Below are 57,671 nucleotides of genomic sequence, written 5' to 3'. Positions count from 1 at the left end.
GCAAATAATTCGCACTGTACTCCCAGTCGATCAACAGCAACTGTTTGGCATCCTTCTGAATAAAATTACCCGTCACCGAATCCATATGACACGGCACATACTCCAGCCGCTCCCCTTGCGTCAAATTCCGTACCCGTTCCTCGAGCAACACATAAAGCGAAGGCATTTCAGTCAATGTACTTTTATACTTCTCGACCTCTTCCCAATAATTAAAACGATTCGTAAATTCTCGATTCGAGGAATGAAGCGTAGACAACACATCTGCAACTTTTTCCAAATACTCTGGAGTCACAATTAAATCTCGCGTAAGATTAGCCGTCGCATCGTAATACGGTGTCATTTTGATTCCGTCATCAGTAAACACTACATTATCGACCGTCACTCCAATTTCAGCCGCAATTCGTTGATTCTCTTTTTCATGCTGGCGGTTGATGATGTCTTCAAACTCATGTGCCGGGAAACGTAAGACATATTTTTGTCCTTTGTGCGCCACAAGGAAGTTCAGGTTAGTGAGACCGCCTAGCCTTTTTATATAGGATAGTTCTTGGATTAGATACACTTTTTCGCTCCTTTGTTTTTCGTATCGTATGCTTGCCGATTTGCTACTAGATTTTCGTATGGAGTTTAATTATATCAGATATGAAGTGAATACAAACTATTGCGAGTATACGAAAATAGTTAAAACCGTAGATGAGATAGACTGCCACATTCTACTTGATGTCATCTTTCACTCATCATATAGAGCTTTTTTTCAAAAAGGATACAAGTGATTTGTAGATGGATTGTATGTGGAGGGGTTTTACGTATGCAAGAGGTACAAACCATGCGACGTCGAGATTCATCTCGACAATGGTCTTATTCTTTATATTTAACGTTCTTATAAGTTCTTTGGTTATTGGCCGTCCCAAAGTGGGATACGACATCGTACCAATGTGATACAACACAGCGTTCCATTGTGGGTCGACAGTCATCTCAGGTTGGATGGGTGGCACGTCCAATAATGAGTTAACCGTATTTTATATAATAAGTAGGCTACACTTTGACACATAACTCTAACGACCTCACAACCTCCAGCCACACCTTAATTAGATAGTCTTCGAAAATGTTATATGTGGTATCATTGTAGCGTATGGAAAATAGGATTTTTTAAAAAAAGGAGGACTTCATCAACTTGGGCCTGATCATCGCCATGATTCTCGTTATTATTGTTTTAGTTGTCGGATTGATTTTGACCTTATCCGTTGCTAATTCTAGTACTACTTCCAAGAAAGAAAATTACAGCAGTAAAAAAAGTTTTTCCAATTTGCTGTGGATTTATGTTTTATCACTACCCGTGATTATTGTATTGACTGTTATAGCTATATTTATATTTTATTGATACTGGAGGACGGTTTGGGAGTATTGAAGAAGCATATGTTTTTTCGATTCTCAGTAACCGTCTTGATTTTCGCGTGTTTTATTCTTCACTTCTTGTTTACCTGTTCATCACAAAATACCGACACTATTTAGATTTATTTCTAAGTTGTGTGATGCATAGGAGCTCAATATTAAAATGAGATTATAGGCAGCTTGTTAAATTTTAATAAAATTTCTAGAAAAGTACTTAATTTTAATACGTGCTTTGAGGTATTCATGAGTGATCTGACGCGTTCGACTTGACTTGAAACTTTACATATACAAATTGTCTACTTGTCAAATACTCGCTGATTAGGTACTTCAATAATTTTTTTCAATTTCAATTTCCTCTATACATACATCGATTAAATCAATTTTGAGTGCCTTTGCACCAAAATTTCATGACTGTTCAAACTAACATGTTTATTGGATTATTCATGTTAGTCTTTCACACAAGCAACTTTGACCTACGTAATAGCTATTTTTGTATTTCACTAACACTCAAAGTACGTAGAAACTACCGAAGAAACATTTATTTTTCTAATATTGTTTACACCGTACTACTTGCCGCGCGCCATCCGTGCTTATTTATTCGCAAAACGGTTATACATACGTATCAAAACTGTACAAGGAGTGGACGATATGAATGAAACGATATGGATACTAGTTCTTCTCGTAGTCGCACTGATCGTGACGGCCGTGATCGTAGCCAAGAAGAAAAATACAGTAAGGCCAGCCCCCCCGCCAATGCACAAGAATCCCTCGGTGGATGAAACTGTCGACTGGCTGCCAGAAGTCACAGAAATGAGTACGCAGGACATACCGGCAGGGCACTACACAAAACACCGCATGCCCGGCTATTTAAAAGACGCGTTGCAGCAAACCGTTATCGCAGCACAGCCTGTTTCACAAGACGCGAAATCCTACAAAATCAAATTCGGAAAAGAAGCCCTCCGCGACCTGAAGAAAGGCAGCGCTACACTCGTAAAGCGAAAAGATGGCAAGGGCTATCTTCCCTCGCTGCAATCCACATCTACTTCAAGTTTCAAACACCAAGCGGCAATCATAAAGAAAGTGGATCCTAAAGTAGTGCTGAACGCGAGCGTGAACCTGCTGGCCGCAGCGGTCGGCCAGCAGCAGATGGCAGAAATGCAAAGCTCGCTTGACCGAATCGAAAACAAAGCCAATACGTTACTCGAATACGTAAACGACGAATATCTCGGCAGAGCACAAGCCAGAATTCACTATACGAACACGCTTGCCAAACGGTTCGTCGAGCGCGGCATTTCGATCGACGGCGCTGAGGACTCACAAATCGAGAATATATACAAAGAGACGATCGAAGATATTTTCATTTTGCACAACCAACAGAAAACGATCGTGAAAGAAATTGAAGACATTAAGGAAAGCGAGAAAATACGTGGGTTGAAGACCGCCAAGTATCAAAAGAATTTATTCGCTGGCTTTGAGGAGTTTAAAAACAAACAAGAAATCATCGAGCTGAACTACAAATTCCTGAAAGAATACTACGAGCCATATATGAAGAAAATACGAAACGTCGATGACCTGCAGATCGAAGCGGAATCGCTTAAAAAAGTACAAGCGATGAACAGCGAACTGATCAAACGGATTGACGCAAAACTCAACAGTCTGCAAACCAACTACAAAGTCTGGCTGGGCATCAACAAGCAACAATACATCGAAAATAGCGTCACGCAAGCCAAGGAACTTATGCCCTCTAAGCTTTCATACGATACACCTTCCGACAGGGACCTGCCCGAAGAAATGATTGTCGGAGTCGATATGGATGGTGAATTGTATGCTTATTTACCGGAAAAATGAGTTTTTCAATTGAGGAGCGGCTGTGTATCCTTTAGCGCACCAGTAGTCAAGTCCCTTAAAAATGGACACGAAAGTTTATATACAATTGTGTGTTATGCTCTTTTCAAATAGCTAGCCAAGAATGCTTCAGGAGACAAATAACCTAAGCGTTTTTGGCTGCGTATTTCTTTGTAGTATGTAATGAACTTTGGAATGGCTTGCTCCAGAAGCGCTGGTGTTTCAATTGAATAATGATAAGGTAACTCAGTTTTAAAGTGTGAAAAAAAGCTTTCAATGACGGCATTATCCCAACAGTTTGCTTTTCGGGACATGCTTGGGATAAAGCCAAGTTTTTTCGATAACTGATTATAACGATGAGATCGATAAGAGTTTCCTCGATCAGTATGAAGAATTACTCCGGAGAGATCTTTTAGATTTCGCTCTTTCATTGCCTTGCGAATCGACTCTTCCATCATTTCATTATTGGAGGTACGTCCTATCAAGACTTCAATTGGATTTCGGTCATATAAATCCATTATGGCGGATACGAAAACTTTTTCATCGCCCCTAATGAATTCAGTTACGTCCATCACCCATTTACAGTTAGGAAGCAGGGCATTAAAATCACGGGCAAGTAAATTAGGATAAATATAGCCAGTTGCTTTAGATCTGTTTTCTTTTGTATATTTTTTCCGCCGGATCTTGGAGCGTATATTCAATTCCTTCATGAGACGGGCCACACGTTTATGATTAATAATATAATTAGCTGCACGAAGTACACCTGAAATACGCTTTGCCCCACAGGTGCCACGATTCTCTTTAACGATCTTTTTAATCTCTATAATATCCTCTTGATCACGACTAGTTGCTTCCTTTTTTGGTCGCTTTAAATAAGCATAATAACCGCTTCTGGATACGCCTATTGCCTTGCATAATTGCTTTACCGTGTAAACCTTCCTCAGGGCTGTTATCGCTTCGTATGCCTTTTGTTTTCCTTCTCCTTGAGAAAGGCTTGGAACTTTTTTTAAGATTTCGATCTCCGTTAACTGTTCATTGTATTTCTTTTCAATTTCTTGAAGCCGCTTGAGCTCATCTCTTAATTGGTCTCTCGGAACTTTAGGGGTTTTTACGAAAGGGCGTAAACTCTCCACTCACTTTTCTTTAAAGATGCGAATCCAATTAGAAATGGAGTTGACGTGAATTTGATGCTCAGCAGCAATATCCGTTTTTGGTCGATTTTCTTCTAAGACTTCTTTAACGATTGTGCATTTCTGTTCGAAAGATAGTATCCTTTTCCTACCCTTTTTTATGAATTCCAAAATGAACACCCCCATGACAATATTTTCATACAATTATAACATCTATTGTGTCCATTTTAAGGGGGGCGACTACTGTGCATCACACATTTCAGACACTATTCAGAATAGTTCTCGAGTTGTGTGATGCACAGGTGCGTTACACTAAGATTGTGACACATCAGGGGAAGTGAGACGGAAGCGAAGAAAGGAGGTAGCAGATTTTTGCGTGATAAAAATTTCGAGTTAAGATTGTTATATTTTATAGTATTCGTATTGATAGTTACTTTGTTTGTATTAATAACATCAGGAACCTTTGCTTTGCTTGAATTTAAGATGTCAAGTTCGCTCGCAACGTTCTTAGGAGCTTTATTTGGAGCTGGTATATCAGGTGGTATAGCTATTTATGTAATGCATAGTGATATGAATTTTAGAAAAGACGAAAAGACTAAAGAAAACAATGATAATTTTAAGAAATCTTATGAACTTATTAGAATGTGGACAGAATCCTATCTTTTAACGGTAGGTTCTTTGCACATGAAAATGAAATCAGAAAGTACTATATCGAAGCAAAGCATGGTTCAGGAATTGGAAGCAATCAAGAAGTGCATGATTAGTTTAGATTCAATTAATGATGATTATATACCTCAAGAAATATATAAGCTTTTTTTGGAATTAAAAGCATACATGGAATTAACTTATTATGAGTACAGTGCATATATATCCACCATCCAGATGTACCGTGGAGATGGAGAGCTTATCTTTCATAGTGATAATCAGGAAATGAGATATTCCCTAATTAAAAACCATAAAGACAAAAGAAAATATACTAGAGATAGGTTTGATGGAATAAAGGTATACGAAATGAAATTGTAATAAGTCCGTCCTAGCCAAAAGGACAACATTTTACGGCAGTAATACGCTGCGTCATTTGTTGACCTTTTTTTATTTAGTCAAATTCACCTGTACACCACATAACTCAAAAACTCCCATTGGGAACAGCTCCATTCAATTTGACTGTAAACATTTTACTAATCACACCCCAACCAAAAAATTCTGTTATAATCTCGTTTGTCAATATAAGCTAGACAAATCGGATTCATTTACGTAACTTAATAATACTTCCAATGGGGTTAGATAGTTCAATGACTTTCTTTATATTTAAGTTGTGTGATGCACAGGTAGGCTATTTTCAAAACACCTAACTTGAAGCAGTACATTGGGGCTAGTATAGATGCTTGAACACAAGTTAGTTAAGTAATGTTGTTTTGAGTGTGTTGCAAAGGTGCGTGTCTTAAGTGGTCTGTCATAATTAGAGTACTTGTACAATAATATTCATTGCTGTGTGAATTATCGTTCTCATTGCAACAATTTTATTAGTTTCTCCACAGCTATTTCCATTCACATACAACCTTATGACTGCTTTAAATATCCCCTAAGTTGCGCGAATACAGAAGTTCGGTTTTTCAAGTGATAGTAAGCACTCCGACAAGATTTGTAAGAAAACTTATTATTTCAACCAAACTCAAATAAGCGACTCATATTCTTCCTTAAACTTTATATTTAAACCAAAGTCACTACTTTCATCTTTCTCATAAACACTATCAAAGCCATATATATGGTTAAAATCAAATCCTATTATGCTATTCCTCCCGTTAAAGAGTTGCACATTTTTATATCTATTAGTTTTCGCACCAATAAACAAATTAGGTGCTACTACAACTGCTGCTATTCGATTCTCTATAACGCGCATTTTTAGTAAGGCCATTATTTCTTCCTTGTTTACATCCTCATCTGTCATATATATAAACACTTCATTATCTCCTTCACAGCGCGGCTCTTGATATACAAATATTCGATCATAAAGATATTCTATGTTTGCAACATGGACATGCACGGTTTGTTCTTTTTTTAACAATGCCGATTGTAAAATTAAGCTAGACAATTGAAAAAAGCCATTCGTGGTACACTCAATATGTATTTCCGACCAAAGAAAACATAGGAGTGATCACGAATGACCTACACCCATCTTAAGTGCTGAGTACCTGTGCACCGAACTTTCATGATTGTTTAAACTAACATGATTATTCTAATATTCATGTTATTTTTTCACACAGGTACTTTTCACTTATCCAAAAGCCGAATGCTTCTCATTGTAAAGTTACGTCTTCTATTGTCATTTATCCAAAATAATATCGAGTGCTCTTTTCATTTCATTCATTATATTATGTGTCTGTAAATTTTCCGACCCCACATTCACATCCCAATTCCGTTTATCTTCAACAATGATTAACAGTTTTTCACATATTTCTTTAAAATGTCTTGGCTCCCCTAAGTGGTCAGCATCCATATTAGCTGCAACAAAGATGGCTGTTAAAAGAGCTGCCAACAAACCATTTTTACGTTTACTTTCCATGCTAAAATCAGAAAACCATTGACTTTCAATACGGAACCAACGATTAGTCAATTTATCCAAGATAAGACCTAAGTTTTTTCGATTCGAATAGCGTTCAATTAAAATTGGTAATATAGCATTTTCTATTAGCGTGCCTACTGCTGTGAAGTCCTTGTTTTTCATGAAATACATTTCCAAGACAGATTTAAGCCATAGATTTACTATGCCTCGGTCCCATTGAGTCAGCATCGCTGGGGAGCCACCATCGTTCTTAAGAGCAAGTCTAATTTCAATAAGTATTTTTTCCAGGTTATTATCGTAAATATATGGCGCTTTCCATATCTCAAACATATTTTCAATTAATGATGGCTTGGCCATTTCGCCTAATATATCTCCCAGACAGGATCCTAGCCAGTATAAGTTTCCCCGTTCTCCTTCTAACCGCCGGGTGATCATCCTATCTAGCAGCAAAACCAATATATCTGCGCGGTCCAATTTAATTAATAGATTGAAGCACTTTTTTAGATATACTAAAAGTAGTAATCTGTGTGACAATTTGATGTTTCTTTCATTATAAAGTGCCAAAATATGCTTGGTTATTTCAATACGTCCCCATATCCCTGCTTCACTTGCCAAGTGAAGCAACAGTTTTAAGTCATGTTGATAAAGCGGGTTGGAACAGATAGACTTAAAAACAAATGGATTTTTTTCAGGTGTGATTAGCTGTGCTATTCTTTTGGGTTCGACTGCATAACAGAGTGCCATCAGCTGATCAGCTCATCTTGGCAACTCTATGCGCACTTCATTTAACTGTACGTCCCTTCTAGCGACTTTTAAAATTTCTTCATTCTCAAATTCAGAATAAATTTTTTTATAGGTAGATTCTTCATGCGAATCCATACCACTACTGTCCCATCCTAGATTTACCTTTAAAAGCGGGCCGTTTTCAATATTGATATTAAAAAAAACAGAATGGAGCTGCGCTTTCAGCCCATCTATTCGACGCAAGAGCTCTGGCCAAAGCCAAAAGGGAATTTCTAAAGCGGCCATCAGCAAGGAAGTATTGACAATACGTTTCATCTGTTGTTTATTATCATAGTCACATGCCATGATACCGCTCAAAGCTCCTATTACAAGGCGTAAAGCATCTGTCCTATATCTCAGCTTTGCTTCTTCCTGTAAAGGTTCAAAGTTTAAATGAGGAAACCATCCTGTTAAAAGCCATTCTCTCCACCCTTCTTTTTTTTCAGGAGAGCAAATGGAAGAGAGCAGAAAATCAGCCTCAACTTTGTATTTTTCGATATTGCTTTTTCTCTCGAAGGAATGGAATTCACGAAACACCTCTTTTGTAGAGTAACGAACTTTCGTTAATGAGCTTCCTTCTCTTTTCCCGCTTACCTCCTGAGCAATTGTGTCCTTATAGAATAGCAAGAAACCGTCTGTCCACTGTTCCCATTGTTTTATTCGTTTTGATGCATTCTGTAATTTCAAATCCTCATCTATTTCTTCAAATACCCTTAGCCATTTTTCATTATGATATTGATAGAAAGTCCATTCTTCTCGTTTTTCTTTTAAGAATCGATCTTCGGCGGCCATATTACTACTCCCTCCAGCTCATTCCATAAGTCTATAAAAGCATCGATAACCGGTTGAGCATGCTCTACTCTCAATAAGATAGAATGAGATGAACCTATACTATTTAGTGAAGTGCCTAACGACCAAACGGCAGGCGGATTGCCTGGAAAGAGAAGAAAACGATCATGGAATTTCCAACCGTGCTCGGCATATTGACAACGAACCTCAAGTTGAATCCCTTCGTGGTTGCTCTTAGTCATTAATTGATCTATCATCTCTTGCTTCTTTCCTTTAAATACTGCGTCATTATTCCCTTCCTTATCAGCAAACTCCTTCTTGTCTTCTTTAGAAATTGAAGTAATGACCCTTAGCGGGACACCATATGAGCTATTAAAATATAAAGTGTTTAATATATCATTGCCATCACAGTACGGGTCCCAAAGATAGGCACCATTTTCTCCGTAGGTCTGGATAAGTTCACGAATATCAGATAATGCTCTTTCACGTTCCTTCTTTCCGTTAGTGCCATACTGGACAAATGACTTTTTAAGTTCTAGCTTTTTAACTGATTCCTCATGTTGACGCTTGGAAACTCTTTCCTTCCACTCTAATTGTTTCCCAATAATTGTTGGGTTCTCCACATGACGCAAATCGATATACCGGTCTTTTGGATTTCCTTTTTTATCCGCATCGATTTGAACCCATCGTTTCTTGGTAGAGGCTATGCTCATATTAAAATTGATTTGTTTCATTAACGAAGCAGTATCTTTATATAAAAGAAGTTTATCGGAATTACGTACGACTGAAGTGGAAATAAGACCTTCTGTACTTCCAATTTCAACTTCATGCAGTGTATGGGTACCAACGGATTCACCATAGCTGTGAATTGTTTGATCATAAGAGGCAACTGCAACAACAGAAACTTCAGGCAAAATATCATCAAGTTTCGTATGCCAAGTAATTTCCACAACTTTTTTAGTACTAAAATCAGCCGACCCTCGTTCCTCTACATTTAGTAATGTGATAGGAAGTTGAAAAATAATATTCCCCCATCTATCTGTAAGTCGCTGTAAATCAATAGGTAAATGTTCCAAGATCCATTTTGTGATTTTCTTTTGCTGATTATCAGAAAACGATTCAAATGTTTTCTTTTTGTTAGCGTAAAACTCAAATAAATAATGAGAGTGACGAAACGGATTTTTTATTCCTGAATGAATAGGCGGAACAGGATTACCAGGAACAAATACTGGAGGTAGTGCTGTCAAATCTTCTAAGGTTAGCGGTACATCAGATTGAGGCTGCTGCCACATACCATGCTCTGAAAGAGAGTGATAAAGCGCTAAGACAGTCTTTACTCCAACATTCTGGTAAGTAATCATAAGTGAATGTTTTTTATCGATTGTAAGCGGTTTTTGAGTTCCATATTGTATTTTATTTAATATTGGTGCCTTTCTTTCTTGGAGCGTCACAATGGTATAAACATTGTGGAATATCGGATTTGCTAGTGATCGATCGCATAGAATAATACTTAAAATTTGGGCGGACTGATAAAATCCAATTGTCCCATCTTTTATAAAATAGTCGAAAGGATAATTCATAATAGTCTCTTCTCCTTCAAAATTTCTAATACTGGAATATTAGTTCCTTATTCATCCTATCAGTATACTTGGTTAGTTTCTTGCACAGGTACCCATCACTTAATACCAATACTCAGGCAAGTCACTGGAGCAACACTAGTTCACAAATCACTTGCGATAAAAATGGTTGCAAAACTAATTTTACTAATCCAATACTAGGATACTAATAATACCTTTTAAACCAGTCATATAGTCGGCTGGTTTATTTTTTGACCAATAAATTACGAATGTGGAGACGACATCTTATGAATCTAAATAGTTTCGCAACGACTCAACCACCGCCCTATGCTCCTCAATCTGCCCCTCCAACTCCCGCACTTCATCCCCACTAAGCCGAAACCTCGAAGCATACTCCGCAATCTCCTTCATCTTATACAACCGCTTCTCGATCTCTTCCAATATCCGATCCTGCTGTTTAACCTGCTCCAGTTGTTCTTTCAACCGCTCGATTTCTTCTGAGTGATCCGCCATTTGCTACTCCTCCTTTACACTTGCATACCAGTTCAATTATCAGATTATTATTAGCTATTACTCTTCCACTATTATATAATAAGAACATATATTCTTATCTTATAGGAGGGCTCGCTATGACGATTGGAACATTGAAGTACGCTACTCATTCACGATCTTACGGCTATTTACTAGAAGATAGTAAAGCTGCAAAGGAGCAATACACCGCCCATTGTAAAAATAGTAATCCCGAAACAAGTTCGCTACCTTCTTCTACAGAAAAATTAAACAGCTTGTTATGTGCATTGTTGCTTGGCAGTGGACGTATTATTTCTTCCTCAACTAGCCATAAGTATTTTCGATTCACTTTCCATACAAAGCATACTGAATGGGCTCATTCCTGTTATCAACAGTTACAATCCTATTTACCGAGCTTCGTTATAAAAAAAGAGCAGACAACGGATACACGAAGTAAAATCGGCTATACAGAGCGTGTGGTGATCGAATCTGCTCCCTGTGCGACCGCTGATGCGTTATACTCCACTTGGTATCAGAACAGCTTCAAGGGCATACCTCTCGAGTTTGTTGAACAGCATATGACCGATCAGACTCTCGCGTGGTGGTACCAGGACTGCGGTCACTTGAAAGTGAAAGAAAACGGGACACTGGAGAAGTTGATCCTCTCTACTGAGCAATGGACTGACGAAGAGCTTCGATTACTGCAATATGTAATGAATAGTAAATTAAGTTTGCTGTTTGCAGTAGATGGACAGAAGAGATTAATACTCTATGACCAACTGCAAATCAAATACTTCCTAAGTATAGTAACACCTTGGATCCATCCTTTGTTCGCTTATAAAGTAAAAGACCTAGCAGTCCACAAGCCGGTCGCGAAACGGACAACTATACGACTGCCTAATCAAATTTCTATTCCTGCCCCTACTAAAGAGATCAATCAAATGATTCAGCAATATGCTTCTTCTATCCAAGTAACAGGAGACAACTTCCAAAGATTGAATTACGCGAGGCAAGAGAACAATGAATCTACACGCTATCAAGTGAGCTTGACTGAAGAAAATCAACACGCTCTATGTTCTGTCCAAGCTTCGACAGGTTTAACGTTAGGTGAGATTGTGCAAGAGTGTTTCCATCAGCATAACAGCATTTCACCGCGACCGCTGAATACATTGGATGATCTTTCCACTATACAACAAAATATAATACTCGGTTCTATTATTGGAGATGGTTCTCTGAGATACGTCCCATCAAAATCTATGGGGATCAGAAGTAGCTATTATGAACATTTCTCTATTAAGCAATACGATTACCGTGCCTGGAAAGTTATGAAGCTTCATCCTTACCTCGTATTTAATCGAGAAAGTATCGTGATTGATTCGAAGATTGATAATTTATGGAGTGATTTACAATCTGATTTTTACAGCGAGAAAAATGAATACAATAGAAGAACCAAGCGTCTGCCGACAAATCAACTTGATAATTTAACCGATTTGCATAGTCTGGCAACGATCTATATGGATGATGGATCGCTGCTTCTATCTACCAGAATAAATCACAATGACAAAAATATTTATATTACGCCTCACATAGCCCTTTATCTGCAATGCTTCACGTTTGATGAATTGTCATTACTAAATGAACAGATCAAAAAATTAACTGCTGCCCAATTCACTCTTACAAGAACGCCGAGCGGCAATGGTTATTATTTACGTACCAGCAAGACAGCTGATACCTTGCTGTTTCTGCACGACATAGAACCGGTTACTGTTACCTGTCCTGCCATGAGCTATAAAACTAACTGGCATTACCGTTTCTATATAGAAAAACAAAGGTGGCATCACAAGTACGCGGGCTATCAACTATTGACCAGCTCCAGAGACCGAAGACCGCTTTACACTTCCCATGAAATACAAACTATTAAATCTATGAAGCAGTCCGGCAATACGGATCAGCAAATAGCTGATGCACTCGGACGCAGCTACGGGTCAATTGTTTATAAAATCCGTGAACTACGAAAACAAAAATATCTATAGAAAAAGAGACTTCTCGGAAGAAGTCTCTTTTGTAGTTCAAAATAACTATTAACGTAATAGTTGTAATACGCCCTGAGGCTGTTGGTTGGCTTGCGGAGCCCCTAATCATTTCCAATTAGGACTAGACTATATCTCCATCCTTGTATCTAAATACCTAGGATGCTGGGCACTTCGAACGTCTGTTGACGCCCTACGGATTTCATCGTCATAGCTTGTTTGCCTTAGACGGTATATCCTAGTCGTTGAACCTTCTCCAGAGTTTCCTCACAGGAGCTTGGCTGCTGATTGTCCAATTCTACTTCTTTTCGACCATTCACGTTTGCCGTTTCCAGCTGCGTTGTAGGAAAGTAGACTTCAGGAGGTTCCAGCAATTCACCCAGTTATGCGTCCTATCCGTTACCGAATAGGCGTCCCTGAACCATTTATCGAAGGAGTTGTAGAATTCCGTTCGATGCTTGGCTCGATTGAGAAAGCATTGCTTGTGCTGCTTGAGTTAAGATGTTGTTCTTCGTAAAGTCCATCATCTCTTTCGCCATCGTGCGAACATTAGCTTTCACTAATGACTAGACTATATCTTCACCCTCCACACTTCGGTAGGGGCCGGGCACTTCGGATTTACAAGTTACTCAGACTTGTGTTTCCTACGGATTTCATCACCATAGCTTGGCGCCTTAGATGGTCTATCCTAGTCGTTGAACCTTCTCCACTCTTTCGAGACAGGAGCTTGGCTGCTGATTGCCCAATCTGTTCTTTTTTCAAGCATTCACGCTGACCGTTTCCAGTTACGTTGTAGCAAGAACAGTTTCAGGGGTTTCCAGCAATTCACCCGGTCGTACTCTCTAACCGTTACCAGTCAGGACGACTGTGTCTGTTACAGCTTACGCTGCTAAGACATAATCCACATCGCGAATACGTGATTCCGCAGATGTTAAGTTTTCTGACGATGTTCCTAAGTTGTTGATTGTATGTTCTAAACGGTTTTGTGATGCACCGAGTTTTGAACGTTCGCTAGACACTTTATCAATTGCATCTTGAATAGTAGAAACGGCTGCAGCTGCTTTTTCGTGTGAAGAAACGTCAAGTGCTTGCTCCGCAACTACATTGTCTGTTCCATTTGTTACTCCTAGTTTATCATTTACTGTTCCTACCGTTGCGATACCAAGAGCAACCGCACGCATATCCTCAATACCAACAGACATGGATTGTCCTTCGTTAGCTCCGATTTGGAATTGAGCCGACTGATCCTTTGTAACCGCTGCTGTTGTTACTTCTCCAGCAACTGTGACCTCTTTAGTTTCTGTTTTTAGAGCGAAAGTACCTTTAATATTTCCATCACCCGAAGTATCTCCAGTTGCTGTAAACGTAAATGAGATTCCATCTTGTTTAAAATCTAATGTTTCTCCAGCTGCTAACGAGAATTCAGTCGTTGACACCGTGTCAAGTCCAGCTTTTTGGGTTGCTGTAAATGTTCCAGCTGTTTCATCCCATTCAATTTCCAAACTATCAACATTTGCAAGATTAGAACTGCCGCTCGCAATCGCGATATCTGAAACTGCTGCACTTGCATCCCCAGTTCCTCCAGTTACTGCAAGCTCAACACTTTTAGGAACAGTATTAATTGTACCAGTTCTATCAACACCTGATCCTGTTTTGGACAAATCAATTGTTACAGATTCTGTATCTGCCCAGTCAGCAGCGTCTGCTTTACTGAAAGAGAATGAAATTCCTTGGTTGTCATAAGAATATGTTCCAGTAGCAGCATCGAGTGCCATTTTATCAGCATTAATATCTAATTTCTTTGCAGCACCATCTTCTCCAGAATAAGAAACTTCAAAGTTTTCACCCATTTTTTTGATAGTAATAGAACCTGCATCGGCGTCCGCCAAATTATTCCAAGAAAATCCATTATCGGCTGAACCAGTCAATTTAACATCAATATTTGCTTTGGAACCTGCACCCCATGCAATAGGCTCTTCACCAACTTTAATTGTCTGCTCAACAGCTTTTGTAACATCTACTGTTGTAGCTGGTGTTGTAACTGCAGGTGTTATTTCTTTTTTAGATGACAAATCACCATTAATTAATTTCTTTTGGTTAAACTCTGTTGTATTACCAATACGGTTAATTTCTGATGTTAGTTGGTTAAGTTCTTTTTGAATTTCTTCACGATCTCCAGCAACGTTTGTATCGTTACCAGCTTGTACCGCTAGTTCACGCATACGTTGTAGAATATCATGTGTTTCGTTTAGTGATCCCTCAGCAGTTTGAATTAAAGAGATACCATCCTGTGAGTTCTTTTGAGCCATATCCAATCCACGAATCTGTCCACGCATTTTCTCAGAGATTGCTAGACCCGCTGCATCGTCTCCTGCACGGTTGATTTTAAGACCTGAAGATAATTTCTCGATGTTGTTAGCTGCCGCTGCGTTGTTTGAACCTAGTTGACGATGTGTGTTCATTGCTGCCATGTTGTGATTGATAATCATGTTAATTTCCTCCTTGAGTGTTTGTTGGGTACACGTCCTTGTGTCCCTTATTTGTTTTACGATTTTGAGTGCCGGCCGGACGCTCTCTGCCGCTTACACTACTAATATCGGATGGGTGACTAGAGTGTTTAGTAGTTTAATAAATCTTTTTTCAATTTATTTGAAATGTGAAGAAAAGATGGCGCTTGCTTTCTAGATATTCTATTTGTGTTTACTTTTTATCTTTTAGTTTTGAGTACCAATCAATATCTAATGTCAGGGATTCGGTATTCGTTTCTTTAATAGATTGAATCAGTTCACCACGTACAATATCCACTGACTTAGGTGCCTCTATACCCACCCGTACCGTATCGCCTTTTACTTCCAAAATCTTCACTTCTATATTGTCTGCGATTTTAATCGTATCGCCTGCTTTGCGTGAGAGTACTAACATATTATTCACTCTTTCCGCTAGTTGTTTTTTCTTTCATTTCATCCAATTTCTTTTCATCGATTGGATGCTTGATAAGATAGCGCTTATCATTCAATACCATTTGTTTAGCTTTTCTGTTGTTTGTGTGGAACAGAAGTGGTGCCTGTAGGTTGATGGTAGATTCTTCAAAAGGTTCTTTAATGAAGACGATGCCGAGTACCATTAATTCTTCCGGGCTTTTCACTCCCAGTAAATCAATTGTTGGATCATCTACTTTGAAGTCATACTCTTCTACGATTTTGTACGGATTCGCTACGACGAATGCTACGCCTGCTTCTTTTGTCGACTGCAATACTTGAAATTGTTGATTATCTCCGATTGGCAAGATGACGAATTCTTCTTCGTCTTCAAATCCTGGAAGGCCTTTTGGGAAATGCCATGCTTTGGATAGATCTACTTCTATTTTGTCGTGGAATTTTGTTGTGATTTTTTTTAATTGTGGTGTCACTAGATATCTCTCCTTTATTAAGCTTTCCAATCAATTTGAATCGATCCGTACTGTGCCATTTCAACGGATACTTTCCCAGGTGTGTAATTGTGGATCGGTTTGTTGATTTGCGAATCAATTTTCGGCTTCTGCGGTGTCACATTAATATCCAGTGATCCTTCAGAAAAGCTCATTTTTACTTTCGTACGGTCTCCAACAAATTTCACTTGCATATCCGCCATGGGACGCTCGGTATTTTGTTTGACGATGTCCGCAATCGAAGCACCGTTCTCGATTTTCATGAGTTGTTGGCCTTCTTGTGCGCGGCGCCCTGCACCTTCTTGCACTTTCTGCATACCGTATTGCGCGTTTTCAGAAGTGCGACGGAATACACTTTTTAAGTCTAGATCCGCACGGTTTTCTGTTGTATCGAGTGATAGTTGCGGACGTGTGGTGGACATTTCAAGAATCGCTGCTGGCTGTTCTATGCTTAATGTAGCTTTCGGCTGCTGAATTTCTTGGACAGGCTTTGTCACCTGCAAGTCGATTTTTGCAGGTGTCGTTTGGATTTGAAGCTGCGGTATGTTCACGTTCTCCACCTTCCCTTACTTTTCTGTATAAAAAACAGCGGACACTTGCACAGTGTCCGCCTAGTTTGTTAGCGCAAGAAATCCATTAAAGAAGGTTGCATGATTCGTGCGCCTACTGATAATGTGGCACGATGGATGGACTCTGATGTGATCAGGTCCGTAATCGTTTTTTCATAGTCGACGTCTTCATTTTGGGAACGCTGCTTTTTTGCGGCGCCTTCTTGCATTTCGAGACGGTTATGCATTAGTTCTGCGCGGTTCGAACGGGCACCGATATCTGCGCGTTTTGAAAGAACAACATCCAATTGACCGTCGATATCGCTGATCATTTTACCAAAGCTGTTTCCGTCATTAGACGAACCGGTACCAGTAAGATCTTTGACTTTATCGAGCAGGCCGTCGATATCACTGAACATTTTGCTGACGTCCGTACTTACGCGCAGATTAACTCCGTCAAATACTTCAATCGACACATCGCTTTTGTATGCATCACCAGTTTCGAAGCTTTTGTTTTCTTTGTTGTAAAGTGGCTTATCCGTCATACTTCCACTGAAGATATGTTTGTCTCCTACTTTAGTATTTGCGACATCCTGTAGATGCTCACGCAGTTGCCCGACTTCTGTTTCAATTGCCTTGCGATCAGTCTCTGTCATCGCACCAGTATTGGAAGCATTCGTAGCAAGCTCTTTTAATCGTTGCAACACTTGTCCCACTCCGTCTAGCGCATCATCCGAACTATCGAGCCAGTTGTTCACTTCACCCATGTTCTTTTGATACTGTTCAACTTTGTTCACTTGCATGCCATACCCCATGCCTTTCATCACGACAACAGGGTCATCGGATGGACGAGTAACTTTCTTACCTGTATTCAATTGTTCTTGTAGCTTACCCATTTTATTGTAGCTGCCGGATAAGTTACGCAGCATGTTTTGAGATAGCATGGATTGTGTTACACGCATGAGAATTCCTCCTTCATTATCTGCCTACCGTACCCATTCCGTTGATGATTTTGTCGAGTGCTTCATCCATCACGGTAATCATACGGGCAGATGCGTTGTATGCTTGTTGGAAGCGGATCATGTCGGTCATTTCTTCGTCTAGTGAGACGGAACTGATTGAGTCGCGTCTGTTGGAAACGGACAATAATAATGTACCGGAGCTATCGGTCATTTTGATGGCTTGTTGTCCTTCTACGCCGAGTTGCCCGATGGCTTGTGCGTAGAAGCTTTGCACGCTAGATCCGTCTAATCCAACTTTTTTATCGAAGAATACATCCCCAAGGTTTTTAGCATTTTGGCCATTACCGACTTCTGCACTGCCTATTGGTGAAGTAGACGCAGCCAATAAGTTAGGGTCTTTGCGTATAGCTTCGTTTACGGATATATTACTTGCAGTGAATTTACCCGTGTTATCATTCTTGACAAAGAAAGGCTTCCCTCCATCACCATTTAAGTCAGTTCCACTTTCATGAACCTTATTAAAGGCTTCCGCAAATGCATTCGCCATTTTATCCAATTTCGCCATCATCTCGGGATATAAGCCTTTTATATTATCAGCTGCAGGTGCATTTTTATCCACATAGCCATACGACTCTACAAGCGATCTCAATTCTCCACTCTTGACCATGTCGTTAACATCTAGCGACTTGCCTTCTGGTTCTGTAATCGGTCCGCCTGTAAATGTAAAGCCTGTCATCGCAGTAGGCAAAGTACCATCCACTTTACCATTTATGCTCATTTCTGCTACTTTATCTTTTTGAACTACTGTAATAGCGTCACCAGTTGTCTTAATTTTAACTGTGACCGTACCTTCCGCAATAGCAGGCGCACGTCCCCCAGTTTTTTCATAACTAGTTTCAATCGGCACTAAACTCGATAACTGATCCAGTAACCCATCACGTGCATCATATAAATCATTCGGTAAATAACCATTCGGTTCTACCGTAGCGATTTGTTTATTTAACTCACCAATTTGACTAAGCAAAGAATTGATCGTCTTCGTACCAAAGTCAATTTCATCGCCTAAGTTTCCTTTAATCTCAGAAACAGATTTATAAATATAATTAAACGAATCCGCCACCGCAGCTCCACGCTCTACAACTACCGCGCGAGCTCCACCGTTCTCCGGATTCGCCGCAAGTGTCTGCAAAGATTGCCAAAAGTCGCTCATCGACTGCTGCAACCCATACTCAGAAGGCTCACCAATGACATCTTCCATCTGCGCAATCGCATTCGAACGAGATTCCCAGTAGCCGAGCTTCGTTGATTCACTACGAAACTGATGATCTACAAACGAGTCACGAATCCGCTGAATACTCCCTGCTTCTACACCTGTCCCAAGGAATCCTGGCATCGTGCCTGCATTCATTCCTACTCCTGGAAACCCAGAAGTCGACTGCATGTTCACACGCTGTCGTGAGTAACCAGGCGTGTTCGCGTTCCCAATATTATGCCCTGTCGTATAAAGAGCGGATTGCTGTGTATACAATCCGCGTTTGCTAGTTTCAAGTCCCATGAATGTCGAGCGCATGTTGTGTCCTCCTTATGCTTGGGAGTCGAATGAAGAGAGCTTCGTTTTGGCTCCGCTTTGTGACTGCCCTTGTACTTCGTTTTTCGAATAGTTGACGGTTTCCGGACGCGGACGGACCATGTCCAGCGATAGATTCACAAATTGAAGAGATTGGTAGGTCAGTTGCTGGTTGAGGTCGTTTTGCTGTTTCAACTCATGAATCGCATGCAGGAGACGGTCCCTCGCCTCTGCTAACGGATCTTTGTCCGGAATTCTTGCCAGTTCGATTAATTGTGTCATCGTCGGTTCGGCAGGTACTGCACTTCCTTGTGCGGTCAAATACTGCTTCACTTCCTGTACACGCTTCTGGTCCATTTGCACAATAGCCGCTAGGTGAGATTGCTCCTCCTTCAACAGCTGGTCAATTCCCTCGATGTCGCCGCTTTTTAGCAATGCGGTCTTGTCGTTTGAAAGACGGAGCAAGCTCGTATGCAGTGTTTCCAAGTGATTGAGCGTTGTCAAAATTGGTTCAATGGACATGTGTAACCCTACTTTCTTTATAGCTTATTGAAATACGACAGCATATTCGAAGCGAGTTTGCTCGCATCTACTTGATAGTCTCCAGACTGCACTTGCGCTTTTAGTTCCTGCACACGTTGTTGTCTAGCCGATTCAATCGGTGAAGCCGCAGATAACTTTTTCGCTTCCGATGAAATTTCGAGTTTATCTGTTTTCACTTGTGCTGCTTGCTTTGTCTGATCTACTTTCATTTGCTGACTCCTATATGGATTGACAGCTTGTGGTTTGAATCCTTCTACTTTCATACGTCTCGCTCCTTTCAAATCTTACGTTGCATTTGGGTCCTACTCTTTATTTCGGCAGATTTACCGAAAAGTTTAGAGACTTTTGGACGAAAAAACGAGCAGTACCAACTGCTCGTATCGCTTGCTTGTCATCCTCGGTCTTTTTGTGCATGGTACGCGCCTTTGTCTTGCGCTTTAATTGCTTCACGAAGTTCAACCGCTGCGTCAAACGTCCGTAGATCCGCTTGAATCTCTTCCGTACATTTGTCACAGATCTTGCCCGTCGATGTTAATGCGCCACATTTATCACATGGGTAGCCTAAGTTCGGGAATAATGCAGGCTGCAGTCTTCCTTTACGTACCCAGCGATGCAGTAATTCTTCCGTCACGCCTGTAACTTCGACGATCCGGTCAATATTCGCTGCACGGTTTTCTCGTCTGCGTAAAAACTTATAAACCGATTCATACATCGTCTCTTCCGCCTGTGCACACGTTGAACAAACATCCCGAAGGCCCGTGTAATTAAACATACTGCCACATGTCGGACAATTTCTTGCTTCCGCCATCTCCATCACTTCTCTCTTATAGGTCTGAATAACGTCACAGCTTCTACTCGGTGTATCCCACGCTGTTTCAGTGCTCGTGCCGCGTGACGCAATGTTGTACCCGTCGTATAAATATCGTCCACAAGCACATACACTGCTTCATTACTTGGTATATCGGCCGTTACTTGAAATAGTTCAGTCATCGCCAAGCGTTCGCTACGAGATTTTTCACCCATAACCGATTCCGTCGTTTTCCCGAGTAGTGATTGATACGGAATATTCGCTGCTTCTAGTAACGCATCCACTTGAGAAAAAGTTCGCCTTATTTTATTGATCGGATGCATAGGAATCGGCACGATGATTTTCTTGGAATTGTTCAGTACGCTACGTAACGACGACGCGAAGATTTGTGCGAGCGCCACGTCTTGCATGAACTTGAACTGGTGCAAGTACTCTCTCGCTGCTTCATTATATGCATAGAGCGAATGAACAGAATCGAGTACGTCGTCTTGTTCGATACAATCGATGCGTTCGAACTTCTCAAAACAGATGGGACAAGCGGATGTGTCTTTCTGAATACCGAGGAAATGTTGCCAAGTGGGCTGGTCGTGCAGAGGTTTGTCGCAGATTAAACACGTCATTGCGGCACCTCAGTATGGTTCAGCTTGCGGATTTCCCGTTTTGCTTCATCCATGGCGCGCGTAATACCTTGGTGGAATAGTACAAAGTCGCCTGACGTGTTCGGAACGGATCGACCGACGCGTCCACCGATTTGAATCAATGCGCCTTTATTGAAGATCGTCTGCTCCGCCCCAACAACCGCCACTTGCACGTTCGGTATCGTAATCCCCCGCTCGAGAATCGTTGTCGTTAGGAGGCCGGGAATCTTTTTCTGTCTCAGCAACTGCACGCGTTCTTTGCGGTCATCATGTTCCGCATGAACTGCACAAATTCGTTCATCGAGTTGCTGAAATAACGGTTCCGCCAGTTCCATCAGTTCAATTTGATGAAAGAAGATGAGGAATGGTTGTTGCTTATCAAGACGTTCGGTCGTCCAGCGTAGTAATTTCGCTGGAATCCGTTTCTTTTTCAGCTGCTTCTCGTAATTCCATAACGCAACGCTTCGCGGTACCGGTAGCGGCTGGCCGTGATAACGTCTTGCGAGAACGGAGATATTGCCTTGCTTTTTATTCATAGCAAGCAACTGACCCGAAGGAGTTGCCGTGACGAAATGAATCGGTGCATTCGGTTTTGCGGCTTTTCGGACCGCTCGCTGCAATGTTTCATCCGCCGTATACGGAAACGCGTCGGCTTCATAAACGAAGATCGCGTCAAACGCTTCGTGAAAACGATAGAGCTGATGGGTCGTCGCTAGAATCAGCTGTGCGTCGAAGTGTTCTACTTCCGCCCCGCCATACAACGCTTCTACTTTCGTATCAGGAAAAGCCGTCGTTAACCGTGGCAACAGTTCCAAAATAACGTCCACACGCGGTGCTGCGAGACATACCCGCTTGCCTTCTTTTAGTAAATAGTGAATAGGCTGAAACAGCATTTCCGTCTTCCCTGATCCACACACCGCGTAGAGTAAATGAGATACCCCTTGTTTCGTACTTTCAAGCAATTCATTCGTCGCTTTTTGCTGCGAAGGTGTTAAATTCCCTTGCCAGTTCATACGGTGGGTCGTTGGATAAGTGGGTGGCGTGCCTGTCCACGTTAGTAAATCGGAACAGCACGATACCCGCCCCATGTTCAGACAGTTTCTGCAGTAAGCGCACGGTGCTTCGCATTGAGCACACATAAATACGGTGAAGCGAGTCCGATTTTCATTATGGCAACGCTGACAACGATAGTGCGTCCCATGCCATATTTTTTTCGTTGTCACGCCTTTTTCTATATGGATGTCGCCTTGACTAATTGCTTCGTCCACGACTGTTTCCGAAAACGGCAAAAGATGACGCAACCAAATGCGCCCTGCCAGAAATTCTTTTAAGTGTTCGGCCATGTACTTCCCCCTGTTCAGGTTCCGCGTCGTTTCACCCAGCCGAGTCCCATCGCCCCTTCTCCAAGATGGGTGCCGATGACCGGACCAAAGTGACTGATCGTGAAATCGACATTCGGGTGTTTTTCTTCTAATTGTTTCTTCCATTCTACTGCGTCGTCATAGCGATTCGCATGGATCACAGCTGCATCCAGCAATGAATTCTTTGCGTCTTCCGCGAGTAAATCTGAAATGCGCTTCATCGCTTTTCGCGTCGTACGGATTTTCTCAAACGGCACGATGATTTTGTCTACGAAATGCAAGATCGGCTTTACTTGTAGTAAGCCGCCAACTAATGCCTGTGCACCGGATAAACGACCGCCACGTTGCAGATGCGATAAGTCCGCCACCATAAAATAGGCACTGACGTCTTTTTGCATTTCTTTTAGTTCTTCTATGATCGCATGTGGGTGTACGCCTTCATTCGCAAGCTCTGCAGCACGGATGGCGTAGAAGCCTTGGGGATAGGCTGAAATTTCCGAGTCGAACGGCAGCACTTCAATTTCCGGCACGAGTTCGGCAGCCTGTACAGCGCCCATATAGGTTCCGCTGATGCCGCTTGAAAGGTGGATGGAAATGACTGCGTCGTAGTCTTTGGCGAGTTCGCTGTATAGGGTTTGGAAGTCACCGATTGCGGGTTGTGATGTTTTCGGTAGCGGGCCTTTGCCGCGTACCATTTCGTAGAATGCTTCGGTTGTAAGGTCGACTTCTTCTTTGAATTCTTTGCCTTCGATGGTTACGAGTAAGGGGATGGTATGGATCCCAAGTTCTGCTTTTATGTCATCCGGCACATACGCCGTCGTATCTGTCACAATCGCTGTTTTCAATATGATCAACTCCTGTTACTTATTCTACCTGAAATCGTTGGAGTTGGCATCTGTGAAGCGGACATTGGATACGGGAGAGGATTTGCGCTTCGGAGGGGGACGCTTTCCGGAGGGCGTGGCTTGAGCTTCCTCGTCCGCTTCGCTACCTGCGGGATCTCAAGGCTCACGCTGATCCTCTCGGAGTCGCCCCCCTCCTACGCTCCAATCCTACTTTTAGTGGGGTGGCACTTCATGTTACTTATTGAACTTAGGACTAAGATCTAGTTCAAGTTCAACATAAGACTTTGAGCTGACACAATCTGAAAGAGAACACTAGTGAAGCGGAGTGGAAGGCGGCGACTCGGGGAGGATCAGACCGATCAGGTAAGACAACCAAGAGAGAGCGAAGCGAACTGGTTGGCTTACCGCGGGCCCTCCCGAACGCGTCCGCCTGGAACGCAGCGTAACGATGCCCTTCCCCTTCCACTCTTCAAAACTGACGAAGTAAGCCCTTTCATGCTATCGTGTAACTAGACTAGACACTTCAAGGAGGCGTTTGACCATGCAGGAAATTATCTACGAACAAAAAGATGCAGTAGCGTACGTGACACTTAACCGACCCGATTCTATGAATGCATTCAACTACCAACTACTACTCGAACTTGGGCAAGTAGTCGAAGGTATCCGGATCGATCCCGACGTGCGAGTAGTCGTATTTACAGGCAGCGGCGATAGAGCATTTAGCGTGGGAGCTGACTTAAAAGAACGCAAGACATTGACGGAATCCATGGTCCGTCGCAATCTGAACAAGATCGGTGACGTCTTTACGATGATTGACCAACTCCCCCAGCCAACCATTGCGGTCATCAACGGCTTTGCATTCGGTGGTGGCATGGAACTAGCACTAGCTTGTGACTTCCGGATTGCAGCGGACATTGCGGTGATGGGATTGACGGAAACTGGACTCGCGATTATTCCTGGAGCTGGCGGCACGCAACGGTTGCCTCGATTGATTGGTGAATCGAAAGCGATGGAGCTCATTTTGACAGCTCGACGCGTATCCGCTGAAGAAGCGTTACAGTTAGGTATGGTGACGCAGAAAGCGCCTTTGGATTCATTGGAAGAGACGGTGAATACGTTTGTAGGTTCATTGCTCGCTAACGGACCGATTGCGATTCAACAGGCGAAGTTTGCGATCAAGCAAGGCATGATGGCGGACTTGCAGACGGGGCTTGCGATTGAGCGGAAGGCGTATGAGATGACGATGCCGACCGAGGATCGTGTGGAAGCGTTGATTGCTTTTTCGGAGAAGCGGAAACCTGTGTTTAAGGGGAAGTAATGGTTTTGGGATAGAGCGGATAAATGGCTTGATAGAGCACTCAGCTCGTCCCATAGAGCGGAGAAACAGCCTGATAGAGCACTCAGCTTGTCGCATAGAGCGGATAAACGGACGGATAGAGCACTCAACCCATCGCATAGAGCGGACAAACTTCCTGATAGAGCACTCAACCCATCGCATAGAGCGGACAAACGCCACGATAGAGCACTCAGCCTGTCGCATAGAGCGGATAAACGGACGGATAGAGCACTCAGACTGCCGCATAGAGCGGACATACACCCCAATAGAGCACTCACCCAGCAACTATAAGCACCACCCGCAACTCTCCCAATCAAAACACCAAAGAGATTGTCAGATAAGCCCCATTCCCAGGGCTTTCAGACAATCTCTTTATACTGTATCCGTCTGATAGCGCTGCAACCGTTGATGCTGACGTACTTCAGTCCAAGCTTCAGACAATAAAATCACTTGTCCGCGAATTTCCGGCAATAGCTCATACCGTCTATTCAACTGCACTGAAACCAGTGTTTGATTCAGCAATACATACAACAAAAACAGCCGCTCCCCTTCTTCTGTTTGATGATCAAGGACGGCCATTAATTCGAACAGCGCATACTGAAGTTTCTTTAACGGATCGGATAATTCTATTGTGGGTTGCTGTTTAATTTCATTTTGCATACTTTGTAGCACATTGCCCATTTCATTCAACAGCTCAATCATCGTGTCGAGCATTGGCGTCGTGGTGCTGACGGTCGTTTGATAGGCTGTTATCGCACGTTTCACGTACATGCGGGATCACTCCATACTATTTTTACTTTTATTATCGACCAGATTTGTTCATTTTATATGAATTTGGACGATATAAGTGAAGATATACAATAGAATACGTAAAAGTGGGTGAAGGGATGCGAATACACAGCTCAGAGAATATTGCGCTTTCCTCGAACCGTATGCAAAGGAATGCAACGGACATGGAAAAGACGCTCGCTAAGCTCAGCAGTGGTTCGAAAGTGGAAAAAGGAAGTCAAAACGCTTCCGGCATGGCCATTTCCGAAACGATGCGGGCTCAGATTAAGGGATTATCCCAAGCGCAACGCAATATGCAAGACGGACTTTCTGTACTTGAAGTGTCCAATGAAGGCTTGAATAATATCAATGATCTCTTGCAACGTGGACGTGAATTGGCAGTAGCTTCTGCAAATGGCACGTTGACTGATAATGATCGTCAAGCGAGTAGCGAAGAATTGTCGCAAATACTACAAGCCATTGATGATACGGCAGGTAAACTCGAGTTCAATACGATGAAAATCCTTGGCGATGATACCGCGATCAAGTTACAAGTTGGTGCCAATCCAGGACAGCAGATGACGATTGGCAATATCGACGTCAGTACGACAAAGCTAGGCTTGGACGGTGCGTCACTTGCGACACGGACAGACGCGGAACAATTAATTTCCACGATGGACAAGGCAATCAATATCGTTTCAAGCACGCTGACGAAAGTCGGTTCGGAAATGGAAGGCATTCAGCATCACTTAACGAACGCATTGGTGTTTGAAAACAATTTAACGACTTCCCTTTCGAAGTTAGCTGATACTGATGTGGCGAAGGAAATGATGACATTCGTCCAGCAGGATATTCGTTCGAAGGGTGATCAGATGTTGATCAACTCGGTGAATAGTAATTTGAAAGATACAGTTTCGTTATTGAGATAAGCAAAAAACCTTCCGATTATTGATCGGAAGGATTTTTCATGTTGTCGCATCTAGGATTTTGCCCGACGATACCGGCAGCCCAAGCGACTTTCGTCAAGATGGCGGTTGCCCCTTGACGGTCGGCTTCGTGGACGGCGCGGATGTAGGCGCTGTTTGATTCTTCGACGATGTATTGCGGTTTGACGTTGTTGAGCGTCATGGCGAGCACGTCGTTCATGCAATGGTCGCATGTGCAAGGCATGTTGAGTTCGTTTTTATACTTGGAGATGACGTCACGGACGACGACTTCCATAATGTTATGCACTTTCATAGCGGGATACTCCTTCTTACTTAAAGTAGTTGGAGATTAGAAAGAAACGTGAATAAATGGGTAGTGTTCTGAATGCCGTTGATTTCCGTTGCAGGCGGACGCGTTCCGGAGGGGGCGCGGTGAGCCAACTGTTCGCTGCGCTCTCTTAGTTGTCTCGCCTGTCGCCCTGATCCTCCCAGAGTCGCCGCCTTCCACTCCAATCAACTGGATAGTGGTGATACATTGTTAGATTCAATGACATTAAGTCTTTTAAAAATTAGTACATAGAAATTAGCACTTAAAATACCAGTACAATTTCTAAGTGTCTTCCACTACCAAAGTAGGGAATGGGGCGGAAGACGGGCGACTCCCGCGGGAATAGCATGAGCCTTGAGATCCCGCAGGTAGCGAAGCGGACGAGGAAGCTCAAGCCATGCCCGCAGGAAAGCGTCCCGTCTGGAGCCTCATTCCCGGAACCACTACCCAAAGTATCCTATCTAGTTCAAAGCCTTATTTAGAAAGTATAATCTTCTTCTTCAACAACTCTTTACCCGAAATACCAGGCTTCGTCATCTCGAACGGATGGAGAATCGTATCCAGATCTTCTTTAGACAGGATATTTCTCTCGATACAAATCTCGCGGATGGACTTGTTCGTCAGTAATGCTTCTTTTGCAATCTCTGACGCCACTTCATACCCAACGTGAGGGTTGATCGCTGTGATGATACCGATACTCTTCTCCACATACTCTTCCAAGTGCTCAACGTGTGCCGTGATGCCGTCTAGGCAATAGTCGCGGAATACGCCGAAGACGTTTGTCATGATCTTCAATGACTGCAGCAAGTTAAACACCAATACTGGCTCCATGACGTTTAATTCGAACTGGCCAGCTTCAGACGCCAAAGCGATTGTCATATCGTTACCGACTACTTGGAACGACACTTGGTTCATGACTTCTGCCATTACTGGGTTGACTTTACCTGGCATGATGGATGATCCAGGCTGTCTTGCAGGCAATGAAACTTCGGATAAACCTGTGCGTGGACCGGATGCCATGAGGCGCAGGTCATTACAGATTTTCGACTGGTTCAGCATCGTGCCGCGTAGTGCTGCCGATACTTGAACGTACGAGTCTGTGTTTTGTGTTGCGTCTACTAGGTGTGTGGAAGACTTTAGTTCGAAGCCACTGTTTTCAGAAAGATAGCTAGCTACTTTTTTGATATATAGTGGGTCTGCGTTTAGGCCAGTTCCGACAGCTGTTGCGCCCATGTTGATTTCATATAAATAGACACGTGATACACGAACGCGTTCGATGTCACGACGTAGTACCATTGCGTAGGCTTCGAATTCTTGTCCAAGACGGATCGGAACCGCGTCTTGCAAGTGTGTACGGCCCATTTTCAAGACCGATTGGAACTCAATGGACTTTTTCAAGTACGTTTTATGAAGAGATTCCATCACTTCTAGTAATTTATCTACTTTCATTAATGTTGCGATATGGATGGCTGTTGGGAATGCATCATTTGTCGACTGCGCCATGTTTACGTGCGTGTTCGGGCTAATGATGTCATATTCGCCTTTTTGGTGGCCAAGAATTTCAAGCGCACGGTTGGCGATGACTTCGTTTGCGTTCATATTGACCGACGTTCCTGCTCCACCTTGGATCGGGTCGACGAGGAATTGGTCACGCAATCCGCCATTGATTACTTCTTCAGACGCCTGGATAATCGCTTCGGCAAGATTCGCGTCCAATTGACCAATGTCGCGGTTAGCTTGTGCAGCTGATTTTTTAACAATTGCAATCGCACGGATCAAGTCGCGGTTGACGCGATAGCCCGTGATCGGGAAGTTTTCCGCTGCGCGCAATGTTTGAATTCCATAATACGCGTCTTGTGGTACTTTCTTGTCACCGATAAAATCCGACTCTATTCTGTATAGTAATTGCTCTTCCATCATGCAGAACCTCTTCTCAAGTAGTTTTTATATGTTTAATTCGTATCTCATTATACACACAATATTTCGCATGTATAGCCGTTCGGGCATACAATCTCATATTACCTTATAGATAACGTTTAAACCACCCGGTAATCTCTTCTAATCGCGCAATTCGTAGATTCGGCTTCCCTGTTCTTGACAAATTATGATCAGATTCGGGGAAACGGACAAATTCTGTCTCTTTGCCTAAATCTTTCAGCGTTATATACAATTGCTCCGCTTGTTCGATTGGACAGACGAAATCTCGTTCTGCGTGAAGAATCAATAACGGTGTCTCGATGTTCTCTGCATATTTTAGCGGTGATTGGTTCCATAACTTGTCGACATCTTTCATTCCAGCTTGTAAATGCCAGTCTGTGAAGTAGTAGCCGATATTCGATACGCCGAAGAAACTGATCCAGTTACAGATCGATCGTTGCGTAACAGCTGCTTTGAAGCGATTGGTATGTCCGACGATCCAGTTCGTCATGAAGCCACCATAGCTCCCCCCTGTTACGCCAAGACGTGTTTCGTCGATCCAGTTTTCGGTTTTCAACACTTCATCTAGCCCTGCCATAATATCTTCGTATCCACCGCCACCGTAATCGCCACGCACTGCATCGACAAACGCCTGACTATAGCCGTGACTGCCGCGTGGATTAAGATAGAGAACGCCATAGCCTTCTGCTGCGAGCACCTGCATCTCATGGAAATACGTAAAGCCGTACATCGCATGCGGTCCACCGTGTATTTCAACGATCAACGGATACGTTTCGCCTTCTGTAAAGTTCGCTGGCTTCATGAGCCACCCTTGAACGTTTGCATTGCCGTTCGTATAGTGAATCGTTTCAGGCTCCACCAACTCTACTTTCTTCAACCAGTCTTCATTGAATGAAGTCAGCTTCGTCCGTTCGCCTGTCGCTATCGTTTGACGATACAGTTCTCCTGGGTTCGTCATCGTGCTGACCGTTAGCAAAGCAAATTCAGCATTAGTAGCGACATCATAGCCGTAGACATGTTCTTCTTCGCCCGTCGCAGGATAAATGGCGCCGTCAAGTGTAGCCGCATATAGACGAACATCCCCCATACTCGATAGTTGGAAATAAAGTTGCTCGTCTTCTGTCCAGACGACACCTGGTGCGATCGTTTGCTGCAAGTGATCAGATATACTTTCGTCTCCGATCGGTGCGTCGATGCCTGCTGTCAGATTCATCGTCTGACCGTTTGATTGGTCATAGACGAATACATCTGCTTGTGTAACGTTGGCGAACGTCAAAGCATAACCTGTGTACGCGATATAGCGATCGTCTTTTGAGAAAGCAACCTCACCGAAGTATCCTTGTTCGTCAAGGATCACCGTTTCGTTTTTCGTCTCGATATCCACGAGCACTAACGGTAAACTGAAGTCATGATCGACGTCTTTATTGCGATTGACGGCCATCACCAACTGCTTGCCGTCATGCGACACCGCTTCAAGCGTATGATCGAATGGTTCCGACGTAAAATCAAAGATGGCGCAAGTTGCGATATCGACATAGCCGATTTGTGTGTAAACTTCTTGCGGCAGTACTCCGACGAAATCCGCTTTGTATTTCATGTTCGTCACGCGGATCGGCCGTGGCATTTTACCTTCTTTTTTCTCCGTAGTAGAAAACGTTTCGCCCGTTCTAACAGTCCCCGCAAACCAAATTTTCTTGCCGCACGGTGACCATTCGAATGAATCAATTCCTTCTGTACAGCTCGTCAATGCACGTGCTTCTCCGCCAGCCTTTTGCATGACATAAAGTTGATCCGTGTCACTACGATTCGATATAAACGCAAGTTTCTTGCCGTCCGCAGACCATTTCGGCGCACGTACTTGCTGTTTGCCATACGTCCACCGCGTCACAGCGCCTGTCTCCAACTCGATATGGTGAATAGCAGAATAATACGTATTGTCTTTTCTATTTAACTCCGTTACCGTAAATACCGCTTCTTGATCATTTGGTGCCAGTACCGGATTCGTTACCGATTTCGTTTCGAATAAATCTTCAATTGCTACCTGCCGTTTTTTCATCTAATCCCTCCTATTACTTGAATGTATCTCCCTAAACCATAACAAGACGATACTCCTCTTGGCAATGGATGTGTAAAGAACGAACGACAAAAAAACGAGTGATCGACGGTTACCGTCTAATCACTCGTTTGCTTTACTATTATATTTTGATTTGATCTTTTAATGAACGGCGCAGAATCTTGCCTGTTGTGTTCTTTGGCAATTCATCTAGGAACTGAATGGACTTCGGAACTTTGTACTTCACCAAACGTTTCGCACAAAATTCTTGCAACGACTCTTCCGTAGCTTCCGAACCTTTCTTTAGTACTACATAAGCTTGTACTTCTTCACCAAAATTCATATCCGGCACACCAACGACTGCCGCTTCCACAATATCGCGGTGACTGAACAGCACTTCCTCTACTTCACGAGGATACACGTTGAATCCACCAACGATAATCATATCTTTCTTTCGGTCTACGATATAAAAGTAACCGTTTTCATCTCGTCGCGCCAAGTCTCCTGTATAGAGCCAACCGTCACGGATTGTGGCAGCTGTTTCTTCAGGCATTTTATAATACCCTTTCATGACATTCGGTCCGCGTACAATTAATTCGCCGACTTCATTGTCAGGCACTTCCTCACCCATTTCATCGACGACTTTGTTCTCGACATTCATGATGTTCGTGCCGATCGATCCCGGAACGCGGTCGCGATCTAATGGATTGAAACAAGTAACAGGTGATGCTTCCGATAGGCCATAGCCTTCTGAAACACGAACTTGGAACTTCTCTTCAAAATCATGCAGCAATGAAACAGGCAATGAAGATCCACCTGAAATAGCTAGTCTGATGGATTCAAAGTCTTCCGTTTTCCCCTCTGGATATTGATAAAGGAAGTTATACATCGTAGGCACTCCCGCAAATACGGTTGCCTTTTGCTCGCGAATCATATGGAAAATTTCCCCTGGGCTAAAGCGCGGCTCTAGTAAAATCGTCGCTCCTTTAACGAGTGGTGCATTCGCAACTACTGTCAACGCGAATACGTGGAATAAAGGCAACGTCGCTACGATTTTATCGTTTTCCGAGAAGCCTAAATAGTCCCCTACGTCGCGTGCATTCGAGAAAATATTTTTGTGTGTCAGCATAGCACCTTTCGGACGACCTGTCGTTCCAGATGTATACAAGATGATAGCGCTTTCATTTTTGTCAACTTCTACCACTTCCGTCAATGGCTTCGATTGCTTCATCAAGAGGCTAAATGGATGAACTTTCGGCTTAACCGAATCAGGCAATGCCGCTAACTTCTCCCCTGCATCCGGACTCATTTCACAGACGACATAGTTCTCAATCGTCGGGAATGACTGGCTCGCTACTTCTACTAGTGGCAAGAGTTGATCGATCGCAATAACGGCTTTGGCGTCGCTATTTTCCAGGATGAATGAAATCTCATCCGGTGTGTACAGCGGATTAATCGGCACAGCTGTCGCTCCGATGCGCATAGTGGCATAGAGTGAGATTAGATAGTGCGGCGTGTTACCAAGTAGGAATGCCACTTTGTCTCCGTGTTTGACTCCCAGGTCTTGTAGTGCGTTGGCGAACATGGATACGGACATGTCGAACTCTGCGTATGTCGTGTCTTTCCCCATGAAGTGATAGGCAATTTTACTTGGCTTGGTCTGCGCTGTTTGTCGGACGCTCGAAACTAGATTCATGCTTTCATCTCCCTAACAAGTGAATGAATAACCATTCAGTAATTCATTCATTATACTAATAGAATAATTAATTGGCAAGAGTTTACTGAGAAATTTGTATTCTTTATTTATTTGGGTAGGCTGGTAAGGTGTTGGGGTGGGGATTTGCGCTTCGGAGGGGACGCTTTCTGGAGGGCGGGCGGTGAACCACACCCCTTCGCTTCGCTCGCAGGGTGTTTCACCTGTCCCGCTGATCCTCCCAGAGTCGCCCCTCCTACGCTCCAATCCCTCGCAATGTAAGTGGTTGATACTTTTTGTTGTGCATTAAAGTAAGTGTTGTAATAGATTTTGAACTTCAGTATTTGAATCTAAATAAGTAAAGACAAAACAATAATTCAAACACTACTTACAGTAATTGATCTAAGTATCCGTACTAATAATGTAGGATGGAAGCGGAAGTTGGGGGCGAAGTGCAAAGATGTGCTCCTAACGCTGCGCTTTTACTCGCAAAAGCCGTTCTTCGTTACGGCTCTTCCCGCAGGATCAGCTCGAAAGGAGAGACAACCAAAAGGGAGCAACGCGACCTGGTTGGCTCACCGAGAGCCCATGGGAAAGCGTCCCCCAACTGGAGCTTCCATCCCGAACCACTCACAAATTCACTCACACTTGTACTTGTACTTGTACTTGTACTTGTACTTGAACTTGAACTTAAATAAGTTAAACCCCAACAACACCTAAACACACCATCGGCAATGAGTGATCTGAGTAACCACACTATCAACGTAGGATGGAAGCGGAAGTTGGGGGCGACTCCCGATGGATCAGCCCGATCAGGTGAGACAACTAAGAGAGCGCAGCGAACAGTTGGCTCACCGCGGGCCCATGGGAAAGCGTCCCCCAACTGGAGCTTCCATCCCGAACCACTCACAAATTCACTCACACTTGAACTTGAACTTGAACTTGAACTTGAACTTGAACTTGCACTTGAACTCAACTAAGTCAAAACAAAAAAACACCCACTCCCTTAAGAAGTAGGTGCCTTAATATGTGCAATATAACGCCAGCGGATCAAGTAGAAATAGAAAATCTGCATCAGCGCAAAGCCGCAGAGCACGAGCGCCAGCTCCTTAACAATCGAAATCTCAGCCAGCGCATCCCAAATCACCTGCAACGACAAAAATGCAAACACACTATGAATAAACGACACGCCCCACGGGAAGAAAAACTGCGGGATCAGCTGTCGATTCACAATCCGCTTAAACTCCCGATCCGTCATCCCAATCCGCTGCAACACCGCATACTGCCGCCGATCGTGCGTAAGCGACGTATACAATCGGAAATAGATAAAACTGCCCGACGCGAGGAAAAATACCCCCGCCAGCAACAAGCCGATAAACAACAGCAACGAGAACGTCATACGGATATGCGAGTAATTCAGTCCCGGATTCTCGAACTCATACCGCACCGGATCGCGATCTTCAAGCACTAGCCCTGCAAGTACTTGCGCATTGATCGACAGTCCGATTTCTCTGGTTTCCTGCCAGTCCCAGACGTTAAACGCGTAATAATTAAACGCCAACGAACCACGCCCTGCTTGTTCTTCAATGCGATCAAAATCCAAATGATTCACGACGATCGTATTGAGTCCGAGTGCGTTCGGTGGAAATAGTTTATACGGATAGACCCCTTCGATTTCGAGGGATACTTTACTGTCGGCCAGTTCAGTATTGACTGACTCCGTCGACAATTGATTCGCTGCGGCGGCAGTTGCCGGTAGGAATAGCGCATGTCCTATCCGTAATGAAAGAGGTTTCTCACCAAAGGTCGCGGCCAGTTCATTCAGATCGGACAACTTGACGATATTGACTTTGTTCTTTGTGTAGGAAGACTGTTGCTCAAGTACGCGGAAACGCACAGCCCAGTAATCCAAACCTTGTTGCTCGAGTTCATTCGTCAATTGAGCGATATGTGGGTACTCGAATTCATTATGCGGCAAACTTTTATACACTAGACCGAGTGGATTCACTTCGCGGTATTGCGAGGCGAATGACGTCAGGGACGCGAGAATACCGACAGACATGAATGCGACCGTCGACACAATGGTGACGATAAAGAACATCCGCGCATTTTCTTTTAACCGTACGATGCTTTCCGAGATCGAGATCATCCAGTAATCACGCCAGAAGAATTTCTTTTGCCGTCGCAGTGCATGCAATACGAGCGGTAAGGTGTCCGTGAAAAAGAAATAGGTTCCGATCGTAATGAGTGGCGGCAGCAAGAAAAACAGGCTGATAATACTCGAGCGCGATACGAGTGCCGCCATCGCGTAAGCCATCAGCAATAGTACGACTCCAAAGACTCCACGGCTTTTCGAGTACGAATAAACAGACTGAACCGCCATGTCTCCATTTAATAAGTCCGATACTTGTCCTTGCTGAATGAATACGGGTGCGATATATGAAATGATAGCGAATAAACTAAGAAATGCACCCATCGTCAGCACGAATGGTTTCCATGACAGATAAAGCGGTAATATCGGAATCTGTACGATCGCTTTGACGATCATAAAGAAGAACTTGGAGAACATGAAGCCGAGGAATATCCCACTTATGATAGAGGCAAATCCAAGTAGCATCGTCTCGATGAAAATCAGTCGGTGCAGCTGGCGCTTTGCCATTCCGAGAAGTAGTAATACCCCGAACTCTTTAGATCGTGCCTGCAAAAATGCACGCATCGAATAAAATAGGAAAAACAACGTAAAAATGAATAGAATGAGTTCCGCTATTCCCATACCGAGTACGGAAATCTCTTTTAAAAACGTGTTTTCAATCGATGGATGGAATAATAACATCGAATAAAGGAAAAAGACCATGACGGAAAATACACTCGCCATGAAAAATGCCGCATACACTCGGCGATTACGTAAAACATTACGGTAAGCGAACTGTCGAAAAGTCATTCACATTACCTCCAAGTAATGACAACACATTCAAGATCCGCTGGAAAAAGGTCTGCCGGCGTTCATCTTTGTAAATTTCATTGAAAAACTCACCGTCTTTAATAAACATCACGCGGTCACAGTAACTTGCGGCAATCGGGTCATGCGTCACCATGATGATCGTCGTCTTTTCGTGTTGGTTAATATGTTCGAGTAATTCGAGCACATCTTTCGCAGACTTCGAATCGAGATTTCCTGTTGGCTCATCGGCCAGTACGATGCTCGGCTGATGAATGAGTGCTCTTCCAATTGCAGTACGCTGCGCTTGTCCACCCGATAATTCGTCAGGTCGACGCTCGAGAATGTCTTGCAAATTTAGCTTGTTCGCCATATCGTCCACACGATTTTTCATTACATCAATCGGTAATCCGTCCAGAGTAAGTGGCAATACGAGGTTTTCTTCCACCGTCAGCATTTGTAGTAAATTGATCTCTTGGAAGACAAAGCCGATCTGCCGTCTGCGAAATAGCGCAATGTCATTTTGACTGAGCTTTTCGGGCTCCACACCACCAATCACAATTTTGCCGGTCGTTGGAATATCCGTCGCCATTAATAAATTCAGCAAGGTTGTCTTACCACTCCCGGACGGTCCCATGATGGCGACAAACTCTCCTTCTTGCACATCGAAATCCAGTTGATTCAATGCACGATGGATCACTTTACCTTCATAAATCTTCGTTACATCTTCCATCTTAACGACTGGTTGCGTCATTTCACTGTTCACCCGCCTCTCCGTCTTTAAATAATAAGGCGATCGTCGTGCCTTCCCCTTGTTTTGAGGTAATCGTCAATTGATGACCGAGTTTCTCACATACTTCTGATGCGATATACAGCCCCATCCCTGTTGACTCACCGGACAATCTGCCGTTTTCCCCTGTGAAGAAAGCTTTCGTCACACGGTGTAAGTCGGATGCCGGTATCCCGATTCCTTCATCGACAATCTCCAGACACAGTCCTTCTGGTTGCTGGACTGCATTGACATGAATTTTCTTCCCTTTTTCAAATGTATATTTCACTGCATTCGTAATGAATTGATTGAGCATGAACTTGATCCACTTGCGATCGGTCGCAACCGTTAAATGTTCATCAACATTCAACACAGGGAATAAGCCGTTTGTAATAAAGAGACGTTTGTTATCATTGAGTACTTCTTGCAACACTTGTCGAAGTAAAAGACGTTCAATTTGCATATCCTCTTCAAACGTTTCAAGTCGTGCATTGACCAGGACGTTTTCCAATCCATTTTGGATGCGTTCGACTTCCTGTTCGATACTCTTCTTGTCCATTTCATCTTCTTGCAACAATAATTTAATGACCGAGATCGGTGTTTTCATTTGATGCACCCATTGATTCATGAAGTGCATATGACGATTTTGCCCGTCATACAACGTCTGTACTTCACGCTGATATAGGCGGTACAGTTCACGTGTAAATTCCGTCGTCATTTTATGCTCAGGTGTCAAGACGTGCCGGATCAAAGCGTCTTCCATCTGCTTCGGCTTTTCCACGATCTTCGTATAAAATGTTCGTCGCATGATGAATTTTGCCACTAAATAGCCCGTCGTAAATAAAATACTCATCGCAACCGAATAGATCGCTGTATTCGGATTTCGGAAGCCGTCGAGCCAAAACAACAGTAAAATGAACGACACGAGTGCAGTTTGGAACACTATGAACGGGATATGTTCTCTAATGAACAGCGTGAATGCTTTCATTAAGCTTCCGACTCCGGCATGAAGCGATAGCCAGCGCCACGCACCGTTTCAATCCAGGATTGCACGTTATAATCGGTTAATTTCTTGCGTACTCTCGCCATATTGACGTTGAGCGTATTTTCATCAACGAATGATTGATCATCCCATAGTTCTTCAAGCAATTTCTCGCGCGACACGACTTTTGGCGACTCACTCATCAGCATTTCCAAAATAACGCACTCTTTCTTTTGAAGCGGAATCTCTTCGTCCCCCTTTTGCAACGCCATCCGTTCTATGTACAACGTCAAGTCGCCAGAAACAATAATACGCTCCGACTGACTGGGCGAATACTCCCCGAATGACCGACGCAAATGGCTTTTAATTTTCGCCAGTACAATTTCATAATGGAATGGCTTCGTAATGAAATCATCCCCACCATTTTCCAGCGCAAATACTTGATCCATATCGCCAGAACGTGCCGAGATGAAAATAATCGGACACATTGTATGCTGCCGTAATTGCCGGCACCAATAATACCCGTCATAGATCGGCAAATTGATATCAAGAAGCACTAGATGTGGATTGTACGCCACACATTCTTCGACCACTCGATCAAAGTCCTGAATGATCGCGACTTCATACTGATATTTTTCAAGCGTTCCCGCCAATAATTGTGCAATTTTCAAATCATCTTCCACAATGAATATTCGATGTTTCACCGTAACCCCTCACTTTCTCGTTATGCCTAGTATACCGTATTTCCGAACGCACATAAATGAATCTCTTGTATTCAAAAAACGCATGCCCCGTAAGACATGCGCTGTTCCTTAATAAATAACATTGACGAATTCTTCTAGCTGAATTCCACCTAGAATCTTCTCGACGTCCATTGATTCAAGTGCTTCCGTAATCGCCTGACGCTCATATTTCAAGCCAATCAAACGATTTTCAATTTCCTTTACTTCCCCAACGCCGAAAAAGTCACCGTAAATACTGACGTTTTCGATCAACCCTTTTTCTACGTGCAAGCGAACATCAATGCCACCAACAGGGAAACGTTTTGATTGCTGCAAGTTGAACTTCGGTGAACGACCATAGTTCCACTCCCAGTTACCATAGCGCTCAGCAGATAATTCACGGATCTTCGTCCAGTCTTCATCAGTCAACACGCGGTATTCAATGTTTTCTTCCCCATCGAACATAGAATTCAAGATTTCTTGTCTAAACTGTTCAATTGAAATAGGTTCTTCGAGAAACTCGGAAATATTCGCGACACGACTGCGAATAGATTTAATGCCTTTCGACTCGATCTTGTCCTTTTTCACTTTAAGTGAATTCACGACACCTTCCATATCTGTATCAAACAGCAAGGTGCCGTGGCTGAACATGCGATCTCCTGTTGCGAATTGTGCATTTCCCGAAATTTTACGGCCATCAATCAAAATATCATTGCGCCCAAGCAATTCTGCTTTAACACCCATTTTTGCCAGTGCATCCGTTACAGGCTCCGTAAACTTTTTAAAGTTACGGAATGATTCTCCATTGTCTTTCGTAATAAAACTGAAGTTCAAGTTTCCTTTGTCGTGGTACACAGCCCCACCGCCGGAAAGTCTACGCACTACATGAATGCCTTCACGATCTACGAACTCCGTATTGATTTCTTCTACAGTATTTTGATTTTTCCCGATAATGATAGAAGGTTCATTGATATAGAACAGTAAATACGAATCTTTGTCTACATCCATCGTATTGAGCACATATTCTTCAATGGCTAGGTTAATACGTGGGTCTGTAACGCCTTGATTATCGATAAACTTCATATTTTCTTCTCTCCTCACAAAATTGTCACATTTATTTTTAGTATATTCTTTCAATTCTGAACGTTTAAAACCTCTTGAAAGCACGCCACAAAAGGCTTGAATCCATTTTAACAGAACTATAAATGAAATGTTGACTTTCAGCACCTGTTATAATACACTGTGTATATACCAAAGAGTTATACAACAAACAGAAGGGAATTGATTGAATATGGTAGAAAGCATTGTAGAATTTTTCAAGAACTTGCCGGCGAAGGTTTGTGCGACTTGTGGAACTGAAATTGAAGAACAGCATGAGTGTTACTCTAATCACTGTGATCACTGCAACCTAAAATAAAACAAAACTTCTATTCGGCGGATATTCCTATATTCGCTTTTTTTTATGTCAAAATACATAAATGAACTAAACCGCGCTAATACAACTGCGTTTTCCATCAATACTTCTACATACAACTAAAAAAGCCGTACAACCAATAAAACTGGTTGTACGGCTTCTATTATGTTAGTTAAATAAACTCGCTATCACTTGATCTTTCGCTACGACTCCTTGATCGATACAATCCGGCAAGCCGACTCCTTTATAAGAAGCTCCCGCAAGTTGGACCATTGGGAATTCATTGTGCAATTCTTCCCTCGCACGTAAAACCTTCTCTTTGTGGCCTACGCGGTATTGCGGTCGATCGTCTTTCCAGCGTGTGATGATACAGAATTCTGGTTCGCCTTCAAGTTGCAGAATGTCTCCTAAATCTTTACGGACAATCTTCTCTATCTCAGCATCGGGTAAGTCTACAATCGCTTCTTCCCCAACCCGTCCGACGAATGCTCGCACCATCACTTTATCGTCTGGCGTCGTCGTCGGCCACTTGCGATTGAGAAGTGTACAAGCCGTAATCGAATGATCGCTACTGCGCGGAACTAAGAACCCTGTTCCGTCTATATCTTTCTTCATAGCGTCTTTCGGATAACCTAGAGCTACCGTTGCAACTGAAGTTGTTAAAATCGTTGCCAATTCTTTCAACAAACCATGTGGCTCAAACAATCGACTCGCTACGGTGTGGCTTGTCGCCATAATGACCGCGTCAGCTTCGATTTGTTGCTGATCATTTAATGTAAGGACCGCGTGTTCACCATGTTTTTTTATCTTGGTAACGCGCGTGCCTTTCATAATCGTCACATCGGTCAGTTGTTGTTCAAGCGCTTCAACCAAAGATTCCAGACCATACTTGAACGTATGGAACACGCCTACCTTTTTCGAACTGTGACTGTTCTTTTGTGGCAGTTGCTTCGGTTGGCTTTTCTTCATCCCAAGAATCAGGCTACGGTGTTTTTTCTCCACTTCATAAAACTGTGGGAATGTAGATTCCAAGCTCATATGATCGATATCTCCTGCAAAAACTCCAGACAATAAAGGCTCGATCAAGTTCTCCACTACTTCAGTGCCGAAGCGACGTCGGAAAAACTTCCCGAGTGGTTGATCGCCTGTTATTCCAGAGCGCGGCAAGACCAAATCGCCTGCCGCCCGTAATTTACCACTTAAGCTAAACAAGCCTGATGCGATAAACGGTTTGACTTCTGTCGGAATTCCCATGACAGCACCCGCTGGAATTTTATGCATTTGATTATGGAGGAAAATATACGCTTGCCCTGTCGCATTACGGACGAGTTGATCCGCTATACCTAAATCAGCCGCTAATTGGTCTACACTTTGTTTACGGATCAAGAAGGAGTCGGGACCGCGTTCGATTACGTAGCCATCTCGACGGACTGTTTGGATTTTTCCACCTAGTTCTGTTGAAGCTTCAATCATCGTGATGTCTATAGGAAGTCCTTGTTCACGAGCATCTTTTTGCATATAGTACGCTGCAGCGAGACCTGTGATTCCGCCACCGATAATGACTACTTTTTTTCGTTCACTCATGTCCTTTTTTCACTCCGATCCAATTGAATTCATTTCGTTGCGTGTAATTGATCCATTACAGCATCCGCCATTGCATCAATGAATAAAGGATCGGTGTTCGGCATAGCAGGTCTATGGTACGCTGCGCCGATATCGTCACATACGACTTTACACTCGTAGTCGTTATCAAATAAAACTTCCAAGTGGTCGCATACAAAACCTACTGGTGTGTAAACGAATGACGTATATCCTTTTGTTTCATGCAATTCACGTGTTAAATCCTGAACGTCAGGACCTAGCCAAGGATCAGGCGTTTGCCCTTCACTTTGCCAACCGATTGCGTATGTTTTAATGCCCGCTGCGTCAGTAATCATTTCTGCTGTCTCTTTTAATTGATCAGCATATGGGTCACCGTTAGCCAAAATCTTTTCTGGTAACGAGTGTGCTGAAACGATCAAGCATGTATTCTCACGTTCTGCTTCGTTCATTGCATCGTATGTTTGACGCAATTGATTCGTCCAGTATTCAATGAATTTCGGCTGCTTGTACCAGCTTTCAACTGATGTCAGGTGGATACCGTGCTTGTCCGCTTCCTCTTTCGCGCGACCGTTGTATGATTTAACGGAGAACGTAGAGAAATGTGGCGCCAAGACAATCGATACAGCTTCTGTAATGCCGTCTTTATGCATTTCTTGCACAGCATCCTCAACGAATGGCGCAATATGCTTTAAGCCAATATATACTTTAAATTCAATTTCATCTTGTACTTCATTCATGCGAGCGCCTAATGCGTTTGCTTGATCGTCCGTAATCTTCGCAAGCGGTGAAATGCCTCCGATTGCTTCATAGCGATTACGTAGGTCTTCTACTTGTTCCGGAGCTGGCGGACGGCCTCTACGGATGTGCGTGTAATACGGTAATAGATCGTCATAGGAGTTGGGTGTTCCGTACGCCATAACGAGTAAGCCCATTTTCTTTTTCGTCATCATTTTCACCTCATGGTTGGATTGTTATTTCGAACGTAATTCTTTACTATATTCATGTACGAAAGCTGTTAAGCGTTTCAATGTCGCAGGTTTTACGTCAGGGAATACGCCATGGCCCAAGTTGAAGATATGGCTTCCGTGCTCTACACCTTGTTCAACAATAACCTTCGCACGTTCTTCGATGACAGACCAGTCTGCTAGTAACATGGATGGATCCAAGTTTCCTTGCAATGGTTTTGTCATACCGCGTTCGCCCGCTTCTTTAATAGACAAGCGCCAATCCAGTCCGACTACATCGACTGGTAGGTCGTGCCATTCATTTGCCAAGTGGCTTGCGCCGACTCCGAATGTAATCAACGGAACGTTTAATTTACGTAGTTCCGTGAAAATACGAGTCATTGTAGGTTTAATGAAGATACGGTAATCGGATACATTCAATGCACCAACCCATGAATCGAATATTTGCACGGCTTTCACACCTGCGTTAACTTGTGCTGTAATATAACTAATCGTCATATCAGCTAGTTTATCCATCAATGCAAACCAAGCTTGTGGCTCAGAAACCATGAACGACTTTGTCAGGTTATAACTCTTTGAAGGGCCGCCTTCGATCATATAACTAGCTAGTGTAAACGGTGCGCCCGCGAAACCAATCAGTGGGACATTCAATTGCTCTTGTGTCAGCATTTTTATCGTATCCAAAACGTAAGGAACTTGCTCTTCTGCTGAAAACTCCCCTAAGTTTGCGATGTCTTGTGCAGAACGGATTGGATTTGAAATAACAGGGCCTACGCCTGATTTGATTTTTACGTCTACTCCGATTCCTACAAGTGGAGTTACAATATCTTTATATAAAATAGCTGCATCTACATCATATTGATCTACTGGAAGCTTTGTTACATACGCACATAATTCAGGCTGATGCGTAATTTCTTCCAAGGAGTATTTTTCTTTGATTTTAAGATATTCCGGCTGTGAACGTCCTGCTTGACGCATGAACCAAACGGGCGTGTGATCTATTTGCTCGCCTCTCGCAGCGCGTAATAACGTATCATTAAAAGTTGACATATTCAGAGATACCTCTTTCCATTTTTATAATTTCGTTCGCGAAACTCATATACGTTCTCATGATAAACCGTTGACAAGTCAATGTATAGTGAATTGCGCCTTTGTCATAATTTTGTGCTTAGACTAGGGCGACTTCTGTCATTTTTCCGACAATCATTCCTAACTTGCTTGCTTTTTATGTGTTTGATACAAGAGATTTTAGGGAATTACTAAGTGTAGAATCATACACTGGATAAGAGTGTTCTCATTACACTCTGACGATTGTTACTAGCCAAAGGAGGAAATTAACATGAATATTTATATGACGACCGGAACAATGGACTTTATGGAAAAGGTGAAAGATCAGTACGTAGATGAAACAATTCACTTAATGAATGGTGTCGGCACTACACTGTTGCTGCATGAAACAAATGGCAAGAGCGTATTTCAAACACCGAGGAAGTTTGAAGTGGTAGGATCTTTCGGACAACTGACAGAACCAGGATTCTTCGCAATGGATAATGTTGCGGTAACAGATGAAGGTAAACCGATTTTCGAACATCAGTACAAGCATATGGGAGAAAAACTTCAAAACATGCCGGGTTTCATCGCATTCCGTTTATTGCGTCCTATCGGCAATGATACGTATACATTGCTAACAGAATGGACGGATCGACGTCTGTATGAAATTTGGAACAACTCCCCTGGTAATCAGCTATCCGATAAAACGGACTTCAAAGATGCTGGCGGTGCTGCGCAACACATTTTCACAAGTGCTCCATACACAACGCATTATAAAACACCTACTGAAGAGGTTTGACGTTTTTACGTCAAATCTTTTTTTATGGCCAGCCCTCTAGATCTATCATTTCGTTCACTTCTACTACAATATGTTTCGGTACCCGAAGTTTGCGATGCGTCTATTCGCTTGTTATACTAAACGAGATGATTGATTTATTTGTATATTTGAGAGGGGACTTATTAATGAGAGAACAATTATTTCAGAAATTAGAACAATCTTACGACGATATGGTAGAGATTCGTCGATATTTGCATATGAATCCAGAGGTTTCATATAAAGAAACGAAGACTGCTGCCTATATCGCTGACTTTTATAAACAACTTGGCGTAGAAGTACGTACGGGTGTTGGCGGCAACGGTGTCGTGGCACGTGTCAAAGGTGCGAAGCCTGGGAAAACAGTTGCTTTGCGAGCAGACTTTGATGCACTACCTATTCAAGACCAAAAAGATACACCTTACGCTTCCACTGTACCAGGCGTTATGCACGCTTGTGGGCATGATGGCCATACTGCCACTCTCCTTCAACTTGCAAAAGCGATGAATGAAATGCGCGATGAGCTTTCAGGAGAATATGTATTTATCCATCAACACGCAGAAGAACTAGCTCCAGGTGGCGCTATTGCGATGATCGAAGACGGTTGTCTAGAAGGCGTCGATGTGATTTTCGGTACGCATCTCTGGTCACTACTCGAATCAGGCGTGATCCATTACTGTGCAGGTCCAGTGATGGCTGCGGCGGATCGATTTAACATTACCGTTCAAGGGGCTGGCGGACATGGCGCTGCTCCGCATCAAACAAAAGACGCGATCGTAATCGGTTCACAGTTAGTAACGAATCTTCAACAAATCGTCTCAAGACGCGTTGATCCAATCGAATCAGCTGTTTTATCCGTCGGTTCATTCGTTTCAGAAAATGCCTTTAACGTCATTGCGGATCAGGCAGTTCTAGGTGGAACGGTTCGTACATTCACAAACGACGTACGCGACCAGATGGAAAAAGAAATCAAGCGCGTAACTGAAGGTACAGCACTTGCAAACGATTGTGAAATCACCGTGGAATACTTCCGCGGCTATCCAGCAGTAGTTAATCACGAAAAAGAAACGGACTACCTAAAAGCAGTAGCTGAGTCTATTCCTGGTTTAAAAGGCGTAGAAGAGATGCAACCTCAAATGGGCGGCGAAGATTTCGCTTACTATCTCGAAAAGATTCCAGGTACGTTCTTCTTCACGGGCGCACAGCCAGCAGATGCTTATCCACATCATCATCCACGTTTTGATTTCGATGAAAAGGCTATGATGGCAGCGGCTAAGACATTGGGCGCAGCGGCTATTGATTATCAGAACTAAATAAATGCAAGTGACTGAAGACATGCCCTAAGAATGTGGGGATGTCTTCAGTTTTTTTGTGTTGGGGTTTGATGATGTGGCGGTGGTGGATAGTAAGTAGGATACGATGTTAGGTAGTAGTTTTTGCAAACCCTACTCTTCCTTTTTTTATGCTAAAGTAGTGGTTTTACTGGCAGTGTAAGTGGGGCGATCATTGGCCCCACTTCGGCGGTGGTGGATGGCTTCCGCAATGAGCCAGACAGGAAAGTGCGCCTGGCTGTCTCATTACAACGCCTACCACGTGCAGCCGCCTTCGTTAGATAGTGTGTAGGACAGTTCAAATACTTGTTTTGCAAGAATAGGAACTAGTACTACCCAGTTACTGGTTTTATCTCCTATAAACCACAAACAAAATTGTCAACTACTCAGTAGCGCAGGTACAACTGCGGGGTCGGCCGTGGCCATGAGACAGCTAGCAGCTCCACCGCTAGTTGGCTTATGGCTGGAGGCAATCCCCCACGTGCCTGCGCGAGTCTAAAGCATTACCCTCACCACTTTCAATGAACAAGCCAATATCGAGCAACGACCTAATCTATCTCCTAATGACTTTGCTAAGACAGAAGAATCGTACCACCCAGTCACTGGTTTTCATTTTCTATAAAACACAATCTAACTTGTCAACCACTCAGTAGCGCAGGCACAACTGCGGGGTAGGCCGTGGCCGTGAGACAACTGGCAGCTCCACCGCCAGCTGGCTCATGGCTGGAGGCAATCCCCCACGTGCCTGTGCGAGTCCAAAGCACGAGCCCTCACTACTTTCCATGCACAAGCCAATATCGAGCAACGACCCAATCTATTCTCATCACCAATAACAGTAATTAGCAACATGATAGATAGAACAACAAACTAGTTGATCGTAAGTGGAAGGCGGCGACTCCCGGAGGATCAGCGGCTCAAGCCGCGCCCTCGGAAAAGCGTCCGCCTGCAACGTTGATCAACGTTGCCTTCACCTTTACCAGCTACCTGCCAATAATTCGATAAAAAACAACATATTGATAGAATACTCGCCATCTTCCAACATTACAGTTGATTTTAGTTTTTTCTATACTATAATTAATACGTATATGGTCCTATAAAACAGGAGGGAAGAATATGGCTAATCCACATCATCTGTCGTCTTACATCGTAACATTCCATACTTTTGCATTACTTCATGGACAACATGCCAACCCATACTATACAAAAGTAGTGGAAAGCGACCGGACGTTCATTGTTGAGAAAACACCATTAGAAATCATGAGAGATTCTTGTGCGCATTACCGTTCCAACTTCGAGTCCATCATCAACAGCTCCAAGGTGGATTTAAGAAATCGTCCAAAGCCTCCGATCATGCTGACGCATTCAAATGATCAGCCGCTATTATTTTTCCCTTTACTGTCCCCTACCTTACATAAAAACACGTGGGTAGCTTATCACGCAGTAAAAGATGCTGTTCAGAACAAAGATGGCGTCTCCGTCGTTCTGAAAAACGATACGCAAATGCAACTTGATACATCACTGGCTACCGTTTATCGGCAGATGGCCTTGTCACATATTTTATCGCAACGATTTGAAAATGCTCAGGAGCAGTTACGCAGTTCATATTATATGATCATGGACCCGAAGAGCTCTGATTCACCAATTTCCTGAGATACAAATTTAACAGTTCTTCCGATCGATTACGTAAGCGTACATTCAAATAGCGGCGTATATCTTGATAGCCATCATGTAAAAATACATATTCCGTAAACAGTTCATCTGTTGAACGGCGTACTACTTTCATTTTGTGCTCATGCAAATACATAGCTGTCATTTGTAAATCAGTGGATACGGTATGCATCGTTTCGTCTAGCAAATTAAGATAGGGACTTTTCAGTTTGAACGGCACCTTCTCCAGTAACTGGCGATCCCGTTCCATAATCGTCAATAGCATGGGCAGGTAAATATAGTTCTCTAAATAGGGCATTGCCTCCGCGGGGATCAAAGGCACAGAAATCGCCTCCTTACAGAACGTATGTTCCTACATCGATTATAATTCCTTTAGCGCAGAAAAGCAAGTACTCATAGTATGGCTTTTTTTTGCATAAAAAAACTTCCAGTTGTCAGTACTGGAAGTTTTGTCACAAAATCGATATGTGTACTCGTTTATTGGTTACCTGGTTCATCGCCGATAAAGTGGATAGAGAACACTTTCCACTCACCGTCTTCTTTATTGAACACAGTCACTTGACGGCCTTCAGGTGTATTTTCTACTCCTGTTTCAATATCCGTGAATGTAGTTTTTAACGTAGAAAATAACTGTGCACTGTCTTCTTTATATTTTACAATCGTTTCATTGTCTACTTCGCGTTTCATTGTAGTATTCTCAAGCATTTCTTCTGTAGCTTGACGCTCTTCATCTAAGTCATAGCCTTTGGTAGAAAGTGTAGCAAGATACCCTTCGACATCCTGATTGTTCAGCGTTTCGATATAGTTATCAAAAGCAGCTAGAATTTTTTCTTTCTCTTCTTTCGGCACATCTACAGCTTCTTCAACTTCGTCGCCAGCCATGCTGAACCCTACTTTATTATCATCTATTCCATGATCGATTGCTCCATTACCCGGTGCTGCTTCGCCAGTTTCTGGATCATTCTGTTTTGTTTCATCTTTGTTACCACATGCACCTAATACGAGTACCAACGCCATGGACGCGACTGCTATTTTTTTCTTCATATGCTCCTCCTACGTAGAGAAAAAGGCCTTCAGCGTGCAAAGACCTTTTTTCATTTTTAATTATTTTACTTCTACCCAACCATTTTTGATTGCTGTTACAACAGCTTGTGTCCGGTCATTTACACTCATTTTTTGTAGAATGCTTGAAACGTGGTTTTTCACTGTTTTTTCTGAGATGAATAGCGTTTCACCAATTGTTCGGTTACTTTGGCCATCTGTCAGCAATTGCAGAACTTCACATTCGCGCTTCGTCAATAAATGAAGTGGACGACGAATATCGTTCTGTTGGAAGGATCCTTTATGTTCTCTTTCGCTTAAACGACGGAATTCAGATACCAAGTTATGCGTGATTTTCGGGTGCAAGTACGAACCACCATTCGCTACTACTTTGATTGCTTGTACAATTGCGTCTGCATCCATTTCTTTTAGCATATAGCCTAGTGCACCTGTTTTCAAAGCATGTGTAACGTATGATTCATCATCGTGGATCGATAGCATGATAACGCGCGCATCAGGGAACTCTTTAACTAATTGCTCAGTTGCGTCTACACCATTCATGCGTGGCATATTAATATCCATCAGCACTACGTCTGGCTCATATTCTCTGTACAACTCCACTACTTCTACTCCATCGTCGCCTTCTGCTACTACGGTAAACGATTCTTCAAAATCTAAAATTCGTTTAACTCCTTCACGGAACAATTGGTGATCATCTACTATCAAAATTTTCGTCGCTTCCATATTCTATTCCTCCCAATAATTACCTTACTTACAGTTCTTTGTCCAGCGGAATTTGGAAAAGTATTGAAGTGCCTTCCCCGACTTTCGAGGTGACCTTCATTTTCCCTTTCAACAACTCCACACGCTCCTGCATTCCAATCAAACCAAAAGATTTCTCTTTTACTTCTTTTGTATCAAAACCAAGACCTTGGTCTTTGATCAATATATTGACGGTTTCACGCAACCACTCAATTTTCACCCATATTTCATCAGTTTTCGCATGCTTGATACTATTATTTACTGATTCCTGTATGAGACGAAAAATGCCTACTTCAAAATTGGAAGCAAATCGTTTTTCTGCTCCGTTACTTTGAAAGTTAATGATTAGCGGAGCCTCGTATTCACTAATGGTCGACAAATATTTTCGTAATGTCGGAACAAGTCCCAGGTCATCCAAAGCCATAGGCCGCAAATCGTAAATGATGCGGCGCACTTCAGATAGCGCTCCCCTTACCATTTCTTTAAGGTAAGAAAGTTCTTGCATCGCTTGTTCTGGACCATGCTGGACAAATGTTTTTTCGATTAAACCTGAACGCATTAAGACATTCGCCAGCATTTGAGCTGGTCCATCATGAATGTCACGTGATAATCGTTTCCGTTCTTCTTCTTGCGCTTGAATAATTTGGACCGCAAAATCTTGTTTCTGTCGGGCCGTTTCTAGTGCTGTACTTACATTTTTCAAATCAGATGTCAAATATGTGATTACAGTGGTTACTTGATTAACAAGTTGATCCGCTCTTTCAATTGTAGAAAGCAGCAGCGTTAGTCGTCGTTCGAGTTCATCCCGTTTTTCACGAAGTTGCTTCTCCTCCATTTTATTGATGGAGGCACGTACAAGCAAGTCATTTGCCACACTATATGCTTGTTTCACTTCTTCTTCGCTATACGTTATAAAGTCTTTAGATACAGTAGCCAAACGTTTCCGTGAGTGGCGTGACAAACTCTCAAGAGAATCGCCTTCTGTTATCACATGAGAAATACTTTCTTTCACTTCTGCTAACTCTTTTTGCATTTCTTCAAAACTTCGGCGGCTTTGTTCACTAATTAAGAAAATGTCGCTTTTCGAACGATCCATTACATTAACCATGTTGCCAAAGATTTTCTCCATCTGTTGAATGTCAATTGCCTTATCGTTCAAATATCTCCCTCCCGCACCCGTCTATGTGAAATTACGCAAAGTGAGCATTATTGCAGTTTAGCCTAAATACTTATACACTTCATATACAGTATATCATTTTAATGATGTAAAAGTATTATAAGTATATTACAAATGTAGGGGGAACGACAAATGCGAGCCAATTATAAAACCGTAAAGTTATACGGAGAGAGTGAATTCGTCATCCAAAAATCCCGTTTTCTGTCATTTGTCAAAAGAGTCGAGACGGAACACGAGGCATTGGACTTCATACAGGACATCAAAAAGAACCATCATACAGCCACACATAATTGTTCCGCATATATTATAGGAGAACATGACCAGATCCAAAAAGCGAATGATGACGGTGAGCCTTCAGGTACAGCCGGCTTCCCTATTTTGGAAGTTTTGAAAAAACAACACTTAAAAGACACCGTCATCGTCGTGACCCGTTATTTCGGTGGTATCAAACTCGGTGGCGGCGGATTAATTCGTGCTTACGGCAAAGCAGCTTCTGAAGGCATTGCCGCAACGGGTGTAGTGGAAAGAAAATTGCACGCCTTAGTGAAAATTTCTATTGATTATACTTGGCTTGGCAAAGTAGAAAACGAAGTACGGCAATCCGACTACCCTTTAAAAGAGATCGTCTATGAAGAGGACGTTGAACTCTTTTTATATGTTCCTGAAGAAGAACAAGAGATTTTTCAGGAATGGATGATGGAATTGACGAACGGTCAGGCAGTCCTCGCCACAACTGGACATGAATTCTTGGAGTTCGACATCTGACTATACGTCCATTCGAAAAACAGGTATAATGGTAGAAGATGAATCGTATGAATAATAGGTCTGAATTCATTCTATGACGATGAAACGTTATGCGAAGATTTGCCTCTATTAGTTAAAAGTGACTTCCCATAGATTCGCTATCTACGGTTCTTTCTGCCGTACACCTGGAGGTATAAAATGAAAAGAGAAGAATATAAGAAAAAGAAGAGTTCTAAAACGAAACGCTTCTTGAAAATAGCATTATTCACGTTCTTCATCGCAGCTCTAGCCGTTGCTGGCTATGCTTTCAAGTTGCATAACCAAGCGATGACCGTATTGGACCGTTCTTATGAACCGATTGCGAAACAGGAACCAAAAGAAATATATGTAGAACCCGCAACGGATAAAGTATCGATTCTATTAATTGGTGTAGATGAAAGTGAAGCACGTCAGGAAAGAGAACAACACGGAAGATCAGATGCATTGGTGTTAGCTACTTTGAATCCTAAAACAAAGAGCATCAAACTCGTCAGCATCCCCCGTGATTCGTATGTCTACATTCCACACGTTAACTATAAAGACAAGATCACACATGCACATGCCTATGGCGGAACTAAAGCTTCTATTGATACAGTAGAACAACTATTTGACATTCCCGTTAACTACTATGTAAAAATGAACTTCAATGCGTTCATTGATGTCGTAGATGCACTCGGTGGTGTAGAAGTCGAGGTGCCGTACGAACGAATCGAGAAAGATGAAAATGATAAAAATGCGATTCATCTAATGCCCGGTTTTCAACGTCTCGATGGCCGCCACACGTTAGCTTTAGCACGTACACGTAAACTCGATAGTGATATCGAGCGTGGCAAACGCCAGCAAATGATTCTTCAAGCGATGATCAAAGAAGCCACGTCGATTACATCGATCACAAAATACGGAGACGTCATCAATGCGCTTGGCGATAACATGAAGACCGATATGACATCAAAGCAGATGTTGTCGTTCATTCAGTATATAAAAAGCGGACTTCCCGAAGTCGATACGATCACATTGACCGGCTACGATGACATGTCGACGGGAATTTACTACTACAGGTTGGATGAGCAAAAGTTAGAAGAAGTGAAGCAAATCTTAAAGTCCCACCTCGGACTGATTCCAGACTCCTCTTCCCTAACCGAGCTAGACACAGACCAAACATCCGCATCCGCCCAAACCGATTATCAATAAATCATTCGCAAGCGATGAGACCTTAACGGGTTTCATCGCTTTTTAAGTAAGTAGGGAAAGAAGAGTGGTAATTGGAGAGTGGTTTGGGATTTCCGTTTCAGGCGGACGCGTTCCGCGGGCACGGCTTCAATCTCCTCGTCCACTTCGTTCCCTGCGGGGCTTTCAGCTCGCGCTGTTCCCGCTGGAGTCGCCGCCTTCCACTACAATCCTACCTGGTAACTGTAAATAGTTTGAAAGTACATTAAAGTTACTAACTGACTTAATTTTATTCATTTTATTTATTTAAGTACTAAGTTCAAATTACAGGTAGAAATAACTTTGAAGTCGACTTTGATTTTGACTCTATAAATCTCGAATACGACACTTAGTTGATCATAAGTGCAAGGCGGCGACTGCCGGAGGATCAGCCCGATCAGGTGAGACAACCAAAGAGAGCAACGCGAACTGGTTGGCTCACCGCGGGCCCATGGGAAAGCGTCCGCCTGGAGCGTCGATCAACGGCTCCCTCCCCCATCCAGGTCTTTCCTTATCAGTTTAACCACAAAAAAAGCCCTCACCCGCTTCGCAGCAGACAAGGGCTCTCTTTATTTATTTACCAATCATGCGTACTAAATTCAATAACGGACGATAATTCGCCCCTGCCAGACCAATCAACTCTACAAACAACTCAATCACAATCAGCATAACGAAAATTAGAAGCAACGCGCCCCACACTGTCGCTTGTGAGAACAATACAGCCGCTGCGCCAAATAGAATCGCGATACCATAAATCGTTAGTACAGCTTGTCTATGCGAGAAACCTACACGCAATAAACAATGATGCAAATGCGATTTATCTGCTGCTGTAATAGACTGCTTCATGCGAACTCGTCTAACGATCGCAAAGAATGTGTCTGAGATTGGAACACCTAGCATGATAATTGGAATTACTAGTGATACGACGGCAACGTTCTTAAAGCCGAGTAACGCCAGAACCGAAATCATAAACCCAAGGAAAAGTGATCCGGTATCACCCATGAAGATTTTCGCTGGATGGAAGTTATATAGTAAGAACCCTATCGAACTTGCTGCCAATATGGAAGCTGTCGCTGCAACGAAAACGTCACCCATTAATAGAGCCATTACCGTAATGGCAATTAGCGCAATAGTGGAGACACCTGCTGCCAAACCATCCAATCCATCGATTAAGTTAACGGCATTTGTGATACCGATAATCCAAATAATCGTGATGGGAATACTTAAATAACCAAAGTCAAGCTGTCCAAGAAACGGCAAGTTGATGAACTCAATTTGTAATCCGCCCCATAGTACAACGACTAACGCAGCTACTAGCTGACCTAACATTTTTGCTTTTGCTGTTATTTCCAGCATATCATCCAAAAAGCCAATCATGACGATCAGTACCGCACCGATTAAGATGCTTACAGCGTGCTCGTCTTTCGGCAATAAAATAGCATATCCAATAATAAACGCTCCGAAAATCGCGAGCCCGCCGATTCTAGGCATGATTCTCGCGTGAACTTTACGATAATTGGGACGGTCAACCGCACCGATCCGATACGCGAATTTGATGACTAGCGGTGTTAGTATGATAGCAGCGATAAAAGCTACAGACATTGCAATGAATAACATGTCTTTCCTCCCCAATTAGCATTAAGTACATATCACCTTTTAGTATAACATAATTGTTGCTAGATTTCATTATTTAGTACGCATTACATATCTATTCCCTTACTTGCTTATATACAAACACTACTGAACACTGTCACCATGAGGAATTGTCCATTATATGTCCAATAAAAAGATATAAGTCTATTGTTCTTCTCTTTCTATATATAGATAGTCTTTTGGCGGTCTATTTGGTAAAATAGATAGGAATCTCTCATTCAGATAGAGATTTATAAAGGAGCGTTCAATTCATGTTAAAAATCTTTAAACGTAAAACTGGAACGAGTGAGCGTCAGCTGCGTAAATACCGCAAAATTGTGGAGCAAATTAATTCACTCGAACCTAAATATATTGCTATGTCTGATGAGGATCTAACAGGAATGACAGATCAATTCAAACAACAGTTGGAAGACGGCGCAACCGTCGAGACTATCATGCCAGATGCATTCGCAGTCGTACGTGAAGCATCTAAACGGGTTCTCGGTATGCGTCATTTTGATGTGCAACTAATCGGTGGTGCTGTCTTGACGGAAGGGAATATCGCTGAAATGCCGACGGGCGAAGGTAAAACACTTGTGGCTTCCTTACCTTCATATGTACGCGCACTCGAAGGAAAAGGTGTCCACGTCATTACGGTCAACGATTATTTAGCTAAGCGCGACTATGACCAAATCGGTCAGATCCACCGTTTCCTTGGATTAACTGTTGGCTTGAATGTTCCCATGATGCAAGGGCCAGCCAAACAAGCCGCTTATCAATCAGATATCACATATGGTGTCGGAACGGAATTTGGATTTGACTACCTACGAGACAATATGGTGCAACACCCTTCTCAGAAAGTTCAACGTCCTTATCACTTCGCTATTATTGATGAAGTAGACAGCGTACTCATTGATGAAGCGAAAACACCTTTAATTGTAGCAGGTAAAATGCAAGCGGATGCGGACCTTCACCAAATCGCAGCTCGTCTAGCGAAACGTTTTAAAGTCGAAGAAGATTTCGATTTCGATGATGCAACCAAAGCTACTTCCCTTACAGAACAAGGTATCGAAAAAGTCGAGAAAGCCTTCGGTATCGGCAACTTGTACGACTTGGATCATCAAACACTTTATCACTATGTCATCCAAGCTGTCCGGGCATTCGTCATCTTCAAGCGAGATGTAGACTATATCGTACGCGATGGCAAAATTGAATTAGTCGATATGTTCACCGGCCGAATCATGGAAGGTAGAACATTATCAGACGGTCTTCATCAAGCGATTGAAGCTAAAGAAGGCGTCGAAATTACGGATGAAAATAAAGCACAAGCTCAAATTACGATCCAAAACTATTTCCGTATGTATCCAAAGCTTTGCGGAATGACGGGTACTGCGAAAACGCAAGATAAGGAATTCCGCGAAGTTTATAATATGGAAGTTATTCAAATTCCAACGAATCGTCCACGTGCTCGAATCGACGCACCGGATTTCGTCTTCAAAACTACAGAAGAAAAGTATAAAGCTGTCGCAAAAGAAGTAGCAGCTCGTCACGCGAAGAGACAACCCGTACTAGTTGGTACTACATCTATTCTCCAATCCGAAGCTGTCGCAAAATATTTACGTGACGAAGGGTTGAAGTTCCACCTATTGAATGCGAAGAGTGTTGAGCAGGAAGTTTCATTGATTTCCGAATCTGGACAAGCAGGTAATATTACGGTCGCTACTAATATGGCAGGACGTGGTACGGATATCGTACTCGGTGAAGGCGTAGAAGAAAATGGCGGACTGTTTGTATTAGGAACAGAAAAGCATGAAAGTCGTCGTGTCGATAATCAGTTGCGGGGTCGTTCAGGTCGTCAAGGTGACCACGGCGAAAGCCAATTCTATCTTTCATTGGAAGACGAAATGTACATGCGCTTCTCTCCGGAAGAGCTCGAGAAGTTCTTGACGAAAGTTCGTGTCGATGAAGATGGAAAAGTACTGAACCCTGAAGTCCACGAACTGACGGAACGAACTCAACGGATTGTTGAAGGCGCACATTTCTCCATGCGAGAATACAATCTAAAGCTAGATGACGTTATCAACGATCAGCGCGAAGTCATCTATTCATTACGCAATCGCATACTTGAAGGTAACGATATTTTCGGCAAACTGAAATCGATGTTGTCAGAAACTGTTGAATTCGCCGTTCTCGACAGCTGTCCAGATAATGAAATCGCCGATAATTGGGATTTCGAACGGATCGAACGTACAATGAATGCATTATTACTAACACCTGTCGAGCTTCCATCTTCATTAGATAGAACAGCAGATATCATGAAAGAATACGATGAAGGAATGGCAGAGTTGTTTGCATTTATCGACACTTTCACTGATAATGAACAAGTGAGTCAACTATTACCACAAGTCATGTTGAGCTATCTCGACACGATGTGGGTCAAGCATTTAGAAGTCATGACACGCCTAAAAGAAGGAATTGGATTGCGTTCGTACGGACAGGAAGATCCTATGCGTATTTACCAGCGTGAAGGCTTGCAGTTATTTGCCAAGCACTATCAACGCCTGCGCCGGGATATTGCGTCCGAAATTATCGCATTCATGAAGCAACTTAATACACAACAACAGGAGGTTTCCCAATGAAACTCTTCAATCGGTTTAAAAAGACAGAGAAAACTGGATTAGATAGTACAGTAGCATCCGAAGAAATTCTTGAGAACGGCCAGGCTGGATCAGGTAATGAGGATATCGAAACAGAATTATCCCTTCATTCACAATGGACTTTAACGCAGGAGCAGGAATATGTTTTCCGCTTCCTAGCAAATGAACTAGAACCATTAAAACCAAACCAGATTTCCTTATCAGGTATTGATATCGATTTAGAACCTGCAAACGACAGCTGGTTAGTCAAAGCATTCTTCCGCTCTTCACTTGATCAAGCGATCACTGTAGGAGAAATCGAGTTATTATTACTCGATGAAGAAGGCAACACAGCAGCTTCTGCAGAATTTGATTTGAATGAATTAGGCGAAATCCCAGCGCGCAGTGCACGTCCATGGGTATTCGTTTTCGAAAAGAAAGATCAATTGACGGAAGAAATTCCGGCAACAAACTGGAAGCTAGCATTCAACGTTCACTCCATGATGCCACACCAATTGGAACTTGCACCATCATGGGAAGAGCAATTGCCAACTGAACAGAAAGAAGCTTTGGCTGAAGTAGTCAACGGTCTTCCGAAGTTGAAGCCACGCGAAGTGAATATCGCTGGTTTCCAAATCCAATCACAAGACGACGATACGATCGCTGCATCTGTATTCGTACGTAACGGTCACTCCAAGCAAATCAATATCGAAAAGCTGCCACTTGAGTTGATCGATGCAACAGGAGATTTGGTTGCTCGTGGAACATTCGACCTTAATCCTCCACTATCCGTGAAGGCGAACAGCACGACTCCTTGGACATTCATCTATCCAAAGGAATTGATAAAGAAAGACGAACCGGATTTCTCTCGATGGACAATCCGCGTTCCGCAAGACACAACTAATTAACACTCGCCGTATAGAAGTGGGTCTTCCCCTCTCCTATACGGCTTTTTTTGCGCAAAAAAATCGATTTCCCAATGAAGGAAAATCGATGTCTCTTCTATTAAATACCCGCAACCCGCTTTGCACCCATATAGCGTTTACCCCAATAAGAATCATTTACTCGATCTACGCGCACACCTTTAGATGTAGAAGCATGTGCGAACTTGCCGTTACCTACGTAGATGCCTACGTGAGAAACTCCACGGCCCGTCGTGTTAAAGAATACTAAATCGCCATTACGTAGGCTCGCTTTCTTTACTGTGCGTCCTGATGCATACATATCTCGAGAAGTACGCGCTACTTTCAAGCCATTTTGTTTGAATACGTAGCCAACATAACCCGAGCAGTCGAATCCAGCTCTTGTTGTTCCGCCGTAGCGATATTTGATGCCTGTTAAACTAGTTGCTGTTTTAGTGATGCTTGTCGTTTTCCCAGCCGCTTCTGCCTGTCCTGTAAATGGTGAGACAAACAGTAGTGTGGAAAGTGCTAGGACTGATAGTACTTTTTGCAATAGATTCATATGTTCCTCCGATGACAGTATGTATTTTTGCTAGCTTGGTTGTTTCTGTTATATTTACTTTAGCATTTAATAATCTATTGTTTTGTTACAGTCATGTAACAGGATTGTTTCAAATTCAGATAATTTGTTACGTTTGAAATATTTATGACTGATTCTGACAGCTTGTAGGCGTTGTTGGGTCATGGCTCGACATTGGCTTGTCCATTGAAAGTAGTGAGGGTCATGCTTTGGACCCGCGCAGGCACGTGGGGGATTGCCTACAGCCATGAGCCAGCTGGCGGTGGAGCTGCCAGTTGTCTCATGGCCACGGCCTACCCCGCAGTTGTGCCTGCGCTACTAAGTACTTACCAAGTTTGTT

At 42.9% G+C, this 57,671-nt stretch carries 55 protein-coding genes (1 of these 55 running past the window's edge); 14 read left to right on the top strand and 41 right to left on the bottom strand.

Annotated elements, in window-relative coordinates; all coding sequences use genetic code 11:
- A protein-coding gene (locus tag CSV76_RS12580; RefSeq protein ID WP_158232804.1) for a choline kinase family protein crosses the window boundary here: on the bottom strand, positions 1–559 show its 5' portion. Its footprint begins 260 nt before the window's first position; 559 of the gene's 819 nt are visible here — the first part of the coding sequence; it begins with the start codon at positions 557–559; its stop codon lies off the left edge, out of view.
- A 612-nt stretch (positions 560–1,171) separates the two neighbouring features.
- Here CSV76_RS12580 and CSV76_RS12575 point away from each other — a divergent pair.
- Positions 1,172–1,378: a hypothetical protein gene (locus CSV76_RS12575; protein WP_099625791.1), complete on the top strand. Its 207-nt coding sequence runs from the start codon at positions 1,172–1,174 to the stop codon at positions 1,376–1,378.
- Positions 1,379–2,037: 659 nt separating this feature from the next.
- Positions 2,038–3,237 carry a hypothetical protein gene (locus CSV76_RS12570; RefSeq protein WP_099625790.1) on the top strand — a complete coding sequence of 400 codons (1,200 nt, stop codon included), beginning with the start codon at positions 2,038–2,040 and terminating at the stop codon, positions 3,235–3,237.
- Between the two features lie 92 nt (positions 3,238–3,329).
- On the opposite strand, the gene CSV76_RS12565 is transcribed toward CSV76_RS12570, so the two are convergent.
- On the bottom strand, positions 3,330–4,367 hold the full coding sequence (locus CSV76_RS12565) for an IS3 family transposase (protein WP_099625789.1): 1,038 nt from the start codon (positions 4,365–4,367) through the stop codon (positions 3,330–3,332).
- Positions 4,368–4,535: a transposase gene (locus tag CSV76_RS12560; RefSeq protein ID WP_158232803.1), complete on the bottom strand. Its 168-nt coding sequence runs from the start codon at positions 4,533–4,535 to the stop codon at positions 4,368–4,370.
- 201 nt (positions 4,536–4,736) lie between these two features.
- On the opposite strand from CSV76_RS12560, the gene CSV76_RS12555 reads away from it, so the two are divergent.
- Positions 4,737–5,387, top strand: a complete 651-nt coding sequence (locus tag CSV76_RS12555) for a hypothetical protein (protein WP_099625787.1) — start codon at positions 4,737–4,739, stop codon at positions 5,385–5,387.
- Between the two features lie 649 nt (positions 5,388–6,036).
- Here CSV76_RS12555 and CSV76_RS12550 read toward each other — a convergent pair.
- From CSV76_RS12550 to CSV76_RS12530, 5 genes are all read right to left on the bottom strand, one after another.
- The gene (locus CSV76_RS12550) at positions 6,037–6,456 is read right to left on the bottom strand and encodes a hypothetical protein (RefSeq protein WP_158232802.1); all 420 of its coding nucleotides are present in this window, start codon (positions 6,454–6,456) and stop codon (positions 6,037–6,039) included.
- A 231-nt stretch (positions 6,457–6,687) separates the two neighbouring features.
- Positions 6,688–7,671: a hypothetical protein gene (locus tag CSV76_RS12545; RefSeq protein ID WP_099625785.1), complete on the bottom strand. Its 984-nt coding sequence runs from the start codon at positions 7,669–7,671 to the stop codon at positions 6,688–6,690.
- Positions 7,672–7,683: 12 nt separating this feature from the next.
- On the bottom strand, positions 7,684–8,502 hold the full coding sequence (locus CSV76_RS12540; protein ID WP_099625784.1) for a hypothetical protein: 819 nt from the start codon (positions 8,500–8,502) through the stop codon (positions 7,684–7,686).
- A complete protein-coding gene (locus CSV76_RS12535) occupies positions 8,478–10,079 on the bottom strand; it encodes a VPA1262 family N-terminal domain-containing protein (RefSeq protein WP_099625783.1) in 1,602 nt (533 codons plus the stop codon). Before CSV76_RS12535 ends, CSV76_RS12540 begins: the two co-directional genes overlap by 25 nt.
- Before the next feature lie 282 nt (positions 10,080–10,361).
- The gene (locus tag CSV76_RS12530) at positions 10,362–10,589 is read right to left on the bottom strand and encodes a hypothetical protein (protein ID WP_099625782.1); all 228 of its coding nucleotides are present in this window, start codon (positions 10,587–10,589) and stop codon (positions 10,362–10,364) included.
- Between the two features lie 116 nt (positions 10,590–10,705).
- On the opposite strand from CSV76_RS12530, the gene CSV76_RS12525 reads away from it, so the two are divergent.
- Positions 10,706–12,619 carry a hypothetical protein gene (locus CSV76_RS12525; protein WP_099625781.1) on the top strand — a complete coding sequence of 638 codons (1,914 nt, stop codon included), beginning with the start codon at positions 10,706–10,708 and terminating at the stop codon, positions 12,617–12,619.
- Positions 12,620–13,041: 422 nt separating this feature from the next.
- Here the strand turns inward: CSV76_RS12525 and CSV76_RS12520 are convergent, their stop codons facing one another.
- The 13 genes from CSV76_RS12520 to CSV76_RS12460 form a co-directional block, all read right to left on the bottom strand.
- Positions 13,042–13,176, bottom strand: a complete 135-nt coding sequence (locus CSV76_RS12520) for a flagellin (protein WP_369823334.1) — start codon at positions 13,174–13,176, stop codon at positions 13,042–13,044.
- Between the two features lie 321 nt (positions 13,177–13,497).
- Positions 13,498–15,105, bottom strand: a complete 1,608-nt coding sequence (locus CSV76_RS18000) for a flagellin N-terminal helical domain-containing protein (RefSeq protein ID WP_099625780.1) — start codon at positions 15,103–15,105, stop codon at positions 13,498–13,500.
- Between the two features lie 211 nt (positions 15,106–15,316).
- Entirely contained in the window at positions 15,317–15,538 is a 222-nt protein-coding gene (gene csrA / locus CSV76_RS12510; RefSeq protein ID WP_099625779.1) for a carbon storage regulator CsrA, read from the bottom strand.
- Between the two features lies 1 nt (position 15,539).
- Entirely contained in the window at positions 15,540–16,025 is a 486-nt protein-coding gene (fliW, locus tag CSV76_RS12505; RefSeq protein ID WP_099625778.1) for a flagellar assembly protein FliW, read from the bottom strand.
- Between the two features lie 17 nt (positions 16,026–16,042).
- Positions 16,043–16,594, bottom strand: a complete 552-nt coding sequence (locus tag CSV76_RS12500; protein WP_099625777.1) for a DUF6470 family protein — start codon at positions 16,592–16,594, stop codon at positions 16,043–16,045.
- A 68-nt stretch (positions 16,595–16,662) separates the two neighbouring features.
- Positions 16,663–17,553 carry a flagellar hook-associated protein FlgL gene (gene flgL / locus CSV76_RS12495; protein ID WP_099625776.1) on the bottom strand — a complete coding sequence of 297 codons (891 nt, stop codon included), beginning with the start codon at positions 17,551–17,553 and terminating at the stop codon, positions 16,663–16,665.
- 16 nt (positions 17,554–17,569) lie between these two features.
- Positions 17,570–19,123: a flagellar hook-associated protein FlgK gene (gene flgK / locus CSV76_RS12490; RefSeq protein WP_099625775.1), complete on the bottom strand. Its 1,554-nt coding sequence runs from the start codon at positions 19,121–19,123 to the stop codon at positions 17,570–17,572.
- A gap of 12 nt (positions 19,124–19,135) precedes the next feature.
- Positions 19,136–19,642: a flagellar protein FlgN gene (locus tag CSV76_RS12485; protein WP_085428385.1), complete on the bottom strand. Its 507-nt coding sequence runs from the start codon at positions 19,640–19,642 to the stop codon at positions 19,136–19,138.
- Positions 19,643–19,659: 17 nt separating this feature from the next.
- Positions 19,660–19,926, bottom strand: a complete 267-nt coding sequence (flgM, locus tag CSV76_RS12480) for a flagellar biosynthesis anti-sigma factor FlgM (RefSeq protein WP_099625774.1) — start codon at positions 19,924–19,926, stop codon at positions 19,660–19,662.
- Positions 19,927–20,054: 128 nt separating this feature from the next.
- Positions 20,055–20,471: a TIGR03826 family flagellar region protein gene (locus CSV76_RS12475; RefSeq protein ID WP_099625808.1), complete on the bottom strand. Its 417-nt coding sequence runs from the start codon at positions 20,469–20,471 to the stop codon at positions 20,055–20,057.
- A 5-nt stretch (positions 20,472–20,476) separates the two neighbouring features.
- Positions 20,477–21,091, bottom strand: a complete 615-nt coding sequence (locus CSV76_RS12470; protein ID WP_099625773.1) for a ComF family protein — start codon at positions 21,089–21,091, stop codon at positions 20,477–20,479.
- On the bottom strand, positions 21,088–22,452 hold the full coding sequence (locus CSV76_RS12465; protein ID WP_199173063.1) for an ATP-dependent helicase ComFA: 1,365 nt from the start codon (positions 22,450–22,452) through the stop codon (positions 21,088–21,090). The genes CSV76_RS12470 and CSV76_RS12465 overlap by 4 nt, the downstream gene beginning before the upstream one ends.
- A 14-nt stretch (positions 22,453–22,466) precedes the next feature.
- A complete protein-coding gene (locus CSV76_RS12460) occupies positions 22,467–23,315 on the bottom strand; it encodes a DegV family protein (protein WP_085428382.1) in 849 nt (282 codons plus the stop codon).
- Between the two features lie 541 nt (positions 23,316–23,856).
- Between CSV76_RS12460 and CSV76_RS12455 the strand changes: the two genes are divergently transcribed.
- On the top strand, positions 23,857–24,633 hold the full coding sequence (locus tag CSV76_RS12455) for an enoyl-CoA hydratase-related protein (RefSeq protein WP_099625772.1): 777 nt from the start codon (positions 23,857–23,859) through the stop codon (positions 24,631–24,633).
- Positions 24,634–25,023: 390 nt separating this feature from the next.
- Here CSV76_RS12455 and CSV76_RS12450 read toward each other — a convergent pair whose 3' ends face one another.
- Entirely contained in the window at positions 25,024–25,422 is a 399-nt protein-coding gene (locus CSV76_RS12450) for a flagellar protein FliS (RefSeq protein WP_099625771.1), read from the bottom strand.
- 116 nt (positions 25,423–25,538) lie between these two features.
- Here CSV76_RS12450 and CSV76_RS12445 point away from each other — a divergent pair, with 116 nt between their 5' ends.
- Positions 25,539–26,348: a flagellin gene (locus CSV76_RS12445; RefSeq protein ID WP_085428379.1), complete on the top strand. Its 810-nt coding sequence runs from the start codon at positions 25,539–25,541 to the stop codon at positions 26,346–26,348.
- A 16-nt stretch (positions 26,349–26,364) separates the two neighbouring features.
- On the opposite strand, the gene CSV76_RS12440 is transcribed toward CSV76_RS12445, so the two are convergent.
- The 9 genes from CSV76_RS12440 to lplA form a co-directional block, all read right to left on the bottom strand.
- Positions 26,365–26,658 (bottom strand): late competence development ComFB family protein, encoded by a 294-nt coding sequence (locus CSV76_RS12440; RefSeq protein WP_099625770.1) that lies wholly within the window; start codon positions 26,656–26,658, stop codon positions 26,365–26,367.
- A 489-nt stretch (positions 26,659–27,147) separates the two neighbouring features.
- A complete protein-coding gene (gene aspA / locus CSV76_RS12435) occupies positions 27,148–28,593 on the bottom strand; it encodes an aspartate ammonia-lyase (protein WP_085428377.1) in 1,446 nt (481 codons plus the stop codon).
- 103 nt (positions 28,594–28,696) lie between these two features.
- Positions 28,697–30,667 (bottom strand): S9 family peptidase, encoded by a 1,971-nt coding sequence (locus CSV76_RS12430; protein WP_099625769.1) that lies wholly within the window; start codon positions 30,665–30,667, stop codon positions 28,697–28,699.
- A gap of 139 nt (positions 30,668–30,806) precedes the next feature.
- On the bottom strand, positions 30,807–32,360 hold the full coding sequence (locus tag CSV76_RS12425) for a fatty acid--CoA ligase family protein (protein ID WP_099625768.1): 1,554 nt from the start codon (positions 32,358–32,360) through the stop codon (positions 30,807–30,809).
- Positions 32,361–33,363: 1,003 nt separating this feature from the next.
- Positions 33,364–35,298, bottom strand: a complete 1,935-nt coding sequence (locus CSV76_RS12420) for an FtsX-like permease family protein (RefSeq protein ID WP_099625767.1) — start codon at positions 35,296–35,298, stop codon at positions 33,364–33,366.
- Positions 35,270–36,049, bottom strand: coding sequence for an ABC transporter ATP-binding protein (locus tag CSV76_RS12415; RefSeq protein ID WP_085428372.1), 780 nt, complete (start codon positions 36,047–36,049; stop codon positions 35,270–35,272). The genes CSV76_RS12420 and CSV76_RS12415 overlap by 29 nt, the downstream gene beginning before the upstream one ends.
- A 1-nt stretch (position 36,050) precedes the next feature.
- A complete protein-coding gene (locus CSV76_RS12410; RefSeq protein ID WP_099625766.1) occupies positions 36,051–37,052 on the bottom strand; it encodes a sensor histidine kinase in 1,002 nt (333 codons plus the stop codon).
- Positions 37,052–37,750, bottom strand: a complete 699-nt coding sequence (locus CSV76_RS12405) for a response regulator transcription factor (RefSeq protein WP_085428370.1) — start codon at positions 37,748–37,750, stop codon at positions 37,052–37,054. Before CSV76_RS12405 ends, CSV76_RS12410 begins: the two co-directional genes overlap by 1 nt.
- 108 nt (positions 37,751–37,858) lie before the next feature.
- Entirely contained in the window at positions 37,859–38,851 is a 993-nt protein-coding gene (gene lplA / locus CSV76_RS12400) for a lipoate--protein ligase (protein ID WP_099625765.1), read from the bottom strand.
- Positions 38,852–39,059: 208 nt separating this feature from the next.
- Between lplA and yhfH the strand changes: the two genes are divergently transcribed.
- Positions 39,060–39,185 (top strand): protein YhfH, encoded by a 126-nt coding sequence (gene yhfH / locus CSV76_RS12395; protein WP_085429090.1) that lies wholly within the window; start codon positions 39,060–39,062, stop codon positions 39,183–39,185.
- A 165-nt stretch (positions 39,186–39,350) separates the two neighbouring features.
- On the opposite strand, the gene hemY is transcribed toward yhfH, so the two are convergent.
- From hemY to hemE, 3 genes are read right to left on the bottom strand one after another with little or no spacing between them, the layout of a single operon-like run.
- Positions 39,351–40,766, bottom strand: a complete 1,416-nt coding sequence (gene hemY / locus CSV76_RS12390) for a protoporphyrinogen oxidase (RefSeq protein ID WP_085428368.1) — start codon at positions 40,764–40,766, stop codon at positions 39,351–39,353.
- Positions 40,767–40,795: 29 nt separating this feature from the next.
- The gene (gene hemH / locus CSV76_RS12385; RefSeq protein ID WP_099625764.1) at positions 40,796–41,731 is read right to left on the bottom strand and encodes a ferrochelatase; all 936 of its coding nucleotides are present in this window, start codon (positions 41,729–41,731) and stop codon (positions 40,796–40,798) included.
- 24 nt (positions 41,732–41,755) lie between these two features.
- Positions 41,756–42,799, bottom strand: a complete 1,044-nt coding sequence (gene hemE, locus CSV76_RS12380; protein WP_099625763.1) for a uroporphyrinogen decarboxylase — start codon at positions 42,797–42,799, stop codon at positions 41,756–41,758.
- Positions 42,800–43,088: 289 nt separating this feature from the next.
- On the opposite strand from hemE, the gene CSV76_RS12375 reads away from it, so the two are divergent.
- Positions 43,089–43,598 carry an antibiotic biosynthesis monooxygenase family protein gene (locus tag CSV76_RS12375; protein WP_099625762.1) on the top strand — a complete coding sequence of 170 codons (510 nt, stop codon included), beginning with the start codon at positions 43,089–43,091 and terminating at the stop codon, positions 43,596–43,598.
- A 164-nt stretch (positions 43,599–43,762) separates the two neighbouring features.
- A complete protein-coding gene (locus CSV76_RS12370; protein WP_099625761.1) occupies positions 43,763–44,926 on the top strand; it encodes a M20 metallopeptidase family protein in 1,164 nt (387 codons plus the stop codon).
- A gap of 656 nt (positions 44,927–45,582) precedes the next feature.
- On the opposite strand, the gene CSV76_RS17855 is transcribed toward CSV76_RS12370, so the two are convergent.
- Complete coding sequence (locus CSV76_RS17855) at positions 45,583–45,708, bottom strand: hypothetical protein (protein ID WP_255406947.1); 126 nt, start codon at positions 45,706–45,708, stop codon at positions 45,583–45,585.
- Between the two features lie 349 nt (positions 45,709–46,057).
- Here CSV76_RS17855 and CSV76_RS12365 point away from each other — a divergent pair, with 349 nt between their 5' ends.
- Entirely contained in the window at positions 46,058–46,594 is a 537-nt protein-coding gene (locus CSV76_RS12365) for a competence protein ComK (RefSeq protein ID WP_099625760.1), read from the top strand.
- Here CSV76_RS12365 and CSV76_RS12360 read toward each other — a convergent pair.
- The 4 genes from CSV76_RS12360 to CSV76_RS12345 form a co-directional block, all read right to left on the bottom strand.
- Positions 46,557–46,934, bottom strand: coding sequence for a YhjD family protein (locus tag CSV76_RS12360; protein ID WP_099625759.1), 378 nt, complete (start codon positions 46,932–46,934; stop codon positions 46,557–46,559). The genes CSV76_RS12365 and CSV76_RS12360 overlap by 38 nt on opposite strands.
- Positions 46,935–47,089: 155 nt before the next feature.
- Positions 47,090–47,656, bottom strand: a complete 567-nt coding sequence (locus CSV76_RS12355; protein ID WP_099625758.1) for a nuclear transport factor 2 family protein — start codon at positions 47,654–47,656, stop codon at positions 47,090–47,092.
- A 60-nt stretch (positions 47,657–47,716) separates the two neighbouring features.
- Positions 47,717–48,397, bottom strand: coding sequence for a response regulator (locus tag CSV76_RS12350; protein ID WP_085428360.1), 681 nt, complete (start codon positions 48,395–48,397; stop codon positions 47,717–47,719).
- Positions 48,398–48,425: 28 nt separating this feature from the next.
- Positions 48,426–49,574 carry a sensor histidine kinase gene (locus CSV76_RS12345; RefSeq protein ID WP_198166172.1) on the bottom strand — a complete coding sequence of 383 codons (1,149 nt, stop codon included), beginning with the start codon at positions 49,572–49,574 and terminating at the stop codon, positions 48,426–48,428.
- A gap of 150 nt (positions 49,575–49,724) precedes the next feature.
- On the opposite strand from CSV76_RS12345, the gene CSV76_RS12340 reads away from it, so the two are divergent.
- The gene (locus CSV76_RS12340; RefSeq protein ID WP_085428359.1) at positions 49,725–50,357 is read left to right on the top strand and encodes a YigZ family protein; all 633 of its coding nucleotides are present in this window, start codon (positions 49,725–49,727) and stop codon (positions 50,355–50,357) included.
- Between the two features lie 177 nt (positions 50,358–50,534).
- On the top strand, positions 50,535–51,566 hold the full coding sequence (locus CSV76_RS12335) for an LCP family protein (protein WP_099625757.1): 1,032 nt from the start codon (positions 50,535–50,537) through the stop codon (positions 51,564–51,566).
- Positions 51,567–52,154: 588 nt separating this feature from the next.
- Here CSV76_RS12335 and CSV76_RS12330 read toward each other — a convergent pair.
- A complete protein-coding gene (locus CSV76_RS12330) occupies positions 52,155–53,198 on the bottom strand; it encodes a glycosyltransferase family 4 protein (protein WP_085428357.1) in 1,044 nt (347 codons plus the stop codon).
- 287 nt (positions 53,199–53,485) lie between these two features.
- Between CSV76_RS12330 and secA2 the strand changes: the two genes are divergently transcribed.
- Complete coding sequence (gene secA2, locus CSV76_RS12325; RefSeq protein ID WP_085428356.1) at positions 53,486–55,852, top strand: accessory Sec system translocase SecA2; 2,367 nt, start codon at positions 53,486–53,488, stop codon at positions 55,850–55,852.
- Positions 55,849–56,757: an accessory Sec system S-layer assembly protein gene (locus tag CSV76_RS12320; RefSeq protein WP_099625756.1), complete on the top strand. Its 909-nt coding sequence runs from the start codon at positions 55,849–55,851 to the stop codon at positions 56,755–56,757. The genes secA2 and CSV76_RS12320 overlap by 4 nt, the downstream gene beginning before the upstream one ends.
- Before the next feature lie 97 nt (positions 56,758–56,854).
- Here CSV76_RS12320 and CSV76_RS12315 read toward each other — a convergent pair whose 3' ends face one another.
- A complete protein-coding gene (locus CSV76_RS12315; protein ID WP_099625755.1) occupies positions 56,855–57,313 on the bottom strand; it encodes a C40 family peptidase in 459 nt (152 codons plus the stop codon).
- Between the last annotated feature and the right edge of the window lie 358 nt (positions 57,314–57,671).

Source organism: Sporosarcina sp. P17b (assembly GCF_002743115.1).
Lineage (GTDB): Bacteria > Bacillota > Bacilli > Bacillales_A > Planococcaceae > Sporosarcina > Sporosarcina ureae_C.
The sequence above is the reverse complement of the archived record's forward strand: the minus strand, read 5'-3'. Positions and strand labels throughout refer to the sequence as shown.

Excerpts from the sequence above, each read along its gene's own strand:
- hemE (WP_099625763.1), bottom strand. The coding sequence starts at position 42,799 with ATGTCAACTTTTAATGATACGTTATTACGCGCTGCGAGAGGCGAGCAA.
- CSV76_RS12530 (WP_099625782.1), bottom strand. The coding sequence starts at position 10,589 with ATGGCGGATCACTCAGAAGAAATCGAGCGGTTGAAAGAACAACTGGAG.
- csrA (WP_099625779.1), bottom strand. The coding sequence starts at position 15,538 with ATGTTAGTACTCTCACGCAAAGCAGGCGATACGATTAAAATCGCAGAC.
- CSV76_RS12340 (WP_085428359.1), top strand. The coding sequence starts at position 49,725 with ATGCGAGCCAATTATAAAACCGTAAAGTTATACGGAGAGAGTGAATTC.
- CSV76_RS12450 (WP_099625771.1), bottom strand. The coding sequence starts at position 25,422 with ATGTACGTGAAACGTGCGATAACAGCCTATCAAACGACCGTCAGCACC.
- CSV76_RS12320 (WP_099625756.1), top strand. The coding sequence starts at position 55,849 with ATGAAACTCTTCAATCGGTTTAAAAAGACAGAGAAAACTGGATTAGAT.
- CSV76_RS12540 (WP_099625784.1), bottom strand. The coding sequence starts at position 8,502 with ATGGCCGCCGAAGATCGATTCTTAAAAGAAAAACGAGAAGAATGGACT.
- yhfH (WP_085429090.1), top strand. The coding sequence starts at position 39,060 with ATGGTAGAAAGCATTGTAGAATTTTTCAAGAACTTGCCGGCGAAGGTT.
- flgK (WP_099625775.1), bottom strand. The coding sequence starts at position 19,123 with ATGCGCTCGACATTCATGGGACTTGAAACTAGCAAACGCGGATTGTAT.
- CSV76_RS12485 (WP_085428385.1), bottom strand. The coding sequence starts at position 19,642 with ATGTCCATTGAACCAATTTTGACAACGCTCAATCACTTGGAAACACTG.
- CSV76_RS12455 (WP_099625772.1), top strand. The coding sequence starts at position 23,857 with ATGCAGGAAATTATCTACGAACAAAAAGATGCAGTAGCGTACGTGACA.
- aspA (WP_085428377.1), bottom strand. The coding sequence starts at position 28,593 with ATGATGGAAGAGCAATTACTATACAGAATAGAGTCGGATTTTATCGGT.
- CSV76_RS12375 (WP_099625762.1), top strand. The coding sequence starts at position 43,089 with ATGAATATTTATATGACGACCGGAACAATGGACTTTATGGAAAAGGTG.
- CSV76_RS12350 (WP_085428360.1), bottom strand. The coding sequence starts at position 48,397 with ATGGAAGCGACGAAAATTTTGATAGTAGATGATCACCAATTGTTCCGT.
- CSV76_RS12425 (WP_099625768.1), bottom strand. The coding sequence starts at position 32,360 with ATGAATCTAGTTTCGAGCGTCCGACAAACAGCGCAGACCAAGCCAAGT.
- CSV76_RS12535 (WP_099625783.1), bottom strand. The coding sequence starts at position 10,079 with ATGAATTATCCTTTCGACTATTTTATAAAAGATGGGACAATTGGATTT.
- CSV76_RS12440 (WP_099625770.1), bottom strand. The coding sequence starts at position 26,658 with ATGAAAGTGCATAACATTATGGAAGTCGTCGTCCGTGACGTCATCTCC.
- CSV76_RS12470 (WP_099625773.1), bottom strand. The coding sequence starts at position 21,091 with ATGACGTGTTTAATCTGCGACAAACCTCTGCACGACCAGCCCACTTGG.
- CSV76_RS12365 (WP_099625760.1), top strand. The coding sequence starts at position 46,058 with ATGGCTAATCCACATCATCTGTCGTCTTACATCGTAACATTCCATACT.
- secA2 (WP_085428356.1), top strand. The coding sequence starts at position 53,486 with ATGTTAAAAATCTTTAAACGTAAAACTGGAACGAGTGAGCGTCAGCTG.
- CSV76_RS12330 (WP_085428357.1), bottom strand. The coding sequence starts at position 53,198 with ATGTTATTCATTGCAATGTCTGTAGCTTTTATCGCTGCTATCATACTA.
- CSV76_RS12465 (WP_199173063.1), bottom strand. The coding sequence starts at position 22,452 with ATGGCCGAACACTTAAAAGAATTTCTGGCAGGGCGCATTTGGTTGCGT.
- CSV76_RS12335 (WP_099625757.1), top strand. The coding sequence starts at position 50,535 with ATGAAAAGAGAAGAATATAAGAAAAAGAAGAGTTCTAAAACGAAACGC.
- CSV76_RS12415 (WP_085428372.1), bottom strand. The coding sequence starts at position 36,049 with ATGACGCAACCAGTCGTTAAGATGGAAGATGTAACGAAGATTTATGAA.
- CSV76_RS12355 (WP_099625758.1), bottom strand. The coding sequence starts at position 47,656 with ATGAAGAAAAAAATAGCAGTCGCGTCCATGGCGTTGGTACTCGTATTA.
- CSV76_RS12570 (WP_099625790.1), top strand. The coding sequence starts at position 2,038 with ATGAATGAAACGATATGGATACTAGTTCTTCTCGTAGTCGCACTGATC.
- CSV76_RS12420 (WP_099625767.1), bottom strand. The coding sequence starts at position 35,298 with ATGACTTTTCGACAGTTCGCTTACCGTAATGTTTTACGTAATCGCCGA.
- CSV76_RS12445 (WP_085428379.1), top strand. The coding sequence starts at position 25,539 with ATGCGAATACACAGCTCAGAGAATATTGCGCTTTCCTCGAACCGTATG.
- hemY (WP_085428368.1), bottom strand. The coding sequence starts at position 40,766 with ATGAGTGAACGAAAAAAAGTAGTCATTATCGGTGGCGGAATCACAGGT.
- CSV76_RS18000 (WP_099625780.1), bottom strand. The coding sequence starts at position 15,105 with ATGATTATCAATCACAACATGGCAGCAATGAACACACATCGTCAACTA.
- hemH (WP_099625764.1), bottom strand. The coding sequence starts at position 41,731 with ATGACGAAAAAGAAAATGGGCTTACTCGTTATGGCGTACGGAACACCC.
- flgM (WP_099625774.1), bottom strand. The coding sequence starts at position 19,926 with ATGAAAGTAGAAGGATTCAAACCACAAGCTGTCAATCCATATAGGAGT.
- CSV76_RS12370 (WP_099625761.1), top strand. The coding sequence starts at position 43,763 with ATGAGAGAACAATTATTTCAGAAATTAGAACAATCTTACGACGATATG.
- CSV76_RS12410 (WP_099625766.1), bottom strand. The coding sequence starts at position 37,052 with ATGAAAGCATTCACGCTGTTCATTAGAGAACATATCCCGTTCATAGTG.
- CSV76_RS12315 (WP_099625755.1), bottom strand. The coding sequence starts at position 57,313 with ATGAATCTATTGCAAAAAGTACTATCAGTCCTAGCACTTTCCACACTA.
- CSV76_RS12475 (WP_099625808.1), bottom strand. The coding sequence starts at position 20,471 with ATGGCGGAAGCAAGAAATTGTCCGACATGTGGCAGTATGTTTAATTAC.
- CSV76_RS12430 (WP_099625769.1), bottom strand. The coding sequence starts at position 30,667 with ATGAAAAAACGGCAGGTAGCAATTGAAGATTTATTCGAAACGAAATCG.
- CSV76_RS12545 (WP_099625785.1), bottom strand. The coding sequence starts at position 7,671 with ATGGCACTCTGTTATGCAGTCGAACCCAAAAGAATAGCACAGCTAATC.
- lplA (WP_099625765.1), bottom strand. The coding sequence starts at position 38,851 with ATGAAGTTTATCGATAATCAAGGCGTTACAGACCCACGTATTAACCTA.
- flgL (WP_099625776.1), bottom strand. The coding sequence starts at position 17,553 with ATGCGTGTAACACAATCCATGCTATCTCAAAACATGCTGCGTAACTTA.
- CSV76_RS12525 (WP_099625781.1), top strand. The coding sequence starts at position 10,706 with ATGACGATTGGAACATTGAAGTACGCTACTCATTCACGATCTTACGGC.